Source organism: Rhodococcus sp. ACPA1 (assembly GCF_002300195.1).
GTDB classification, from domain to species: Bacteria; Actinomycetota; Actinomycetes; order Mycobacteriales; family Mycobacteriaceae; genus Rhodococcus_F; species Rhodococcus_F opacus.
In genome coordinates, this window is the sequence record NZ_NSDX01000003.1 from 1371879 (window position 1) to 1426735 (window position 54857).

Sequence of the window (54857 nt, forward strand, 5' to 3'; positions counted from 1 at the left end):
CTCCCCACGGCGGGAACTGCCGAAGCGGCGCGGGGCGGAGGCACACGCCGACGCGCCCTCCGATTGGTGAAACCGACCGAAGCTGCTACTTTCGTGTCATGTCTTCAGGCCAGTCGACCGCTCCGCGGGTCACCTATGTGACTTCCGCGCTGGGCTCGCGGCTGCCCTTGGCGCGGGAACTGTGTTGTCGCTGTCTCAGCATCTGCAGCTAATTCGCGCACTCTTCTCCTGATCGATCGTCCTCGGTCGTCCCACTCTCGGCCTGGGACGGATGCAGCGTTCGGACGAAGGTGCGCACCGCCTCCGCATGCAAGGACTGCCACGTGTCTACCCCCACTCTTTCCAGCCCCACCCGGACCGGCTCCGCATCTCGATTCCAGCGGCCTGTGTCCCGTCCCCGTCTCCACATCGTTCCCCCCGAACTGCGGATCAGCGACGGCCCGGCCGCCGGTGTTCTGCGGGTGGCCCGGTCACGCGGCCCGTTGTCCCGGGACGTCGCCGCGAAGGCGACCGGCCTGAGCATCGCCACCGTCAACCGTCAGGTGTCGGCGCTCCTCGACCTCGGGCTGCTGCGCGAACGCGGCGACCTCACGCCGTCCGGCGCGATCGGTCGTCCGCGGGTTCCGTTCGAGGTCAACCACGAGCCCTACCTGACGGTGGGCATTCACATCGGCGCGGTCGTGACCAGCATCATCGCCAGTGACCTGCGCGGGAAGGTCCTCGGCGCGGTCGAGGTGCCCACCCCGCAGGGCGCGTCCGCCGACGCACTCGCCGGCATCGCACGCAGCGCGCGGGCCTTCGCCTCCCGCTGGCACCGGCGTCGCCCGCTGTGGGCGGGTGTCGCACTCGGCGGTCGGGTCGATCCGCAGACCGGTGTCGTCGACCATCCCCGGCTGGGATGGAAGTCCGCCCAGGTCGGCGCCATCATCGCGACCGGACTCGGGTTGCCCGTCTCCGTCGCGGCGCACGTCGAGGCGATGGCCGCGTCCGAACTGCTGCTGAGCCCGGACAGCGAAGACGGTGTCGCGCAAGGCGAAACGGGCCTGTACTTCTACGCCCGTGAGACGGCCGGCATCGCGATCACCATCGACGGGCGCGTTCACACGCCGTCGAGCGGTCCCGGTTCCATCGCGCACTTGCCGACCGGCTCGTCGGCGCAGTGCTCGTGCGGGTCACGCGGGTGCCTCGAGGCGACGATCAGCGATCGCGCGGTCATTTCCGCGGCCCTCGATGCGGGCATCCTCCCGGAGTCGAACCAGCGGCCGACGATGAGTGCCCTCTACAAGGCGGCGTCCTCGGGTTCCGTTCCCGCGCAGAAGCTTCTGGTGGAACGTGCTCAGGTGCTCGGGAAGACGGTCGCCATGCTGCGGGACCTGTTCAACCCTGACCGGGTGATTCTCGGAGGTCAGGCGTTCACCGAGTATCCTGCCGGCATCCCGCACGTCGCGGAGGCCTTCGCGCAGGCATCGTCGCTGGAGCGCAGGGACATTCGCATTTCCGGATTCGGCAACCGGGTGCAGGAGTACGCCTCGACGGTGGTGTCGCTGAGCACCATCTACTCCGATCCGGTCGGAGCGATGCGCCGGACGTCGATCTAGCGTCACAGCAATTCGTCAGCCGCACGGGAAAATACCTGTGCGGCGGACGAATTCGTTATGCTTCTTCCCCGGGTACCTGCTACCCGGTGCAGCTCAGAGTTTGCGCAGCCCGTCGAGGACGCGTTCCATCAGTTTCCGGTCCGGCCCGGTGGACCCGGCGGTCTCGTTCACGGTCACCGCCCCGGCCGCGGCGAGGTCGCCGAGGAGTACGCGCGCGACGCCGAGCGGGATCGAGGCGAGCGACGCGATCTCGGCCACCGACCGCGGTTCGGAGCACAGCGCGAAGACGCGGCGCAGTTCGTCCGGCGCCGGCATCCCGTCCACGACGGTGTCCCCGTCCGGGCGGGCGGCGATGAGCGCCTCCAGTGGCAGATCGACCCCGGACTCGGTCCGACCGCCCGTGAGGATGAACGGCCGGACGATGGAGACGGTGTCTTCGGGTGTCACCCACTCGGTGGGCTCGGCGGCAGGACTGTCGACCGCCTGGGGAGTCTGATCGGCGGGTTCGGAATCGGGTTCCACCTGCAAGGGAGCGGCCTCGGCGCGGCCGGGCTCCACCCACTCGGCCGGCTGCGGCGGGCTCGGGTCCTGCTCTTTCCTGGCGCTGCGGCGCCGGCTGGCTGATCCGAAGCGCGCCCCTGTCGCGCCGATCGACGGCCAGTTCTCATCGCTCACAGTCATCGGTTGGGACCCTTCTCGCACTACCCCACCCACTCCATGGTCCCAAACCCCCGTTTCGTGTGAATGAACCGGTCCCTGTGATTCCGGCTACAGGGTGCGTGCGAGCGTTAGATTTGCTGCGTGACCCACTGGCGGCAGAACTCGGATCCGTTCCTCGCTCCCGATCTCGGCCGGTCCGCGCTGCTCGTCGTCGACACGCAGGTGGACTTCGTCGACGGCGGGACCGCCCCGATTCCCGGCACCTCGGCGGTACTGCCCGCGATCGCTCGTCTCGTAGACGCCTACCGGGAGGCCTCGGCCCCGATCGTGCACGTCGTCCGGTTGTACGAGGGCGACGACGTCGACCTGTGCCGGCGCCGCGTGCTCGCGGCCGGACTCGACATCGCCAGACCGGGCACTGCCGGCTCCCAGGTGGCGCCGGGGCTGGGGGTGCCACCGCTCGACCCCGAGTCGCTCCTCGGCGGCGGCCTCCAGCCCGTCTCGCCGACCGAACACATCCTGTTCAAACCCCGGTGGAGTTCGTTCTACCGCACCGAACTCGACGACCGCCTGCGCCAGTGGCGGGTCGACACCGTGGTGATCGCGGGATGCAACTATCCCCACTGCCCGCGCGCCACGATCTTCGACGCCAGCGAACGCGACTACAAGGTGCTCGTCGCCGCCGACGCGATCTCGGGCGTCGATGCGCGCCACCTGGAGGAGGCCGGGCGAATAGGGGTTCTCCACGCGGAGACCGACGAGATCGTCGAGGCATTGCAGCCACCCGAGCTCGACGTGATCAGCTGAGTGGCGGCGCCGATGTCGCGTCCGGTGGCGCACCCCGCCTGCGCAGCTCCGCACGCGCCCGCTCGATACCGCCGTGCTCCAACGCGGCGAGTGGTGACTCGTCGGCCCACACGAGCTCACCGCGACGGCGGACCGTGACACTCATCGAGCCCGCGAGGTGTTCGAGGGCGCCGGGGATGTTGCGACGCTCGGCGGGGAGCGGAACCGGCAGCACGTGCGCCGCGCTCAGTGGGGAACCGCCCTCGATCTCGACGCTCCACGTGCGACCGCGGCCCCGCAGCGACCACCGATCGTCCGTGACATGCGCCCGGACGGGGGAGGTGACCGGGTTGCCGAGGCGGAACACCGTGCCGTCGGGCAGCGCGACGACGACGGCCGTGACCTCGGTGCGCAGCCCGCCCGCGGTGATCTCGCCGCCCGCGAACGCGACACACGCCTGCCGGTCGGCGAAACCCTGAGCCTGGCCCCACCACCAGGAGCCGGGGAATCCGCCCTTGCCCCAATTCTTTTCGCCGTAGACCTGGGCGCCGTCGAGGTCGATCTCGGTGCCGCCCAGCACGGCCGTGCCCTCGGCCCGTCCGCCGAGCAGCCACGGGTGCCAGTACTGGTTCAGCGCGGGGACGGTCTGGAACACACTCGACCCGCCGAGCCTGCGCCGCGGCCACGGCACCTGGGCGCCGATCCGGACGTCGAGGCGGGCGTCCCGACCGAGGTCCACGTGCACACGGTCGACGGACCCGCGGAACGCGTCGCCGGCGAACGCGCCGAGCCCGGACGGGTTGGCGTAGCCCTCCGGGTGCGCGGCGGTCCGCAGAAACCGGGTGGGGTGACCGGCGAGACCGAGCGTCGCCCAGTGCCCGTCCGCGGCCCGATTGATTCCCGCCAGCGCGACGACGACCTGTCCCGTCGCGGGCTGGGTGAACCGCCAGAAATAGCCTTCCATCGCGACGTCGTGCGCGGCGAGGACGTTGCCGAACGGCAGATCCGCTCCCGTGGAGCGGTACGCCCGCAGCAGACGCGACATCGGTCAGCTTCCCGGCTGGGGGTGCAGCACCGCCTGCGACTGCGTCACTTGCGCCACGAGCCGGTCCTCGTCGTCCCGCAGTTCGGTGACGACGGCCACCGTGGTGCGTCCGGCGTGCAGCGGACGCGCCGTCGCGGTGACGGTGCCCTTGCGGACGCCGCGGGTGAACACCGTGCTCGAACTCGTGGTCGACGTGGACGCTCCCGCCGGAAGATTGAGAAACGCGCAGACGGCTCCGACACTGTCGGCGAGCGTCATCAGCGCCCCGCCGTGCATGCCGTTTCCCGCGGTGGTGCGGTGCTGTTCCCACTCGAGGTGCCCGACGACCTCCTCGGGTGCGGCCTTGGTGAGGCGAACCCCGGTGTGCACGGCGAACGGCATGGTCGCGACGAGATCAGCGGGATCCATACCCGTGGATGCTAGGCGCGGAACCGAACCCGCGCAGGCGGTTCGCGGAGACAACCGGGCCGGTCGATCAGAGGGGCAGCGAAGACTCCGCGAGGCCGGCCGGTGCCCCGCGGCGGCGGAACCATTCCTGACCGAACGCCGCCCGCAACTGGTCTTCGGGCATCTGCAGGAACGGGCCGAAATCCCCGATCTGGGTGGCGTGCGCGTGCATCGCGGCGCGCTTGGCGTCCATGGCCGAGGTGACGTCCACGACCGTGGTGATCTCGGAGTCCGGCAGACCGAACGTGTCGAGGTCCGGTGGCTGGGTGTTCTCGGACCACTCCGGATTGGCGGCCATGAGCCGCCGGATGTGGTCGCGGCTCACGGCGGCCTCGTAGACGTGCGGCACACCGGCCAGTTCGGCGGCCCGGATGCCCACGTGATGCACCTGGACATGATCGGGATGACCGTAGCCACCGTTGGGGTCGTAGATGGTGACCACGTCGGCGGATTCCTCGACGAGGATCGCGGCCAGCCGGGCAGCGGCCTCCTCGACGTCGACGTTGCAGAACGCGGCGGGGTTCTCGTTCTCCGGCGTTCCCGCCATCCCGGAATCCGCGTAGTGCAGCAACACCACACGCTGGGCGCCGAGCAGCGACGTCGACTCCTCCAGCTCGCGTCGCCGACGCTCGGCGAGTGATTCGCCGTCGGTCAGGATCCCGTCGGGGGCCTCGCCGAGCGCCCCGTCCGTCGCGGTGACCACGACGACGCGATGACCGGCGTCGGCGGCCTGACGCATCACGCCGCCCGTGGTGAACACTTCGTCGTCGGGATGGGCGTGGAAACACACCAGGACACTCATGAGCGCAATACTTGCACGTGCTGGAAGTCGCGGCCACGATCTGTGAGGCTCGACGCGTGCTCGGTACCTATCGTCAGATCTTCGCCGCCCCCGGCTCCGCAGCGTTCTCCGCCGCAGGATTCGTTGCGCGGGTACCGATCGCCATGGTCGGCATCGGCATCGTCACGATGCTGTCCGAACTGCGCGGCGACTACGCACTGGCCGGTGCCCTCGCCGCGGTGTTCGCGCTGACCTACGCGTTCATCACCCCGGTCGTGTCCCGGGCGGTGGACCGGTACGGGCAGTCCCGCGTCCTTCCCGTCGCGTCGGGGATCAGCGCGACGTCCATCGCCGCGATGCTGGTGTGCGTCCGGTTCGGGACGCCCGACTGGGTGCTGTTCGTGTGGGCCGTTCCCGCCGGCTGCATGCCCACGATCGGTGCGATGGTGCGCGCCCGCTGGACCGAGCTGTACCGCGGCACGTCACTGTTGCGGACGGCGTTCGCGTTCGAGGCGGTGGTGGACGAGCTGTGCTTCATCGCGGGACCGGTGGTCTCCGTCGGATTGTCCGTCACGGTGTTCCCCGAGGCGGGACCGCTCGCGGGTCTCGTCCTGCTGGTGGTCGGCACGCTCGCACTCGTCGCTCAGCGCGGCACCGAACCCCCCGTGCATTCGGCAACGCACGACGGCCGCCCGTCCGTCGTCCGGACCCCCGCCGTGTGGATCCTCGTGGCGGTGATGGTGTCGATGGGCACGATCTTCGGCGTCATCGACGTCGGTGCCATCGCCTTCACCCGAAGCCACGACGCACCCGCCTCCGCCACCGTGGTGCTGGCCCTGTTCGCGGCCGGTTCCGCTGTGGCGGGCATCGTGTTCGGCGCGATCCGGGTGTCGGCGCCGCTCCGGAAACAGCTGATGGTCGCGGTTCTCGCGGTGGCAGTCCTGACGGTTCCACTCCTTCTGGCCGACAGCATTCCGGCGCTCGCCGTCGCCTACGCGGTGGCGGGGATGACGGTGGCACCGATCATGATCGTCACGACCGGTCTCGTCGAGCAGATCGTGCCCGCGGCCGCGCTGACCGAGGGCATCACCTGGATCGTCACCGGGCTGGGTGTCGGCGTCGCCGTGGGGTCGGCACTCGCGGGCCGGATGATCGACGAATTCGGCACGACCGCGGGCTACGCGGTGGCGGCGGTCGCCGCGCTGCTGGCCTCTATGGTGACCCCATGGCTATTCGTGAAACAGTCGGCGTCGACGGAACGCCCCTCGTCTACTCGGTGACCGGTGACCCCGACGCGCGGGCCCTGGTACTCCTGCACGGTTGGGCGCAGTCCTCGAAGTGCTGGGGCCCCGGGGTGCTCGACGAACTCGCGGCCCGCTACCGCGTCATCGCCGTCGACCTGCGCGGACACGGCTACTCGGGTGCGCCCGACACCGGCTACGCCGACTCCGCGGTCTGGGCCGGGGACGTCGACGCGGTGCTCACGGCCGAAGGCGTCGCGTCCGGCGCCGTGCTCCTCGGCTGGTCCTACGGCGGCCTCGTGATCTGCGACTACCTGGCGTCGCACGGCACGTCCGCCGTCGACGGTGTGGTCTTCGTCGGAGCCATCACCAGCATCGGTCGCGGGGAGGCAGGCGGCAAGGTCGGTGCGGCGATGCGCGCGGCGAGCCCCGGCGCGATGTCCGAGGAGCCGCGCGAGGCGATCCGCGCGCTGGGCGCGTTCGGCAACGCGCTCACCGGACCGCCGGAAGGCAAGGGCGCACAGTCGCAGGCGCTGTTCGGGGCCAGCCTCGCCACCCCGCCCCGGGTGCGGGCCGCACTCTTCAACCGGTCTGCGAGCCACGATGACCTGCTCCGGTCCCTCGACGTGCCGGTGCTCGTCCTGCACGGCACCGAGGACTCCGTCGTCGATGTCTCGGCTGGTAGGCACGCTGCAGAACTGATCCCGCAGGCGCGGGCGTCGTTCTGGGAAGGCTGCGATCACGGACCGTTCGTGGAGGATCCGGAGAGGTTCGTAAAGGAGGTCGGCGAGTTCGTCGACAACCTCGGTTAAAGGGGCCGATCGGTGAGGGAGCACTATGGAGTGGTGACGCCCATGCACAACTCGCGCCCCCGCAGGGTGGCCGTCCTCTCGGTCCACACCTCACCACTGGCGCAGCCCGGTACCGGCGATGCGGGCGGCATGAACGTCTACGTGCTGCAGTCCGCCATCCAAATGGCGCGTCGCGGCGTCGAGGTGGAAATCTTCACCCGGGCCACGTCGTCCGCCGACGCACCGGTCCAGGAAGCGGCGCCGGGGGTCCTCGTCCGGAACGTCGTAGCGGGCCCGTTCGAGGGACTGGACAAGCAGGATCTGCCCACCCAACTCTGCGCGTTCGTCGCCGGGGTGCTCCGCGAGGAGGCCCGCCACGAACCGGGCTACTACAACCTGGTGCACTCGCACTACTGGTTGTCGGGGCAGGTCGGCTGGCTCGCCCGCGACCGCTGGGGTGTGCCGCTCGTGCACACCGCGCACACGCTCGCCGCGGTCAAGAATCTGTCGCTGGCCGACGGTGACACTCCCGAACCGGCCGCCCGCCAGATCGGCGAGCAGCAGGTGGTGGCCGAGTCCGACCGGCTCGTGGCCAACACCACCGAGGAATCCGATCAGCTGGTCCGCCATTACGGCGCCGACCCGAACCGGATCGACGTGGTGGCGCCCGGCGCAGATCTGACGCGGTACCGGCCGGGCGACCGGGCCGCCGCCCGGGCGAAGCTGGGGCTCGACCCGCGCGAGACCGTCGTGACGTTCGTCGGACGCATCCAGCCGCTCAAGGCGCCCGACGTCCTGCTCCGTGCCGCCGCGGAACTGATCGCCCGAGATCCCGAATCGACACTGCGGGTGCTCGTGGTCGGCGGCCCGTCCGGTTCCGGGCTGGCTCGGCCGGACGCGTTGATCGAACTCGCGTCCTCGCTCGGCATCGCCGCGCGGGTGACGTTCCTCCCGCCGCAGGCGCCTGATCGACTCGTCGACGTGTACCGGGCTTCGGATCTCGTTGCGGTGCCGAGTTATTCGGAGTCGTTCGGGCTGGTGGCCATCGAGGCGCAAGCCTGCGGCACGCCGGTGATCGCCGCGAACGTGGGCGGTCTCGGCGTCGCCGTCCGGAACGGCGAGACCGGGCTTCTCGTGGACGGGCACCGCACCGAGGACTGGGCGACGGCGTTGCAGTCGCTGGTCTCGGAGCCCGGCAGGCTCGCCGCGCTGGCCGCCGAGGCTCCTCGTCACGCGGAGAATTTCTCCTGGGAACACACGGCCGACGGACTCCTCGAGAGCTATCGGATGGCGACCGTCAACTACAACTACGGACACGGCCCCAGCGAATTCTCCCCGCGTCGCGGACGCGGACTGTGGAAGCTGCGCAGGGCCGGGGGAGTGCGCGCATGAGTTGCCCTGTGTCAAGCCGCCGGTTGTTGGTGGACGATCAGTCGTTGGAGGGCGCCGTGTTTGTCCGGTTCGTAGGCGAGGTTGTCCTGCCAGCAGTGCCAGATGACGAACAGCCAGGCGCGGGCGAGGATGCGGACGGCATGGGGGTGGTCGTGTCCGCGGGCGACGGCCCGGTTGTAGAGGTCGGCGGCCCAGAGGTTCGAGTGGCGGGAGTCGCCCGCGAAGTCGGTGACGGCATCGCGGAGTTGTTTGTCTGCGGCCCAACGGAATCCGACAATTCTGGCCTTGCCGGACTGGCGTGTGGAGGGGGCGACGCCGGCGAGGCAGGCCAGCGACTCGGGGGTTGGGAATCGTGCCCGGCAGTCGCCGATCTCGGCGAGCAGCCGGGCGGCGCGGACGGTGCCGGAGCGGGGCAGGCTGGTGAAGATGTGGGCGTCGGCGTGCCCGGCGAGTTGCTCGCCGATCTGTTCGGTGAGCAACTTGATCTGTTCGCCGAGGGTGCGCAGGGCGGCGAGGAAGGCGCGGGTGATGTGGGCGTGCGCGGATCCGTCGTCACCGACGGCGCCGCGGGGTGCGGCGGTCAGGCGGGCGTGCAGGACCGCGGGGTCGGTGCGGCCGCTGTAGCTGACGCCGGACAGCCACGTGGCCAGGCGCTTGGGGGTGAGCCAGTCGGCCCGGTCCTGGCAGTCGAAGCGGGTCAGGAACATCAGGCTGATCGGGGAGTCGAGATCGGCGAACAGGCCGACCGCGCCGGGGAAGACGTTGCGCAGGTGCGCCCGCAGTTGGTTGGCGAGGGCGACGCGGTGGGCGACGAGGTCCTTGCGGGCCCGGCAGAGTCGGCGCAGCGCGACGGTGGCCGGGTGGTCGGGGGTCAGCGGCGCCAGTCGGGTGCGGTCGGTGCGCAGGGTGTCGGCGAGGACGAAGGCGTCGAAGCGGTCGTCCTTGTTGCCGGCCGATCCGTAGCGGCCGCGCAGGTTCTTGACCTGGTTGGGGCTGATTACCACGATGGTGATCCCGGCGCCGAGCAGGGTGTCGATCACCGGTCCGTCGGGGCGTTCGATCGCGACCTCGCAGACGCCGGTGCGGGCGAGGACTGTGAGCAGCTCGCGCAGCCCGGCGGCGCTGTGTTCGACGGTGCAGCGGTGGACCTCGCGGCCGCGGGCATCGACGACGGACACGGCGTGATCGTCGCGGGCCCAGTCGATGCCGCAGGTCAGGGCGTTGGGTGGTTCATCGGGCAGGGTGTTTCTGGCAGACTTCATGTCAGCCTCCTCGCTGCTAGACCCAGTGGGGAGGCACCCTCGTGCGGTGCCGGGACGCGGCAGCCGGTTCGCTCACTGTTCGGCGCTCGGTGGCGCTCAGCCCTGTCGACGGTCGGCGCGGCCCGGGCGACCGCCGGGTCCTGCAGAACTCATGCCGGACATCGATCGTGTCAAGCGAGCAGGGCAGTGACCCGGCGGCACCTCGGGTGCATCGGCAGTCCATCTGAAACCACCGACACAAGGATGGTGCACCAGTGAGCGAGCTGGCCGAAGTGATCGAGTCCGCCCTGACCGAACGTGAGATGGACTTCACGAGGAAGGACTCGACGCACTTCATCGTCGAGTTGCCCGGCGAGCGCAAGCTCAAGACCACCACGCTCCTGACCGTCGGCAAGCACGGTCTGCGCGTCGAGGCGTTCGTCTGCCGCAAGCCCGACGAGAACTTCGAAGGCGTCTACAAGTACCTGCTGCGGCGCAATCGCCGGCTGTACTCGGTGGCGTATACGATCGACAAGATCGGCGACATCTACCTGGTCGGTCAGATCGCCGAGCACGCGGTGACCGCGGACGAACTGGACCGGATTCTCGGGCAGGTGCTCGAGGCGGCCGACGGCGACTTCAACACCCTCCTCGAGCTCGGTTTCGCCGGTTCCATCAAGCGTGAGTGGGAGTGGCGTGTCTCACGCGGGGAGTCACTGGCGAACCTGAAACCGTTCGAGCATCTCATCGAGGACCCGCAGGCCTGAGTGCTGTCGACCGCCCGCGGACCGGAAATACGCGCGGGTAGAGTTGCGCCGAGCTTGTGACTGTTGTCACAGGTTAGGTGCATGTGTCTGATGTTCACAGAAACTTGTACCGACAACTGCTGCTGCAACACTTCGAGGGAGAGGCCCCAGTGAGCTTCAAGAGCCCGTTTCCGGACGTCGAGATTCCGAACCTCAGTGTCTACGATTTCCTTTTCGGCCAGGTCGACCCGGCCGATGGGGACCGGCCCGCGCTGATCGACGGTGCCTCCGGCGCGGTCACCACGTACCAGGCGCTCATCGCCCAGATCGACGGGGTGGCCGGGGCGCTCGCCGCCCGCGGTCTCGCGGTCGGCGAGGTGGTGGGGTTGCATTCGCCGAACGTGCCGGCGTTCGCGTCGGTGTTCCACGGGATCCTGCGGGCCGGGGGTGTCGCGACCACCATCAACGCCCTGTATACCGCGGAGGACATCGCCAAGCAGCTCACCGACTCGAAGGCGAAGTTCCTGTTCACCGTCTCCCCGCTGCTGCCGCAGGCCGAGGAGGCCGCGGCCCGCGTCGGGATCCCGGTGGAGAACGTGATCGTCCTCGACGGCGCCGACGGGCACCCGTCGCTGACCGATCTGCTGGCCGAGGGCGCACCCGCCCCGGAGGTGTCGTTCGATCCGGCGACCCAGCTGGCGGTGCTGCCGTATTCGTCGGGGACCACCGGCCGGCCGAAGGGGGTGATGCTCACGCATCGCAACCTGGTGGCGAATGTGTGTCAGATCAACCCGCGGATGGGCATCGGCGCCGACGACAAGCTGCTGGCGGTGCTGCCGTTCTTCCATATCTACGGGATGACGGTGCTGCTGAACGCGGCCCTGTTCAACCGGGCGAGCTTGGTGACGATGCCGAAGTTCGACCTGGTCGAGTTCCTGTCGATCGTCTCCGGGCAGCGGTGCACGTATGTGTTCATCGCCCCGCCGGTCGCGGTGGCGTTGGCCAAGCATCCGCTGGTCGACGATTACGACCTGTCGAGCGTGCATTCGGTCTTCTCCGGTGCCGCCCCGCTGGATCAGGAGCTGGGCAAGGCCGTCGCGAACCGGCTGGGGTGCCGGGTGCGGCAGGGGTACGGGATGTCGGAGATGAGCCCGGTCTCGCATGCGATTCCGTTCGACCGTGACGACATCGCGCTGGATTCGGTGGGTCCGTCGATCGCGAACATGGAGTGCAAGCTGGTCGACCCGGGCACCGGGGAGGAGGTCGCCTACCCGGCGGAGGGGGTCAGCGCGCCGGGTGAGTTGTGGTGCAAGGGCCCGAACATCATGGCCGGGTATCTGGGCAACGACGAGGCGACCGCGGAGACCCTGGATGCGGACGGGTACCTGCACACCGGGGATATCGCGACGGTCGACTCCGAGGGGGTGGTGACGATCGTGGACCGGATGAAGGAGCTGATCAAGTACAAGGGGTACCAGGTGCCGCCCGCCGAGTTGGAGGCGTTGTTGTTGACGCACCCGCAGATCGCCGACGCCGCCGTCATCGGGGTTCTCGACGAGGAGGGTGAGGAGGTGCCGAAGGCGTTCGTGGTCCGCCAGCCCGGCGCCGACTTGGACGAGGCCGCGGTCATCGCGTTCGTCGCCGAGCGGGTGTCGCCGCACAAGAAGGTCCGCAAGGTCGAGTTCATCGACCTGGTGCCGAAGTCCGCCGCGGGCAAGATCCTCCGCAAGGATCTCCGGGCAAGCGAGGCCGGCCGGAGCTGACGGCAGGGGTTCACGGCGCGAGGGTTCCGGGAGGCATGCCAGGATGAACGGCATGAGTACCGGAACCCTTGTGCTGCTCCGCCACGGCGAGAGCGAATGGAATGCGCTCAACTTGTTCACCGGCTGGGTGGACGTCCACCTGACCGATAAGGGCATCGCCGAGGGCAAGCGCGCCGGCGAATTGCTGCTCGAGCACAACCTGCTCCCCGACGTGCTCTACACGTCGCTGCTGCGCCGCGCGATCAGCACCGCCAACATCGCGCTCGACACCGCCGACCGGCACTGGATTCCCGTCATCCGCGACTGGCGTCTCAACGAGCGCCACTACGGTGCCCTGCAGGGACGCAACAAGGCGCAGGTCAAGGACAAGTACGGCGACGAGCAGTTCATGCTGTGGCGCCGCAGCTACGACACCCCGCCGCCGCCGATCGAGGCCGGCAGCGAGTACAGCCAGGACACCGATCCCCGCTACGCGAACCTCGATGAGGTCCCACTGACGGAGTGCCTGAAGGACGTCGTCGTCCGCCTGATCCCGTACTGGGAAGACACCATCTCCGCCGACCTGAAGGCGGGCAAGACCGTGCTGATCACCGCGCACGGCAACTCGCTGCGCGCCCTCGTCAAGCACCTCGACGGAATCTCCGACGAGGACATCGCGGGCCTGAACATCCCGACGGGCATCCCGCTGCGCTACGACCTGGACGAGAACCTGAAGCCTCTCAACCCCGGTGGCACCTACCTCGACCCCGAGGCCGCTGCCGCGGGCGCCGCCGCGGTCGCGAACCAGGGCGGGAAGTAACCCGTGCGACCGGCCGGACGTCGCGTTCGCGGGACGTCCGGCCAACGGCAGGTTAACTGCGGACGAAGACTCCGGTTCCCGCGTGTGACGTGCGCGGAAATGCCTGGACCCTGCGTAACCGGCCCGCCGCACGAACGTACGATTCAGGCGTGAGTGTTGTTCAAGCCGTCTTGCTTGCCATCGTGGGCGGCTTCGTCGGTTACCTCGTCGGTGGCGTTCTGATCCCCATGCTGTCCACCCGGCAGGCGCAGCGCATGGAAGAGCAGTCCGGGCTCACGATGTCGCAGGTGCTCGACCTGATCGTGCTGGCGTCCGAGAGCGGCATCGCCGTGGTCGACCAGTTCCACGACGTCGTCCTGTTCAACCCCCGGGCGGAGGAGCTGGGCCTGGTGCGGAACCGGCTCGTCGACGACCGGGCGTGGGTGGCGGCGCTCCGGGTCCTCGAGACCGGCGAACCCGTCGAGGTCGACCTGAGTACCAAGAACCCGCAGCGGGGACGCGATCGGATCGCGGTGCGCGGCACCGCACGTCTGCTCAGCAAGGAAGATCACAACTTCGTGGTCCTGTTCGCCGACGACGACTCCGAGCAGGTGCGGATGGAGGCGACCCGCCGCGACTTCGTCGCCAACGTCAGCCACGAGCTCAAGACCCCGGTCGGCGCGATGGGTCTGCTGGCGGAGGCACTCCTCGAATCGGCGGACGACCCCGATTCGGTCCGGCACTTCGGCGAACGCGTGCTCAGTGAATCCGTGCGGCTCGGCAAGATGGTCACCGAACTGATCGCGCTGTCGCGGCTGCAGGGCGCCGAGAAACTGCCCGACCTCGAGGCCGTCTCGGTCGACGAGGTGGTGGACGAGGCGCTGCAGCGTTGCAAGATCTCCGCGGAAGCCGCCGGGATCGCCGTCACCACGGACCAAAACAGCGGTTACGAAGTGCTCGGCGACCGCGCCCTGCTCGTCACCGCGCTGTCCAACCTGGTCCAGAACGCGATCGCCTATTCGCCGAAGGGCACCCCCGTCTCGGTGAGCCGGTCGATCCGCGGCGACAACGTGGCGATCTCGGTGACCGACCGCGGCGAAGGCATCGCCAAGGCAGACCAGGAGCGGGTGTTCGAACGGTTCTTCCGCGTCGACAAGGCGCGGGCCCGCGCGACCGGCGGAACGGGGCTCGGCCTCGCGATCGTCAAACACGTGGCCGCCAACCACAACGGATCGATCGACCTGTGGAGCAAGCCCGGAACAGGTTCGACGTTTACCCTGCAGATTCCTGCACACATCGAGACAGTGGACGCCGAGGGCGGAAACGTCGGGAAGAGAGAAACCGGTATGGAGGCCAAGCGATGACAAGTGTGCTGATCGTGGAAGACGAGGAGTCACTGGCCGACCCATTGGCATTCCTGTTACGCAAGGAAGGGTTCGAGACGACGATCGTGGGCGACGGACCGTCCGCGCTCGCCGAGTTCGACCGGGCCGGTGCCGACATCGTCCTCCTCGACCTCATGCTGCCCGGCATGAGCGGCACGGACGTGTGCAAGCAGCTCCGCAGCCGGTCCGGTGTCCCCGTCATCATGGTGACGGCACGGGACAGCGAGATCGACAAGGTGGTGGGTCTCGAACTCGGCGCCGACGACTACGTGACCAAGCCGTACTCGGCGCGGGAACTGATCGCCCGCATCCGCGCGGTGCTGCGCCGCGGTGTCGACAGCGAACTCGACGTCGCGCAGGACTCGGCCGTCCTCGAGGCGGGACCGGTCCGGATGGACGTCGAACGTCACGTGGTCCAGGTGAACGGCGAGGCCGTCACTCTGCCGCTCAAGGAGTTCGACCTCCTCGAGTACCTGCTGCGGAACTCGGGCCGGGTGCTCACCCGCGGGCAGCTGATCGACCGGGTGTGGGGCGCGGACTACGTCGGCGACACCAAGACCCTCGACGTGCACGTCAAGCGTCTGCGCTCGAAGATCGAGACAGACCCGGCCAAGCCGGAGCATCTCGTCACCGTCCGCGGCCTGGGCTACAAACTGGAGGCGTGAGCGGACGCTGATCCGCCACAGTTGCAGACGAATTCGTCAGCCGCACAGGAAATTACCTGTGCGGCTGACGAATTCGTGGGCGTGTGTCAGAACGGGTTGTACACGTACACACCGCGGAACGGTGCCGAGATGATCTGCGTGATGGCATGCTCGCGACCCTGGTCGTCGAACTGCCTGCAGTAGACCGCGACGTAGTGTCCGTCGCCCTTGCACTCGATGACCCGGCCGGTGCCGTACGGGCTCAGCACGAGTGCCCGGTCGCCCTTGTCGCCGAAGGCGCCCGGATCGAACGGTGCGACGAAGTTGGCCGTCTTGTCGTAGAAGGTGTTCCAGTCCGGGGTCGGCTGGGCGGACGCGGTCGGCGCGAGGGCGAACGTTGCGGCGGCGGTCAACAGGGCACCGGTCAGAATTCGAGCGAACATGATCTCTCCTGTCATGGCTGTGCCCGGAATGGGGCCGTGACGGGTAAATCGACCGGTGGGTCTGATGCGTTACTCGGCGGCCTTCTTCTGCGCGGCGGCGGTGGCGGGATGGACGGCGACGAGACCGAGGCCGGCCCTGCGTTTGCACATCTTCGCCAACTCCGCGTACGCGGCCTTGCCGAGCAGTTCCGTCAGCTCGGGTGCGTACGACTGCCAGACGGCCTTGGCGCCCACGTGGGCGTCGGGGGAGCCCGAGCAGTACCAGTCCAGGTCCGAGCCGCCCTCGCCCCAGCCGCGCCGGTCGTACTCGCTGATGGTGGTCTTGAGGATCTGCTCGCCGTCCGGGCGTTCGACCCACTCCTGGGTGCGGCGGATCGGGAGCTGCCAGCACACGTCGGGCTTTACCTCGAGGGGTTCGATTCCGCGCTTGAGTGCCATCGAGTGGAGCGCGCAACCGACGCCGCCCTCGAAGCCGGGGCGGTTCAGGAAGATGCAGGCGCCGTGGTACCGGCGGGTGCGCAGCGCGGGCTCGTCCTCGAGGTCGTCCTCCTCGACGTAACCCTTCTTGCCGAGACCCTTCTCCATGAACTGCCAGTCCGCGGGTGTGAGCATCTTCACTGACCGGTTCAGTTTCTCCAGGTCCTCCTCGTCGGAGAGGAACGCGCCGTGGGAACAGCAGCCGTCGTCGGGCCGGTCGCCGATGATGCCCTGGCACGCGGGGGTCCCGAACACGCAGGTCCAGTGGGAGAGCAGCCACGTCATGTCCGCGGCGATGATGTGCTCGGTGTTGTCGGGATCGGGAAACTCGACCCATTCACGAGCGAAGTCGAGGGGTACTTCCGGGCTGGGCGTCATCTTGTGTGAACGCCCTGCTTTACGTGCTGTCACAAAGCCCGACGGTAGACCCAGTACCGTGTCAATGTGCGACTAGGGGTACTCGACGTCGGAAGCAACACCGTCCATCTTCTCGTAGTGGACGCCCACAGGGGCGGCCACCCCACACCGATGAGTTCGACCAAGTCGACTCTGCGGTTGGCGGAGAACACCGACGACCGGGGTGACATCACCTCCCAGGGTGCGGATCGCCTGGTCTCGACGGTGGCAGACTTCGCCAGCATCGCGAAGACGTCGGGGTGCGGTGAGCTCATGGCCTTCGCCACGTCCGCCGTGCGCGACGCCAACAACTCGGACGCCGTGCTCGAACGAGTGCACGCCGAGACCGGGGTGACACTCGAGGTTCTGTCGGGTGTCGACGAGGCACGGCTGACGTTCCTCGCCGTGCGCCGCTGGTTCGGGTGGAGCGCGGGCCGCATCGTGAACCTCGACATCGGAGGCGGATCCCTCGAGCTGACGACGGGTGGCGACGAGGACCCGGACGTCGCGCTGTCGCTGCAACTCGGCGCGGGACGGCTCACCCGGGACTGGCTCGAGGCCGACCCGCCGGGCAAGCGTCGGGTGGCCGTGCTGAGGGATTGGCTGGACGCCGAACTGACCGTCCCGTCCAAGGAACTGCGCGCGGCGGGGCAGTGGGATCGGGCCGTCGGCACGTCCAAGACGTTCCGCTCGCTGGCCCGGCTGACGGGCGCGGCGCCGTCCGGCGCGGGCCCGCGGGTCAAGCGCACCCTCACCGCCAGTGGTCTCAGGCAACTCATAGCTTTCATTTCGCGGATGACGGCCTCGGACCGTGCAGAATTGGAAGGGGTGAGCTCCGACAGGTCGCAGCAGATCGTGGCCGGAGCACTCGTTGCGGAGGCCAGCATGAGAGCACTGGGCGTGGAAGAACTGGAAATCTGCCCCTGGGCTCTGCGTGAGGGTTTGATCCTCCGCAAGCTCGATACGGAAATGGGCGGTGAATTGATGGTGGGTGCTCGATGACCGAGGACAGTCAGCAGATCTCTGTGTCAGAACTGCTCAAACGCAACGGACAACAGGTGGAGTCCCGGGGCGGGCGGCGTCGTCGCGGCGTCAAGGGGGGAATCTCCGTTGCCGAGCTGACCGGTGAAATTCCGGTGGTCCGGGATCCGTCCGATTCGCGGGCACTCGAACCCGAACCCGAATCTGCCGCGCCCGAGCCGCCGCGCACGTCCGCACCGGCGGCGCCGCCGGCGCGTGCCGACGGGCGCACCGCAGCATTCACGTCTCCCGTCGACGACGAAGACGACGACGAGCCCATCGCCAGTCGCCCCGCCGGCCGTGGCCGCGGAGTGGTGTCGGGTGGGACGTCGCGTGATCACCAGGGAACCTGGGTCAGCCGCTCCGTCCAGAAGGAACGGCCGGCGCCCGAGGCCGCCGCGCCCGCACCGGCGCCCACGGTGGCCGCCCCGGTCGTGAAGAAGCCGGAGCCCGCGCCGACCGTCGCCGCTCCCCGCGTGACGCCGGCGCCGAAGCCCGACGCCCCGGCCAAGGCCGAACCGGCGGCGAAGGCCGAACCGGCGGCGAAGCCCGCCGCGCCGGCGAAGCCCGCCGCGCCGGCGAAGCCCGCCGCGCCGGCGAAGCCCGCCGCGCCGGCGAAGCCCGAGGTGCCGGCGAAAACCGGAACCCCGGCGAAGGCCGGTCCCACCGCGCCGACGAACGGCGCGTCGAAGTTCGTCAAGACGCCGAAGCCTGAGGCTCCCGCCAAGGCGAAGCCGGAACCCGCGCTGCTGTCCGGCTCGACGCTGGCCGGTGACCTGATGCGGCAGTCACGGGACTCGGACGCGGCGAACGCGGGCGAGGAGACGGAACTCATCGAGGCCGCCACCGACGACGCGGGCACCGAGAAGCACGAGGGCGACGCGCAGAAGCCCGAGAGCCCTCGCCGTTCCCGCAAGGAGGCGAAGGCCGAGAAGGCCGTGGCCGCGAAAGCGGAGAAGGCGGACAAGAACGACGAGGCAGGCGAGAACTCCACCCGCGAGTGGGCCGTCCTCATCGGTCAGGGTGTCGTAGCCGTGATCGCCGGGGCCCTGCTCTTCAAGGGTTTCGAGAAACTGTGGGACGTCTTTCCGTGGGTCGCGCTGATTCTGGCGCTGCTCGTCATCGTGGGCCTCGTCGCGATGGTCCGCATCCTGCGTCGCACCGACGACATCACCAGCTTCGTGATCGCCGTCGTGGTCGGGATGATCGTCACTCTGGGGCCGTTAGCCTTCATGCTTGCGTCGGGCTGAGTTGCTCATGGTCGGGGACAGTGGGCACGGGCAGGTTCGACGGTCATCGCGCGGGCGGAAGGTGCTGGTGGGCCTGTCGACGGCCTCGGTGTACCCGGAGAACACGGAGGCGGCGTTCCGGTACGCGGCCGATCTGGGATACGACGGCGTCGAACTGATGGTGTGGGCCGAATCGGTCAGCCAGGACATCGGGGCCGTGGCCGGGCTGGTGCGCAGATACGCGATTCCGGTTCAGGCGATCCACGCGCCGTGCCTGCTGATCTCGCAGCGGGTGTGGGGTGCCGACCCGGTCGCGAAGCTGGAGCGTTCCGTCCGCACCGCCGAGTCGCTCGGGGCGACGAGTGTCGTGGTGCACCCCCCGTTCCGCTGGCAGCGCCGGTACGCCGAGGGTTTCGCCGATCAGGTGGCCGAACTGGAACAGCGCAGCGACGTGATCGTCGCGGTGGAGAACATGTTCCCCATGCGGGCGGACGGCTTCTTCGGCAGCAAGGAGAGGTCCGCGCAGCGGCTCCGGAGGCGGGGCGGACCGGGGGCGGCGCTGTCGGCGTTCAGCCCGTCCTACGACCCCACCGATTCGGGGCACGCCCACTACACCCTGGATCTGTCGCACACGGCCACGGCCGGGATGGATGCGATGAAGCTGGCGGAGCGTATGGGGGAGGGCCTCGCGCATCTCCACCTCGCGGACGGTCGGGGCGCGTCGATGGACGAGCACCTGATCCCCGGGCACGGCGCCCAGCCGTGCGCGCAGTTGTGCCGTCATCTCGTCGACACCGGATTCGACGGGCAGGCGGTGATCGAGATCAATACGCAGAACGCCCGGACGCAGCGGGAACGGTCCTCGATGCTCGCGCAGGCGCTGACGTTCGCCCGTGAGCACCTCGAACCGGGTCGGGCCGCCTCGGGGTCGCCGCGCAGCCACTCCGGTGGCGATCACGACGACACCTGAGATTTCTGCCGCGTCCCTGCTGCGGTAAGCTCGTCGCCATATTGGATAGTTTCAGTATCTAGTTCTGGGGTATCCGGTGTCGAGAGTCGACGAGCCGAAGGAGGGGCCGTGCGCGTTTCCGAATTGGTCGCCCGTACCGGCGTTCCGCTCGCGACGGTGAAGTACTACCTGCGCGAAGGTCTGCTGATGCCGGGCGAGGCGACGAGCGCCACCCAGGCCCGGTACGGCGAGAAGCACGTGGAGCGACTGGGCCTCGTCAAGGCGCTGGCCGGAGCCGGACTCCCGATTCCGCGCATCCGGGAGATCCTCCGGCTCGTCGACCATCCCGACGGCTCGCTGTTCGAGGTGCTCGGTGAGGCCATCGCGCAACTCCCGCCCTACCTCGACGCCTCCGACGACGGCGCGGACGAGTTCCCGCGGGCACGCGCCGTCCTCGACAGGCTCGGGCAGGTGTACGACCCGCGGTACGTCGCGGTCGGCCAACTCGAACGTGCGCTCGAGGGGCTCGAAGAAGCAGGCATCCCGATGACCGAGGAGCGGCTCGAGGCCTACGGGCGGCACGTGCGCGGAATCGCCGAGATCGACATCGGACTCATGCCCACCGAATCGGCCGAGGACGCGATCCGCTACGCGGTGCTCGGCACGGCCATCTACGAGCCGGTGATCGCCGCGATGCGCCGCCTCGCACACCAGGACGTCGCGCAGAAGCGTCTCCGGAACCCCGAAGAACAGGATCAGCAGTGAGCTCAACTCCCTTCCGCGACCTCAACGTCCTCACCGCTGCCGGTGACGGGACCTATCTGGCGTCGATCGACCCGATCTGGACGATCGGCCCCAAGGTGCACGGCGGTTCGATGATGTCGCTCTGCGCGGCCGCGGCCCGCAGGCGACTGCTCGACGAGAACGGCGACGCCGAGCTGTCCCGGGTGCAGCCCCTCGCGGTCGGTGCCAACTACCTGTCCGCTCCCGACCCCGGCGAGGTGACACTGTCGACGACGCTGCGCAAGCAGGGCAAGCAGGTGTCGTTCGTCGACGTGGAGCTGAAGCAGGGCGACCGCGTAGCCGTGCACGCGTCGGTCACGCTCGGCGTCCCGGACGTGGGAGAGCCGCAGTACAACGGCGCCCACGCCCTGTCCCAGCTCCCGGTGGAACCGCCCGCCGACGCCGTCGTGCTCACGGCCGACCATCCGATGGGGCAGATCGTCCACGTGTCGCAGGGCTGCGACATGCGGGTCGACGGGACGTCGGCGCACTTCCTGACCGGCAACCAGGGCGAACCCGAGGTGCGCATGTGGGTGCGACCGCGCGCGGGCGACGAGGACGATCCCGACACGGCGGCCCTGTTCGCGATCATGACCGGAGACATCAGCGCCCCTGTGACGATGAACCGCGGCATGTTCGGCTGGGCGCCCACGGTGCAGCTGACCACCTACCTGCGCAGGCAGCCGGCACCGGGGTGGCTGCGCGTGATGGCCAGTAGCACGGTGCTCGGCGGCGCGTGGTTCGAGGAGGACCACACCGTCCTCGACTCCACCGGGGCGATCGTCGTGCAGAGCCGGCAGTTGGCGATGATCCCCCGCTAGGAAGGCGCCGCAGAGCGTCGTGGCAGGCTGTTCGGCATGACGAGAATTGCGGTAATCGGAGGCGGCAAGATCGGCGAGGCCCTCATCTCGGGGCTTCTGCAGGCAGGTCACGCCGTCAAGGATCTGGTGGTGGCCGAGCAGCATCCGGCGCGGGCCGACGAGCTGGCCGCGGCGTACTCGGTGCGCGTCACCACCCCCTCCGACGCCGCCGAAGGCGCCGACGTCATCGTGATGGCCGTCAAGCCGGGCGACGTCGAGGCCGCGCTCACCGAGGTGTCCAAGGTGGAACTCGACGGCGAGCGCGAGCAGCTGCTCGTGTCGCTCGCTGCCGGTATCCCCACCGCCTTCTACGAGACGAGACTGCCCGCCGGGTTCCCGGTGGTCCGGGTCATGCCCAACACGCCCATGCTGGTCGGTGAGGGCGTCAGCGTGCTGGCACCCGGCAGGCATGTGAAGAAGGAGCACCTCGAACTGGTGCGCGGCGTCCTGTCGTCGGTCGGCAAGGTCGTCGTCGTCCCCGAATCGCAGATCGACGCCGTCACCGCCGTCTCCGGTTCCGGTCCGGCCTATTTCTTCCTGGTCGCCGAGGCCATGATCGACGCGGGCGTCGGGCTCGGACTGACCCGGGCGACCGCATCCGAACTGGTCGTGCAGACCATGGTCGGCTCCGCAGCCATGCTCGACAGGTCGGGGGAGAGCGCAACCGAACTTCGTGCCGCCGTGACTTCGCCCGGCGGAACCACCGCGGCGGCGATCCGCCGGCTGGAAGGAAACGGGCTCCGAACAGCATTTTTCGACGCTCTCGAAGCCGCGAAAATTCGTTCCGCCGAACTCGGCACGTCAACCGAATGAATATTCGATTGCCCACACCCGTCGCAGTAACCCCATCCGTCCCGCTAAGCTCGAAGTAGCACGTGCGTGTCTGTTCCGCCGGAGGGGAAGCCGGCGGCGCGAGACGTGCCGGAGGTAAGTGGTTGATGACGTCTGCAAAAAAGCCGTCCAAGGGCTCGGCCCCGGACGGACAACCGGCACTGGCCGGAACGCAATTTCTCACCGTCGCCGAGGTAGCGACGCTGATGAGAGTGTCCAAGATGACTGTGTATCGGTTGGTGCACAGCGGCGAACTGCCCGCCGTCCGCGTGGGCCGCTCGTTCAGAGTGCATGCGAAAGCAGTGCACGACTACCTCGAAACCTCGTACTTCGACGCCGGTTGACCGATCGGCACGAAGAGGGTCACCTCGGTTTCGCCGGTAGCGGTGCGACCTAGTTTTCAGAGAGAGGACCCGCACCGGTACGATTAGCGACTGTCGTACCAGCCAGCTGGTGTCGTAAGGCGCTGAGCTAGTTAAAACGAGGCCCAGGCGCCAGAGCGGCGCAGGCGTACGTGACCGGCGTGCGCAGGAACGCTAGAGAAGAACGTGAGGGACACCCGCTATGGGTTCAGTGATCAAGAAGCGACGCAAGCGCATGTCGAAGAAGAAGCACCGCAAGCTGCTTCGCCGCACCCGAGTGCAGCGCAGGAAACTCGGTAAGTAAAGAGTTGCGTCTGGATGCCCGTCACCTCCGGTGGCGGGCATCCGTCGTTTCGCCGACTCCCTCCGCGTTGTGGTCGACCGACCAATTGTCGTTGTGCGGAGCGCCATCCCCCTCCTGCACGTATCGTTGACGTCACTCGCTACGTGATCGGGGGTTCTAGTGGTTGTGAGTGACGGAGACAGTACTACGCGAACGGCGGTGCCGCGCGTCGTGCTGGTCACTGGGGCAAGCAGGTTTCTGGGTGGGTACCTGGTCACCCGGCTCGCTCAGAATCCGGACATCGAGCGGGTCATCGCGGTGGACGCGGTGTCGCCGAGCAAGGACATGCTGCGCCGCATGGGCCGCGCCGAGTTCGTGCGCGCCGACATCCGGAATCCCTTGATCGGCAAGGTCATTCGCAACGCCGAGGTCGACACCGTCGTGCACGCCTCGACGCTGGCGCGCCCGCCGAAGTCGGGCAGTCGCGCGGCCATGAAGGACATGAACGTCATCGGCGCGATGCAGTTGTTCGCCGTCTGCCAGAAGGCGCCGACGGTCAGGAAGGTCGTGCTGCGCTCGGCCTCCGTGGTGTACGGCTGCAGCGCCAAGGACCCGGCCAAGTTCACCGAGGAGATGAGCGCCCGGCGGCGTCCCGCGGGCGCCTACGCACGGGACTGCATCGAGATCGAGGGATATCTGCGCGGAATGGGGCGCAGGCGCCCCGACATCGGCGTGTCGATTCTCCGCCTCGCACCGCTGGTCGGGCCCCGCCTCAACGCGACCGTCGCGCAGTACCTCACCTCACCGGTGGTGCCGACCATTCTCGGACGCGACGCACGCCTGCAGGTGCTGCACGAGGAGGACGCGCTCGCCGCACTGGAACGGGCCACGGTGTCGGGTCCGGCGGGCACGTTCAACGTCGCCGGCGACGGCGTGGTCATGATGTCCCAGGCAATCCGCCGCGCCGGGCGGATCGAGGTCCCGATGCCGTTCGGGTTGTTCCGCAACGTCGGACGTGCGCTGATGGGTCCGGTGATGCGGTCGTACACCACCGAGCAACTCGAGTACTTCCACTTCGGTTGCGGACTCGACACCACCCGCATGCGAAGCGAACTATCCTTCGAGCCACGGTGGACCTCGATGCAGGCGCTCGACGACTTCGCTCGCGCGGCAGGCGTCAAGGCGATCATCAAGAACGAATGGGTCGACGCAGCAGAAAACGCACTACTCGCTCTTACCGGCACGGCGAAAGGGGAGAGGTGAACGAAGTGGCGAAGGTCATTCCGTTGCACGGTGCGACAGCCGCGCGCGGGGCCGCTATCGGACGTTCGAGGCGTGAGCAGAGCGAGAGCCGACATCCGTCCGCGATGCCTCCACCCGCCGTGATCACCCCACCCGAGCCCGTCACCGAGTCTTCGGCCGTCGACGCCGTCCGCAACGCCCTGGCCGAGCAGATCGTCAACACCGCCGAGTTCGTGCGCCGCCGGCTGTCGGGTGACTATCACGTCGACGACTTCGGCTACGACCCGCACTTCGCCGAGAACGTGTGGCTCCCGATCCTGCGGCCGCTGTTCGACAAGTGGTTCCGCGTCGAGGTCAGCGGTCTGGAGAACATCCCGTCGACCGGTGGCGCGCTGGTGGTCGCCAACCATGCCGGTGTCCTGCCCATCGACGGTCTGATGACGTCCGTTGCCGTCCACGACCATCACCCCGCGCATCGCCCGCTGCGGATGCTGGCCGCCGATCTGGCTTTCGAGATGCCGCTGGTCGGCGGTGTCGCCCGCAAGGCCGGGCACACCCTCGCGTGTCACCCGGACGCCGTGCGCCTCCTGCAGGACGGGGAGGTCGCGGCCGTGTTCCCCGAAGGTTTCAAGGGCATCGGCAAACCGTTCAGCGAACGCTACAAGCTGCAGCGGTTCGGCCGCGGCGGTTTCGTGTCCGCCGCCATGCGGACCGGTGCGCCCATCATTCCGTGCTCGATCGTCGGGTCCGAGGAGATCTACCCGAAGATCGGCGAACTGGGGACACTCGCCCGGCTGCTGGGGATGCCGTACTTCCCGGTGACCCCGCTGTTCCCGCACTTCGGACCGCTCGGCCTCGTTCCGCTGCCGTCGAAGTGGTACATCGAGTTCGGCAAGCCGATCGTCACCGACACCTACGACGCGGCGGCGGCCGACGACCCGATGGAACTATTCGAGGTCACCGACCACGTCCGGGAGACCATCCAGCAGACGCTCTACCGGCTCCTCGCGAAGCGCCGCAACGTGTTCCTGGGCTGAATCGCTGAACCGGCGGCTCAGGCCGCCTGTTCGCGGCGGCGCGCGACGATCGCGGCGAGTGCGCCGCCGGCAGCGCCGAGAAGCAGCGCCGTGGGGACGCCGATCTTGGCGGCCTTGCGTCCGGTCCGGAAGTCGCGGATCTCCCAGCCCCGGTTCTTGGCGAGCTCGCGCAGATCGGTGTCGGGGTTGATCGCGACGGCCGTGCCGACGAGCGACAGCATCGGCACGTCGTTGTGGCTGTCCGAGTACGCGGTGCAGCGCTTGAGGTTGAGCCCCTCGCGGACGGCCAGGGCGCGCACGGCGTGCGCCTTGCCGAGGCCGTGCAGGATGTCGCCGACCAAACGCCCCGTGAACATCCCGTCCTCGCTCTCGGCCACCGTGCCGAGGGCACCCGTGAGGCCGAGGCGTTTCGCGATGACCTGGGCCAGCTCCACCGGGGTCGCGGTGACGAGCCACACCTGCTGACCGGCGTCGAGGTGCATCTGCGCCAGTGCGCGGGTGCCGGGCCAGATCTTGTCGGCGATCACCTCGTCGTAGATCTCCTCACCGAGCCGGGCGAGCTCGGCCGTCGACCGTCCGGAGACGAAGGAGAGGGCCTTCTCCCGGCCGGAGGCGACGTCGTCGCTGCTCTCCTTGCCGGTGACGCGGAACTTGATCTGCTTCCACGCGAAGTCGAGGAGGTCGGACGTCTTCAGGTACTTGCGGGCCGCGAGACCGCGGGCGAAGTGGATGATCGAGGCGCCCTGGACCATCGTGTTGTCGACGTCGAAGAACGCGGCCGCCGTGAGGTCGAGGGGAACGTCGTGTTCCACCAGCTCGGTTTCCTCGCCGGACGCGACGTGAAGAGCGAGGGCCGCATCGGCACTCGCCTCACCTGCGACGTTGGCACGTACCTCGGCTTCGCTGGGTCCCAGCGGATTCCTGAACTGGCGTCGGCCCGGGAGGATGATCCCCGCCAGACCTGAACCGAAACCCGTGCCGTTCGGTAGTGATCGCGCAGGCACTCGCACCTCCCGTATCGCAGAAGCCTCTGGGAGCAGCCTATCCCCCGAATCGGGGACGGGGCGGGTGGATGGCCGTGCAGGGGGGACTGTGTGACGTTCATCTCCGAGTCGATTGGCGTATGTGGACCCCGAAACGGCACAGTGACTCCACCGGAGGCGTCGAAAGGAAGTGGCGAGGCATGAGCACGGACGGACGCGAGGTGACGCTTCTCACGAGGGCGGGGTGCGGTGCGTGCGCGCCGGCCCGCGAGCGGCTGCTGGTGGTGTGCGAGGAGTTCGGGCTGGAACTGACGTGCATAGACGTCGACGAGGCGGCGGCCACGGACCCCGAATTGCGGGCCGAATTCGGCGACCGATTGCCGGTGGTATTGCTCGACGGACGTGAGCACAGTTACTGGGAGGTCGACGAAGAGCGCCTTCGCTCGGATTTACGCAAGTAAGGGAACCCTAAAAGTGGGATCTTCCGATGCCGTGCAGGTAGGACCGCATGTCGCGCAGTCGCAGCGACTTTGTGCATGGGTTCACAAGCAGTTACCGTGGTGTGAACAATTCCCCGGAGCATCGTGAAGAACGGCATCGAATGCCGGTCGGACGAGGAGCCAACGACGTGACCGAAACGCACCAGACGCATGGGTCTGTGGCCCCTGGCGTCACGGGGGCGGTCGGGCAGTCTGTGGTCGGGTCTCCGGCCCCCTCGGTCGCCGGCGCGGCTCCGCTCCCCGAATCGCGGGACATCCCCCAGGCTACGGTGACGCGCCTCGCGACGTACCTGCGGGTCCTCGGAGTGCTGACGGAACGCGGCACGATCATCGTCTCGAGCGAAGAACTCGCCGCCGCTTCCGGTGTCGGTTCCGCGAAGCTCCGCAAGGACCTTTCCTTTCTGGGGCCGAACGGTGTGCGCGGCGTCGGCTACGACGTGACGCGCCTGCGGGCCCGCATCGAGCGAGCACTCGGCCTGGACCGCGGACACAAGGTGGTGCTCGTCGGCGTCGGAAACCTCGGCCAGGCGCTCGCCGGCTACGGCGGCTTCGGCCGTCGCGGGTTCTCCATGGTCGGACTGTTCGACAGCGATCCGGCGCGGGTCGGTGCGCCGGTGGGCGACCTCACCGTGCGGCACGTCGACGAACTCGAGCAGGCCTGCGCCGAACTCGAGGCCACCATCGGTGTCATCTCGACGCCCGACGAGGCGGCGCAGGAAGTCGCCGACCGTCTGGTGCGCGCCGGACTGCGCTGCATCCTCAGCTTCTCGCCGACTTCGCTCGACGTCCCCGATCACGTCGAGATGCGCCGCGTCGACCTCGCGGTCGAAATGCAGGTTCTCTCGTTCAACAGCGCACGCAACACGGAATCGGTCCCCACCGCTCCCCGCGTCCGCATCGGACATTCGGCTGTCCCGTCCACCGCACCAAGAAACGGATCAGTGATCGCGCCGTGAGTGTTCTGCTTGTCGGGGTCTCGCACAGGACGGCCCCGGTGCCGGTTCTCGAGCGGGTAGCTGTCACCGACACCGATCGCCCGAAGCTGACGGACAAGCTTCTGGCGTCGTCGCACATCTCGGAGGCGATGATCGTCTCCACCTGCAACCGGGTGGAGATCTACGCCGTCGTCGATGCGTTCCACGGTGCGCTGGCCGAGGTCGGCGAACTGCTCGCCGACCACTCCGGGCTGGATCTCACCGATCTGCACCGGCACGCGTACGTCCGCTACAGCGAGGCTGCGGCGGAGCACCTGTTCGCCGTGGCCAGCGGCCTCGACTCGATGGTGATCGGCGAGCAGCAGATCCTGGGGCAGATCCGGACCGCCTACGCGTCGTCCGACGCCCAGCAGGCCGCGGGCCGCACGCTGCACGAACTCGCGCAGCAGGCGCTGCGCGTCGGCAAGCGGGTGCACTCGGAGACGGGCATCGACTCGGCGGGCGCGTCCGTCGTGTCCGTGGCCCTCGACCGGGCTGCCGGCATCGTCGGCGACGGCGGACTGACCGGACGCACCGCCGTCGTGGTCGGCGCCGGATCCATGGGCGGCCTGTCGGTCGCGCACCTCACGCGTGCCGGGATCGGCCGCATCGTCGTCGTGAACCGCACCAAGGAGCGTGCGGAGCACCTCGCCGACACGGCCCGGTCCAACGGCGTGGAGGCAGATGCCCTCGAGCTGAGTGAACTCCCGGCCGCGATGGCCCAGGCGGACGTCCTCGTGACCTGTACCGGCGCGGTCGGCGCCGTCGTCACGCTCGCGGACACCCACCGCGCGCTGGCACAGCCCGGCCGCGACGCCGAACGCCCCCTCGTCATCTGCGACCTCGGACTGCCCCGCGACGTGGAGCCCGCCGTGTCGGGTCTGCCCGGGGTCACCGTCCTCGACATGGAATCGCTGCAGCGCGATCCCGCCGCAGGCGCCGCCGCGTCCGACGCCGACGCCGCCCGGACGATCGTCGCGGCCGAACTCGCCAACTACCTCGCCGGCCAGCGGCTGGCGGAGGTCACGCCGACCGTGACCGCTCTGCGCCAGCGCGCCGCGGACGTGGTCGAGGCGGAACTGATGCGACTGGATTCGCGACTGCCCGGACTCGACGACCCCGAGCGCGACGAGGTCGCACGCACCGTGCGGCGAGTGGTCGACAAGCTCCTCCACGCGCCCACCGTCCGGGTGAAGCAGCTCGCCTCCGCACCCGGCGGCGACTCCTACGCCGCGGCCCTGCGTGAGCTGTTCGAACTCAGCCCCGGATCCGTCGAGGCCGTCGCGAAGCCCACCGACCTCGGCGGTGCCACCGACCTGAGCGCCATCGACATCACGGACGGCTTCATCGCCGGCCAGGACCCGCGCCTGCGCCGCTTCGTCACAGACGACAACCATGGGAAGGAATCGCAGGCATGAGCGCCGTCGGCACCCGTACGCTGCGGATCGGAACCCGTGGGAGTGAGCTCGCGACCACCCAGGCCGGAACCGTGCGCGACGCACTGATCTCGGCCGGGCACGACGCCGAGCTGGTCATCATCAAGACCAAGGGCGACCAGTCCATGGAATCGGTGGAGAAGATCGGCGTCGGCGTCTTCACCGCCGAACTCCGGGAAGCGCTCGCCGACGGCCGCGTCGACGTGGCCGTCCACTCCTACAAGGACCTGCCGACCGCCCCCGACCAACGGTTCACGATCGCCGCCATTCCGCCGCGCGAGGATCCCCGCGACGCGCTCGTGGCCCGCGACGGACTGGTCCTCGGTGAACTGCCCGCCGGTTCGAAGGTCGGCACGTCCGCACCGCGGCGCACGTCGCAGCTCCGGGCGCTGGGCCTCGGCCTCGACATCCGTCCGCTGCGCGGCAACCTGCAGCGGCGCCTCGGCAAGGTCGAGTCCGGCGAACTCGACGCCGTCGTCCTGGCCCGGGCGGGACTGGCGCGGATCGGACGACTGGACCTGATCACCGAGTCCATCGAACCGGTCCAGATGCTGCCCGCACCCGCGCAGGGCGCGCTCGCCGTCGAATGTCTGTCGGCGAACACGGCGCTCGTCGCTATCCTGTCGGAGCTCGACGACCCGAACAGCCGCGCCGCCGTCACGGCGGAACGCGCGCTGCTCGCCGAGCTCGAGGCCGGCTGCACCGCGCCCGTCGGCGCTATCGCCGAGGTCGTCGAATCACTCGACGACGACGGCCGCATCTTCGACGAACTGTCCGTCCGGGGCTGCGCCGCAGCCATCGACGGTTCCGACGTCATACGCACGGGGGCCGTGGGCTCCCCGGAGAACGCCGAAGAACTCGGCCGCTCCGTCGCGCGTGAGCTTCTCGAGCTCGGTGCGCGGGAGCTGATGAATGTCACCGAGGCCGGTGATGCCGATGTTTGATGTGCGAAGGCCGACTGATCGGCCGATCCGCTTCCTGTACCCATCTCGACACATGATCGCACTGGAGAATTACCGATGAGCCGAGTCCGTAAGAACACCCCCGGACGAATCCTGTTCGTGGGATCCGGACCGGGCGATCCGGCACTGCTCACCGTGCACGCACGGGACGTCCTTGCCGCAGCGACCCTCGCCTTCACCGACCCCGACGTCGACAAGGGCGTCACGGTCCTGGTGGGCACCGACCTGGGCGTCGACGCCGAGACCGGTGAGCCGCTCGCCGAGGTCCGTCCCGCACTGGGTGAGCCGGCGGAGGTCGCGAAGACCCTCGTCCACGAGGCGAGAAACGGCCACGACGTCGTGCGTCTGGTGTCCGGCGACCCGCTGACCACCGACTCCGTGATCGCCGAGGTCACCGCCGTCGCCCGCACCCAGGTGCAGTTCGAGGTCCTGCCGGGCCTGCCGTCCGCGTCCGCCGTCCCGTCCTACGCCGGTATGGCACTGGGGTCGGGACACACCGAGGCCGACGTCCGCGGCGAGGTCGACTGGGCTGCCCTGGCCGCCGCACCCGGACCGCTGGTCCTGCATGCCACGTCGGGTCATCTCGCCGAGACGGCGAGCGCCCTCGTCGAGCACGGCCTGGCTCCGCAGACTCCGGCCGCCATCACGGTTCGCGGCACCACCCGGCAGCAGCGCACCGTGGAGGCAACCCTCGCGACGCTGAACGAGGCCGGTTCCGAACTGGTCGGTTCGCTGGTCGTGACGGTCGGCAAGGTCGTCGCCCAGCGCAACAAGATGTCCTGGTGGGAGTCGCGCGCACTGTACGGCTGGAAGGTCCTGGTGCCGCGCACCAAGGATCAGGCAGGCGAAATGAGCGACCGTCTCGTCACGCACGGCGCCATCCCGATCGAGGTGCCCACCATCGCCGTCGAGCCGCCCCGCAGCCCGGCGCAGATGGAGCGGTCCGTGAAGGGCCTCGTCGACGGCCGGTACCAGTGGGTGGTCTTCACGTCCACCAACGCGGTGCGTGCGGTGTGGGAGAAGTTCGAGGAGTTCGGGCTCGACGCCCGCGCGTTCTCCGGCGTCAAGATCGCCTGCATCGGTGAGGCAACGGCCGCCAAGGTGCGCTCGTTCGGAATCAACCCCGAACTCGTGCCCTCCGGTGAGCAGTCGAGCGAAGGCCTGCTGGCCGAATTCGCCCCGTACGACGACGTGTTCGACCCGGTCAACCGGGTTCTGCTGCCCCGCGCCGACATCGCCACCGAGACGCTGGCCGAGGGCCTGCGCGAACGTGGCTGGGAAATCGACGACGTCACCGCGTACCGCACCGTCCGGGCTGCGCCGCCGCCGGCCGAGACCCGCGAGATGATCAAGACCGGTGGGTTCGACGCCGTCTGCTTCACCTCGTCCTCGACCGTCCGCAATCTCGTCGGCATCGCCGGAAAGCCGCACGCGCGCACCCTCGTTGCCTGCATCGGTCCGAAGACCGCCGAGACGGCCATCGAGTTCGGCCTGCGCGTGGACGTGCAGCCGGAGACCGCTCAGGTCGGCCCGCTGGTGGAGGCTCTCGCCGAGCACGCCGCGCGCCTGCGTGCCGAGGGTGCACTGCCCCCGCCGCGCAAGAAGTCCCGCGCTCGGCGATAGGCGCTACGCGCCTGTGAGTGGTTGAGGAGTCCAGGGACTCGTCAACCACTCACAGGCCCGACGAAGGAGGGCATGTCCTTGTTCCCGACCCACCGACCGCGACGGCTTCGCCGGACACCGGCCCTGCGTCGTCTCGTCGCCGAGACTTCACTCGAGCCACGGCATCTCGTGTTGCCGATGTTCGTCGCGGACGGTATCGACGAGCCTCGTGAGATCTCGTCGATGCCCGGCGTCTTCCAGCACACACCCGACTCGCTGCGGCGGGCGGCGACGGAAGCGGTCGAGGCGGGGCTCGGTGGACTCATGCTCTTCGGGGTGCCGCGTCCCGACGACAAGGACGCCGAGGGTTCCGGTGCATCCGATCCGGACGGCATCCTGAACCGCGGATTGCGCTGGCTCGCAGACGAAGTCGGCGATGCGACGGTGATCATGGCGGACACCTGCCTGGACGAGTTCACCGACCACGGTCACTGCGGTGTTCTCGACGCGAGCGGTGCGGTGGACAACGACCTCACGCTGCAGCGGTACGTCGACATGGCGGTCGCGCAGGCCGAGGCAGGCGCGCATCTGCTCGGTCCGAGCGGAATGATGGACGGCCAGGTCGCCGCCATCCGCAAGGCGCTCGACGATACGGGCTACACCGACGTCGGTCAGCTCGCGTACTCGGCGAAATACGCGTCGGCGTTCTACGGCCCGTTCCGTGAAGCCGTCGGTTCGTCGTTGCAGGGTGATCGCCGCACCTACCAACAGGATTCGGCCAATCGCCGGGAATCGCTGCGTGAGGTCGACCTCGACATCGAGGAGGGCGCCGACATGGTGATGGTGAAGCCGGCGATGTCCTACCTGGACGTCCTGCGCGAGACGGCGGACCGCTCTCCCGTCCCCGTTGCGGCGTATCAGATCTCGGGCGAGTACTCGATGATCACGGCCGCCGCACAGAACGGCTGGATCGACCGGGACGCCGCGATCCTCGAATCGCTGACCGGTATCCGCCGCGCAGGCGCGGACGTCGTGCTGACGTACTGGGCGACCGAAGCGGCCGGCTGGTTGTGATCGTCTCGCCGGCGGATACGGTAGTGCCATGACCCAGCAGTGGCCACCGACACCGCCGCACCAGGCTCCGCACCAGCAGGGCCCGTCTCCGCACAACTTTCCGTACCCCCCGCCGGTGCCGCAGCCGAAGCCCGAACGTCCGGCACCGGTCGACGTGGGCACCGCGGCCCAGCTGCTGTGGGCGGTGGCCGGGCTCGGTCTGATCCAGGCATTGGCCGCGATGGTTCTGGTGGTGGGGGAGAAGTCGACGTTCGTCGACGAACTGATGAACAACCCCAGCGTCACCTCCGGCGAGGTCGACATGAGCCGCGACAGCGTGGAGTCGCTGTTCTACGTGGGTATCGGATTCACGGTCGTCCTCGTCCTGATCCTCACCGGGCTGTTCCTCCTGTTCGTGCACTTCATGCGTAAGGGCCGCAACTGGGCCCGGATGCTGCTCACCATCGCGTGCGTGATGATGGTGGTGTGGACCGTCCCGGTGCTCTTCGGCATCGGATCCGACGGAAGCGGCACCGCGCTCGCTCTCGGCGGCGTGCAGATCCTCCAGGCCGTGGTCGCCGTCGGCGCCGTCGTCCTGATGCACCGCAAGGATTCCAACAGCTACTTCCTGAGGTTGCCCCCCTCCGCCGAGTAGCTTCGATTTGCTCGTGAAACATAAAGATGTACCGTGAAGTACGTCACAAGGGCAGACCGCAGACTTCATTTCGACCGAAGGACTTTTCTCCATGCGCGCTGACGATCGAGCACACGGGTCTCGCAAGGAAGCACTGATGTTCGCCATCATCGTGGCCTTCGTACTGCTGACTCTGTTGCTCGTCGTGATCCCGGGCGCCCTCTCCTGACGTGCCTCACGTTTTCCTCGCGGGCCACGATGTCGCAGGATGAGCGTGTGAGCGAACCAGCCGTCTTGTTCAGTGAGCCCGGCGCCCGCTGGCGGATGGTGGCGTTCGGTCCGGTGTTCTGCGTGATCGCGCTGATCATCGAATTGCTGACCGGCCCGGTGGTGCACTGGTTCGCGCTGTCGCTGTTCGCGGTGCTGCTCAGCGGTTTCGTCTACGTGCAGGTGGTGGCCGCCCGTAGGCATGCCAGCGTCGAACTCACGACGTCGTCGTTGCGGCAGGGCACCGAGGACCTGCCGATCACCGAGATCGTGAAGATCATGCCCCACGCCGACCCGGAGTCGTACGAGCAGCAGCCGTGGGAAACCGCCCGGAGTCTGGGGGAGCTGTCCGCAGTTCCCCGCCGGCGGAGGGGCATCGGACTGCGACTGCGGGGCGGTGCCCTGGTGCAGGCGTGGGCGAAGGACGACGAGGCACTGCGCGCACAGCTCGAATCGCTGCTCGCGAAATCGGCGGGCGGGTCGGCGGAATGAACCGCCGGACCGTGGTGGTGGCAGCGGAGTGGATCGGTGCCGTGGCCGGCGTCGTCGCCGCGGTGTGGTGTTGGAACCACGCCCAGGTCACGTCGGAGTTCGGTCCCGTGGCGCCGGGTGCACCCTCCTTCGAGGGAACCGAGTATTCGGGGTCGTGGATCGCCGTCGCCGCCGGACTGCTGACGGTCGCGGGGTTGCTGGTGATCGACTCGGTACGCAGGCTCCGGTCCGGCCCGGCGGGCGAACCCGCCGAGCCGTCCTCGTCACCGGAAGATCTGGGTCTTGCGGACGGTGTCGGTCCCGGGACCGTCGAGCATCGCGGAGCCGAGTAGCGCCTCGGGAACCCCGAGTCCCTCGATCAACGTCTGCGCGTGCGGCCGGAGCGACCGGCAACGTTCGTTGATTCCTCGTTGCACCGCCTTCGACCGCTCCACCGACAGCTGCCGGTGCTCCATGAACCACGCCTTGTCCTCCTCGATCACGCTCAGCGCGTAGAGGTCGCAGACATCGCTCAGCAGCTCGCGGGCCTCGTCGTCCTCGCATTCGTCGATGCCGGCGACGAACGCCTCGAGCACGACCCGGTCGATGTGCGCCTGCGCGGCGTGCAGCACGTGATCCTGCACGAAATTGAAGGCGTCGAACGGGTTCTCCTCGCGCTTCTGCGCACCCTGGAGGCGGCGGGCGGCGGTCGAGAGCAGGTACTGTTCGCGGTCCTCGAACATCGTCAGCTGGGTGCCGCGGTTGAAGAGGCTGCCGTCTTCCTCGTTGTCCTGCCTCGTGTCGAGGATCGTCTGGATGATCTGCTGCGCGGCGGTGCGTTTCTTGACGACGTCGGAGACCGTGGTGGCCGCGAAGCGCATCCATTCGACGGGGCTCATGCCGCGCACCTCGTCCGCGTAGGACGTGAGCAGTTCCTTGGCCACCAGCTGCGTCAGGACGTGGTTGTCGCCCTCGAATGTGGTGAACACATCCGTGTCCGCCTTGAGCGCCGTGAGACGGTTCTCGGCCATGTACCCGGCACCGCCACACGCTTCACGCGCTTCCTGGATCGCGCGGGTGGCGTGCCAGGTGTTCGCGACCTTGAGCCCGGCGGCGCGGCCCTCGAGCTCACGCTGTTCCTGGGGGTCGGCGTCGGCGCTGCTCTGGATCTCGTGCATCTTGGCGACGAGCTCGTTCTGGGCGAACTGCAGCGCGTAGGAGCGTGCGATCAGCGGGAACAGCCTGCGCTGGTGGACGAGGTAGTCCATGAGCAGCACCTCGTCCTCGTCCTGCGGGGCATTGAACTGCCTGCGCTGCAACGCATATCGGGTGGCGATCGACAATGCGACGCGAGCGGCGGCGCCGGCGGACCCGCCCACCGTGACACGTCCCCGCACGAGAGTGCCCACCATCGTGAAGAATCGGCGGTTCGCGTTGTCGATCGGCGAGGTGTACGTGCCGTCGGGCTCGACGTCGGCGTACTTGTTCAGAAGGTTCTCCCGCGGAATTCTGACCTGGTCGAACGTGATTCGGCCGTTGTCGACGCCGGGAAGCCCACCCTTGTAGCCGCAGTCCGACGTGTGGACGCCGGGGAGATCGTTGCCGTCCTCGTCCCGGATCGGCACCACGAAGCAGTGCACGCCCTGCGACTCGCCGCCCGTGATCAACTGCGCGAACACGGCCGCCATCGTCGCGTGCTGCGCCGCCCCGCCGATGTAGTCCTTGCGTGAGGACGGCGTGGGGGAGTGGATGACGAATTCGCCCGCGTCCGCGTCGTACGTGGCGGTGGTCTCGAGCGCCTGCACATCGCTGCCGTGACCCGTCTCGGTCATCGCGAAACACCCCAGCAGATCCAGGTCGACGAGACGCTTCACGTACGCCTCGTGATGGCGCGCGGTACCGAGGTTCTCGATCGCGCCGCCGAACAGTCCCCACTGCACACCCGCCTTGACCATCAGGGACAGGTCCGACATCGCAAGCATCTCGATGCTCGTGACTGCGGCGCCGGCGTCACCGGTGCCGCCGTGGTCTTTCGCGAATCCGTCGGCGGCGTAGCCGTTGCTCGCGAGCAGACGCAACTGCGCCAGCGTCTTGGCGCGGGCCTCGTCGAGGTCGGGGGTGTAGTGCGGTGCGAAGTCGGGGGAGCCGGACAGTTCCGCCCTGACGCGCTCGCGTACCTCCCGCCAGCGTCCGTCGAGTGTGCTTCTCAGGTGGTCAGCTGTGGTGGCCATGACTCGACAGTAGCCGTCGCCGTGAGGCGCGTATGTCGGTCGAGGAACAGGTCCGGCGATCAGGGGACATCGAAGGTGCCGAAGCCTTCCTGCGGCCGACCGAAACACCGGTGATGGGCGTTGCATGTGGCAATGCTCTGGGTATTCCGGTGTGGTGAACTTTTCCCACGCACCACGGTCCGCCGTCACGGGTCCGACCTTCCGGTGGATCTCCGCACCGAGTGGCACCGCCCGCCACCCGATCAGCATCACCACGGCATCGGTGTCGCTCGAGCAACAGCATCGGGTCCGGGTCCGGGTGCGCAAGTACGTGATCGTGTCGTCGTTGAGAATTCTCGCGTTCGTGCTGTCAGCGGTCGTCTACGGTCTGTCCGGCAACCCGTGGGTGGCTGTGGCGATCATCGGTGCGTCCCTTCCCCTGCCGTGGATCGTTGCCCTGATCGTCGACGACCTGCCACCGTGGGAGAAGGACGAGTCCCACCGTAGTGGGTGTGGCGTCTGACCAGGACGATCACCGGAAGCGACTCCTAGAAGCCCGCCCGCCCCTTCCACTCGCACACCGTGCTCCCGGCAACCGGACGCAAGACCCCCTCGGCGAAACACGTGCGCGGCATCAGCCGGGCGGTCTTCGCTGCCGGAAGCATGCGCGGACCAGCTGAGTCAGGCCGAGGTGCTGATCGTCGCGAGGTATCCCACGGGATCGCGCCAGAAGGCGGTGATCATCCCGGCGAGTGCAGCCGGGTCGGCGATCAGGGGTGTGACGTGGCCGGCGCCGTCCACCGTGGTGGCCGCGGCGTGCGGCATCGTCGCCGCGGCGGCCCGTGCCTGCTCGAGGGAGATCATCGTGTCTGCGCGGGGGACGACCATCAGCGTCGGCGCCACGATCCGGGGGAGGAGAGGGTCGAGGCCCTTGCGGTGCAGCATGATCGACTGCATCGCCTCGTGCATGCCGCGCCGCGGCGCCTGCCGGAAGGTGCGGGAGACGGCCTGGAACTGTTGCGGGTGCGTTCGTGAAAGGTCCTTGCCGAGAAGGACGTTCATCACCGCGGTCGTCAGCGGTGGAATCGGTCCGGCGATGCGGTAGGCCCACACCATCGGCACGATCCTGGCGCGTTCCCTGCGGGTGAGGGCCTGGGTCGGTGTCCCGATGGTGACCACGGTGCGGCACCGGTCGGGAGTGTCGGCGGCCGCGACGAGTCCGACGTGTCCACCCCAGGCGTTTCCCACCCAGTCGGCGGGTTCGGTGACGTCGAGCGCGTCGAGGACGGCGATTGCCGCCGTAGCGCACTCTTCCATCGTGAACCGCCGCTGTTCGGCGGTGCTGGCCCCGTGGCCGGGTCCGTCGATCGAGATCAACTGCCGGTTCGCGACCAGATGGCTGCGCAGGGGCGCCCACGTCGTCGAGTCGACGAAAAGGCTGTGCCACAGCACGGTCGGCGGTCCGCTGCCGGTGACGTGGACGGCGAGGTTCCCGACGCTCGTCGGGACGGTTCGGGTGATCGATTGTGTGTCCATGGGAGGCCCCAGGTGCGTGATGTCGAGTATTGCTTCGGAAACCGAAACTTCGGTAACCGTAGTATTCTCCTGTGTCATGGAACGGTCAAGAGGTCTGCCGTCCGATCGGCCTGCGGTGGGGCAGCTGCTGGTTCGTTTGCTGCACGAGTTCCGCCGGGAGTTGAGCGAGCCCATGGCGGAACGCGGTTACGGCGACATCCGCCCACCGCATCTGCAGATCTTCGGCAACATCGGCTGGGAGGGCCGGCGGTTGACGGAGATCGCCTCCCGTGCCGAACTGAGTCTGTCCGCCGCGTCCGAACTGATCAACGATCTCGCGGACCTCGGGTACGTCGAGCGGATTCCGGACAGGCGGGACCGGCGGGCGAAACTGGTCGTCCCGACCGCGCGGGGACGGCAGGCGCTGCAGGACGCCGCGGTGCGGGTCGCCGAGATCGAGCACCATTGGGGCGGCATCGTCGGCCACGACCGGTTCGACGACGCCTGCTACACGCTCAGTTCTCTGCTGGACGAGTTGAGTCCCGAGGACCGCTGACGGTTGGCGGCGGGCCCGCGGCGCGGACGAGCTGGTCGTGGCGCAGGGCGATCTGGGTCTGTGTCGCGATGACGGTCGACGAGCGTAATACGTTGTGCCCGTCGACGATCGAGTTGATCACCCGCTGCAGGTCCGCGTGGGTGCGCGCCACCACGCGGACCAGGACGTCGCCGGCCCCGGTGATCGTGTGCGCCTCGAGCACTTCGGGGATGGCGGTCAGGTGCTCGACGACGGCGGCGTGCCCGTTGCCCTGGGCGATCTCGAGGGTGGCGAACGCGACCACCGGAAACCCCAAGGCCTCCAGGTCGAGGGTCGGTGCCGAACTGGTGATCACGCCGGTGCGTTCGAGCCGGTCGAGTCGCGCCTGGACGGTGCCGCGCGCCACTCCCAGGCGTCTCGACGCCTCGAGCACCCCGACCTTCGGCTCGGCGTGGAGCAGGTCGAGCAGTGCCGCGTCGAGCCGATCGATACTCATGGCGTCCCTGGTCAATATGTACGGTCGGACCGTATTTTCATCCAGCATTCTGTACAGATTGAGCAACGTCAAGAGGCACCGTTGCGCAGTGATGTGCGCTGGATCACAGTGAGATATGACTATCGCCGACATTCGCCTGACGCCCCGCGAGGTGGCCGCACATCTGGAGACCGACGAGCTCCGGCAGTTGGTCGGGCTCGTCGAACACGACGACGCGTCAGATCCGTTTCCCGTGGTTGCGATGGATGCCGTGGTGTTCGCGTGCGGCAACGCGACGCAGAGCATGCAGTACTTCGTCTCCACCTGGGGCATGACCCTCGTCGCCTACGCCGGGCCGGAGACCGGTCAGCGCTCGCACAAGTCGTTCGTCCTCGAGGCCGGGTCGGCACGGTTCGTGCTGCACGGCGCCGTCGATCCGAAGTGCCCTCTCGCGGACCATCACCGGGCCCACGGCGACGGCGTGGTGGACCTGGCCATGGAAGTTCTCGACGTCGACCGCTGCATCGCGCACGCACGCTCGCAGGGCGCCACCATTCTCGAGGACCCGCGCGACGTCACGGATCAGTTCGGTACCGTGCGGCTCGCGGCGATCGCCACGTATGGCAGCACCCGGCACACCATCGTCGACCGCAGCCGGTACGACGGCCCGTATCTGCCCGGGTTCGTCGCGCGCTCCAGCGGTTTCGCGGCGCGACCGGGTAAGCCCGAGCGGTTGTTCCAGGCGCTCGACCACGCCGTCGGCAACGTCGAAATGGGCCGGATGGATCACTGGGTACGGTTCTACAACCGGGTCATGGGGTTCACCAACATGGCCGAATTCGTCGGCGACGACATCGCCACGGAGTACTCGGCGCTGATGTCGAAGGTCGTGGCGAACGGCAATCATCGGGTGAAGTTCCCGCTCAACGAACCCGCGGTGGGAAAGAAGAAGTCGCAGATCGACGAATATCTCGAATTCTACGGTGAGCCGGGCTGCCAGCACCTGGCCCTCGCAACCGGAGACATCCTCGCGACGGTGGACGCGCTGCGGGCCGAGGGCGTCGAATTCCTGAACACACCCGCCGCGTATTACGAGGACCCGCGGCTGCGTGCCCGCATCGGGAAGGTGCGGGTGCCGGTGGAGGAACTGCAGAAGCGCGGAATCCTCGTCGACCGCGACGAGGACGGATACCTCCTGCAGATCTTCACCACACCGCTCGGCGACCGGCCGACCGTCTTCTTCGAGCTGATCGAACGGCACGGTTCGCTCGGATTCGGGGCGGGCAACTTCCAGGCCCTGTTCGAATCCATCGAGCGTGAGCAGGCGGCCCGCGGCAATCTGTGAACCTCCGATCGGCACGCAGTGCATCATCGACTGATGGATGACCCGGATCGGGGAATGTTCGCAGGGAAGGTCGCTCTCGTCACCGGGGCGTCCTCGGGGCTCGGGCACGCCGTGGCTCAGCTCCTCACCGACCGGGGAGCCCGCGTGTTCGGGGTCGCGCGGGACGGGGATGCGCTGCGGCAGGCCATGATCGAGATCGCCGGACCGGAGGCCGCGGGGCACTGTGCACCGGCGGACGTCGCGTCACCGGAGGCGTGCACTGCGGCCGTGGCAGCCTGCGTCGCCGGGCTCGGCGGTCTCGACGTCCTGATCAACGTCGCCGGTTCGCACACCCTCCGGCACACCGCGGACGTCACGGACGAGGACTGGGCGCGCGACCTCGCCGTGAACCTGAACGGGCCGTTCTACCTGTCGCGGGCAGCGTTGCCGCACCTGCTCGAACGCGGAGGCAACATCGTCAACGTCGCATCCGTCGCCGGACTGCAGGGGCAGGCGTACTCGGCCGGCTACTGCGCGGCCAAGCACGGACTCGTGGGTCTCACCCGCGCGATGGCACTCGAATTCACCGGCACACCGCTGCGGATCAACGCCGTCTGCCCGGGAGGGATGATGACGCCGCAGGTCACGAACTTCGCGTTCCCCGACGGTGTCGATTTCGAGCTCGTCATGAAGTCTGCCTCCCCGCGAGGGCTGATGGAACCCGAGGACGTGGCGAAGACGGTGGCCTTCCTCGCATCCGACGACGCCTCCGCCATCCACGGAGCCGTGTACTCGGTGGACAACGGAAAGATGGCATGAGTCTCGTCGAAGGCCCGATCTTCCAGATCTGCTGGGTCGTCGACGACATCGAGTCGGCGGAGCAGTACTTCACCGAACAGCTGGGCGTCGCGCGATGGCTGCGGCTCCCGGACGTGCACTTCGGACCCGAGCAGTGCACGTACCGCGGGCAGCCCGCCGACTACGTGGTCCACGTGTCGCTCGGATACGCCGGCGGGCAGCAGCTCGAACTGATCCAGCCGGTGTCGGGACGCAACCTGTACGCGGAACAGCTGGAGACCAGCGGTCCCGGCGTCCATCACGTGGCCTGGGTTCCCGAAGACTTCGAGGCCACCCTCGCCGAAGCCGGACGCCGGGGACTGCCGGTGGTGCAGCGGGGCCGGTTCGAGGGCGTCGGGATTGAGTTCGCGTACCTCGAGGGCGGCCCGCTCGGCGGTTACGTGGAACTGATGAAGCTGTCCGAGGAGATGCGGGCGATGTTCGACTCGCTCGTCCCGGAATCGCCCGGCGCGACGGATCGGGCAGAGTGATCCTGGCCACCCACTACACCCTGTCGTTGGCAAATTCGACAGAACTGGGACACTGGAGGCCGTGACTGTTTCCTCCGGTGACCCCGACGTGCACGCATCCCGCTCCGCCCAGCTCTTCGAGAGGGCTGATCTGGTCATTCCCGGCGGCGTCAACTCCCCGGTGCGGGCCTTCCACTCGGTCGGCGGCACCCCCCGGTTCATCAGGGAAGCGTCCGGCTACACGCTCACCGACGTCGACGGCAACGACTACGTCGACCTCATCTGCTCCTGGGGACCGATGATCCTCGGGCACGCGCACCCCGCCGTCGTCGAGGCCGTGCAGAAAGCGGCCGCCACCGGCCTGTCGTTCGGCGCGCCCACCGAGGGCGAGATCGAACTGGCCGAGGAGATCGTCGGCCGGGTCGCGCCGGTGGAGAAGGTGCGCCTGGTCAACTCCGGCACCGAAGCCACCATGAGCGCCGTCCGCCTCGCCCGCGGCTTCACGGGCCGAACCAAGGTCCTCAAGTTCTCCGGCTGCTACCACGGACACGTCGACGCCCTGCTGGCCGACGCCGGTTCGGGGCTCGCCACCTTCGGCCTTCCGACATCGCCCGGCGTGACGGGCGCGCAGGCCGAGGACACCATCGTCGTTCCCTACAACGACCTCGACGCCGTCGCCCAGGCCTTCGCCGCGAACGAGGGCGAGATCGCGTGCGTCATCACCGAGGCCGCCGCCGGCAACATGGGTGCAGTCGCACCGCAGCCCGGATTCAACGAGGGCCTGCGGAAGCTGACCAGCGACAACGGCGCGCTGCTCATCATGGACGAGGTGATGACCGGATTCCGCGTCAGCTCCGCCGGCTGGTACGGACTCGACGGCGTCGCCGGTGACCTGTACACGTTCGGCAAGGTGATGAGCGGTGGTCTGCCCGCCGCCGCATTCGGTGGCCGCGCCGACGTCATGGCGCATCTCGCCCCGGCCGGACCCGTCTACCAGGCAGGCACCCTGTCCGGGAACCCCGTCGCCGTCGCCGCCGGGCTCGCCAGCCTGCGCGCCGCCGACCAGGGCGTGTACGACGCACTCGAGCGCAACAGCGCCACCCTGCGGACCCTGCTGTCCGACGCGCTGACCGCAGAGAGCGTGCCGCACCGGGTGCAGACCGCTGGGACGATGCTCAGCGTGTTCTTCAGCGAGGACCCGGTGACGAACTACGCCGAAGCCAAGGCCGCCCAGACCTGGCGCTTCCCGGCGTTCTTCCACGGGCTGCTCTCACGCGGTGTGTACCCGCCGCCGAGCGCGTTCGAGGCGTGGTTCGTCTCCGCCGCCATGGACGACAGAGCATTCTCGATCATCGCCGACGCCCTGCCGCACGCCGCGAAGGCTGCCGCCGCGGCCGTCCAGCCCTGACGTGTCCTCCCCCCTCGCGGCCGGCAGCCTTGCCGCCGACACCCACCCGCCCTCCCGTCCCGACCCGAGGAACCGCAACGTGACCGAAGCCGATCATCCCGACCACACACAGACCCGCACCATCGTGCACGTGCTCCGGCACGGCGAGGTGCACAACCCGCGAGGAATCCTCTACGGCAGGCTCCCCGGGTTCCGGCTGTCGGTGACGGGTGAGGCGCAGGCCCGCGCGGTGGCGTCGGTGCTGGCCAAGCACGACATCACGCACGTGGTGTCCTCGCCGCTGCAGCGGGCGCAGGAGACGGCGGTTCCGATCGCCGACGCGCACGGCGTCGAGATCGCGACCGACGAGAACCTCATCGAGGCAGGCAACGAATTCGAGGGCCTCAAGGTGTCCGTCGGCGACGGCGCGCTGTCCCGTCCCCGGCACTGGTGGAAACTGCGCGACCCGTTCACACCGTCGTGGGGCGAGCCGTACCTGCAGATCGCGCACCGCATGCTGGCCGCCGTCAACAGCGCCCGCGTGTCGGCGGTGGGCCACGAGGCCGTCGTCGTCAGCCACCAGCTCCCCGTCTGGACCCTCCGCCGATTCCTGCAGGGGGAGCGGCTGTGGCACGACCCCCGGCACCGTCAGTGCGGTCTCGCGTCGCTGACGTCCCTCGTCTACGAGGGCGACACCCTCATCGACATCGTGTACTCGGAGCCCGCGGGCGCGTCGGATCCGAGGGTGACCGGGGCATGAGTCGGGGGCGCTTCGCCGGGCTTCTCGCGGTGATCTGTACGGCCGCGGTGTCGCTGTCGGCGTGTGCGTCCGGCGACGACGCCGTGGCCCAGGGCGGCACGTTCGACTTCGTGTCGCCGGGCGGGCAGACGGAGATCTTCTACGACCCGCCTGCCGACCGCGGCACCATCGGCACGGTGTCCGGACCCGATCTGATGACCGAGGGCAAGACCGCCTCGCTCGACGATTTCGAGGGGCAGGTCGTGGTCCTCAACGTGTGGGGGCAGTGGTGCGGCCCGTGCCGGGGTGAGGCCAACGACCTCGAGCAGGTGTACGAGGAGACCAAGGATCAGGGAGTGTCGTTCCTCGGGATCAACGTGCGGGACAACCAGCAGGACAAGGCGCAGGACTTCGTGATCGACAACAAGGTGTCGTATCCGTCGATCTACGACCCCGCCATGCGGACGATGATCGCGCTGGGGCAGAACTACCCCACGAGCGTCATCCCCACCACGATCGTGCTCGACCGGGACCACCGCGTGGCCGCGGTGTTCCTGAAGGAGCTGCTCGCCGAGGACCTGAAGCCGGTGGTCGAACGGGTGGCGCAGGAATCGTGAGCACCAGCACCACCCTTCTCGCCGGTGGCGTCGGCGACGCCTTCCAGTCCACCGCGGCATCCGGACCGCTGCTGCTCGCGCTCGGCGCGTGCGTCCTCGCCGGTCTGGTGTCGTTCGCGTCGCCGTGCGTCGTGCCCCTCGTTCCCGGATACCTGTCCTACCTCGCGGGTGTGGTCGGCGCGGACGCCCCGGCCGTCACCGCGGAGGAGGCGGCCACCCGCACGAAGACGGTCGCCGACGGTCGGCTGCGGGTCGCGGGCGCCGCCGCCCTGTTCGTCGCCGGTTTCACCGTGGTGTTCGTGCTGGCCACCGCGTCCGTGTTCGGCGCCATCTCGGCGCTCGCGATCAACCGCGACATCCTGATGCGGGTCGGCGGGGTGGTGACCATCGCCATGGGCCTGGTGTTCATCGGCCTGATCCCGGCCCTGCAGCGCGACACGAGGCTCGAGCCGCGCCGCATCTCCAGCCTGGCCGGGGCCCCGCTGCTCGGTGCCGTGTTCGCGCTGGGCTGGACCCCGTGCCTCGGCCCGACCCTGGCGGGTGTCATCTCACTGGCCGCAGGCACCGACGGTGCCACCGCCGCCCGCGGAGTGGCCCTGATCGTCGCGTACTGCCTCGGCCTCGGGTTGCCGTTCGTGATCCTGGCGCTCGGTTCGTCCCGGGCGCTGCGCGGTGTCGGCTGGCTGCGCCGCAACGCGCGCACCATTCAAATCTTCGGCGGAATCATGCTGGTGGCCGTGGGCGTCGCCCTCGTCACCGGCGCGTGGGACCAGTTCGTCGGCTGGGTTCGCGACGCCTTTATCTCGGAAGTGACCCTGCCGATATGAGCGACACCCAGACCCCCGAGGCCCCGGAAGCCGCACCGGTGCCCCGTCAATCGCTGCCGGGCCGCGCGTTCGCGGTCGTCCGCAACACCTGGCGTGGCCTCACGTCCATGCGTACGGCGCTGGTGCTGCTGTTCCTGCTGGCCCTCGCAGCCATTCCCGGCGCGCTGCTCCCGCAGCGCAGCCTCAACGCGGGCAAGGTCGACGAATACATCTCGAACCGGCCGACCCTCGGTCCGTGGATGGACAAGCTCGAGCTGTTCGACGTGTTCGGCAGCTTCTGGTTCACCGCGATCTACGTCCTGCTCTTCATCTCCCTCGTCGGCTGCATCCTGCCGCGTTGTGTCGACCACGCCAAGGCGCTGCGCACCCGTCCGGTGCCTGCCCCGCGGAACCTCTCGCGACTGCCGCACCACCACGAGGACCGCGTCGACGAGACGCCGGAGGAACTCGCCGCCCGCATCCGCACCCACCTGAAGGGGTGGCGGGTCGAGACCCGCGCGGGCGGGGAGCGCGCCGCGCACGACGGCGAGATCACCATCTCCGCGGAGAAGGGCTACTTCCGCGAGCTCGGCAACCTGGTCTTCCACCTGTCGCTCGTGGCGCTGCTCGTCGCGATCGCCGTCGGCAAGCTGTTCGGCTACGAGGGCAACGTCATCGTGGTCGCCAACAACGGTCCCGGCTTCTGCACCACGTCGCCCGCGGTCTTCGACTCGTTCAAGGCGGGCAACACGCAGGACGGCACCGGCATGACGCCGCTGTGCGTCAAGGTCAAGGACTTCGCGGCCGACTACCTCGACAGTGGTCAGGCCGAGATGTTCACATCCAACATCGCCTACCAGGCCGGCGACGACCTCGAGACGAACACGTGGCGGGACGGACAGTTGCAGGTCAACCACCCGCTGCGCGTCGAGGGCGACCGCGTCTACCTGCAGGGGCACGGGTACGCGCCGACGTTCACCGTCACGTTCCCGAACGGGGAAACCCGCACCGAGACGCTGCAGTGGCGTCCCGACGACGCGACGACGTTCCTCAGCAGCGGTGCGATGCGGTTCGATCCGCCCGGCGGCATGTACACCGACACCGACGAGCGCCGGAAGAATCAGATCGCGATCGAGGGACTGTTCGCCCCGACCGCGCTGTTGCACGGCAATCTGCTGGCGTCGAGCTACCCGGCCATGAACGACCCGGCCGTCGCCATCGACATCTACAAGGGCGACACCGGCCTCGACACGGGCAATCCGCAGTCGCTGTTCTCACTCAACACCGAATTGATCAACCAGGGCCGGCTCGTGAAGCAGGACCGGGTGAATCTGAAACCGGGGGAGAGTTCGACGCTGGCCGACGGCACCCAGGTGCGGTTCGACGGTGCCGTGGACTTCGTGAACCTGCAGGTGTCGCACGACCCGGCGCAGCAGTGGGTGCTGGTGTCGGCGCTGACGATGATGGCCGGACTGCTCGTCTCGCTGCTGGTCAAGCGTCGCCGCGTGTGGGCCCGCATCTACCCCGCGGACGCTTCCGATATTGACCCACGACGTACTGTAGTAGAGCTTGGTGGACTCGCCCGGACCGATCAGGCCGGCTGGGGCGACGAGTTCGGCCGACTCTGCACCCGTCTGCTCACGGACGACACGAAGCCTGACGCGCAGGAGAGCCAACGATGACGACCAACGAGACACTGGCGCAGTACAGCGACTGGGCCTTCCGATCAGCCTTCACCGTGCTGGTGCTGGCACTCGTGCTGCTCATCGTGCAGTACGCGTCCACCCGGGCTCAGGCCGTGCAGGACCGGGAACTCGTGTCGGCAGGCTCCGGCGTCCGCGCGGCCGATGCGCCCTCGGTGCCCGGTCGGCTGGTCGAGCAGCCGAAGAAGCCGATGTCCGAGCGCTTCGGCGGCATGGGCGCGGCCGTGCTCGTCGTCGGCACGGTGCTGATCTTCACGTCGATCGTGCTGCGCGGATTCGCGACCGAGCGGTTCCCGCTCGGCAACATGTACGAGTTCGTCACGATGGCCTGCGCAGCGGCACTCGTCGTCGGTCTCGCGCTCCTGTCGAAGCCGGCGTACCGGTCGATGTGGGTGTTCCTGCTCGTCCCCGTCCTGATCCTGATGTTCCTCGCCGCCACCGTGCTGTACGCGGACGCGGCACCCGTGGTGCCCGCACTGCGGTCGTACTGGCTGCCCATCCACGTCACCATCGTGAGCGTCGGTTCCGGTGTGTTCCTGGTGTCGGGCATCGCGAGCCTGCTGTTCCTGCTGCGCATGCGGTACCCGCGCGGCGAGGAGGGAACGGGCGTGTTCGCGCGGATCGCGGAGCGACTGCCCGACGCGCAGACCCTGGACCGGCTGGCGTACAAGACCACCATCATCGGGTTCCCGCTGTTCGGCGCGGGCGTCATCCTCGGCGCCATCTGGGCCGAGGCCGCCTGGGGCCGATTCTGGGGCTGGGACCCCAAGGAGACGGTGTCGTTCATCGCCTGGGTGATCTACGCCGCCTATCTCCACGCCCGTGCGACGTCGGGATGGCGCGACACCAAGGCCGCATGGATCAACGTGGCGGGCTTCGTCGCGATGCTGTTCAACCTGTTCATCATCAACATGGTGGTGTCGGGATTGCACTCGTACGCGGGCCTCAACTGACGGTAGTCACCGACTGATATCCTTCCGCCGCGACGTCTCCGACCGGTGTGATTCGGTGGGGACGATGGAGACTTCACGAGGGGGATGTTCAGCCATGTCCGAAAACAACGCCGGCATGTGGGAGCCGGTACGGCCTGCATCGAATCCGCCCGGGGACGACCACGCATCGACCGCCGCGTGGAACGCCGCGCGGCAGGCCCCGTACGTTCAGCCGCAGGGTCCCAACCCGTTCGCGCAGCCCGGTGTCCAGGCCCCCTCCGCCGCACCCGCGCGGCCGCAGACCCAGGCCCCGGCCGCCGCTCCCGTCCCGCGACAGGCCCCGGCCCCGCAGCAGACTCCCGTGCAGGGAGCGTTCACGCCGCCGCAGCAGGCGCCGGTCCAGCACGCACCCCAGCAACCCCGCCCGCACAACACGAATGCCGATCAGCAGTACGCGGTGTCGGCGCGTGACCTGTCGACGTCGCTGCTCCTCAAGCAGGTCAAGCCGGCCCCCACCACGGGGTGGCGCAAGGCGCTGTACCAACTGTCCGGCCGCTACATCAACGTCGGCAACAGCGCGAAGGAACAGCGTCGGATCGAGCTGACCAAGCAGGTCAACCAGCCGCTGCAGGGTTGCTACAAGATCGCGCTGCTGAGCCTCAAGGGCGGAGTGGGCAAGACCACCACCACCGCGACCCTCGGCTCCACGTTCGCGTCACTGCGCGGCGACCGCGTCATCGCCGTCGACGCCAACCCCGACCGGGGCACGCTCAGTCAGAAGATTCCCCTCGAGACCCCGGCCACGGTGCGCAACCTGCTGCGCGACGAGCAGAGCATCGAAAAGTACAGCGACGTCCGCAGTTACACGTCGCAGAGCCGGCACCGGCTCGAGGTGCTCGCGTCCGACAGCGACCCGGCAGTATCGGAGGCGTTCAGCGCGGACGACTACTCGCGGACCGTCACGATGCTCGAGAAGTTCTACAGCATCGTCCTCACCGACTGCGGCACCGGACTGATGCATTCCGCCATGCAGACCATCCTCGAAGAGGCCGACGCGCTCGTGGTGGTCAGCTCGGGGTCCGTCGACGGCGCCCGCAGCGCCTCCGCGACCCTCGACTGGCTCGACGCCCACGGATACCGCGAACTGGTGTCCCGGTCGGTGGCCGTCGTCAACGCGGTCCGCCCGCGGTCGGGCAAGGTGGATCTGCCGAAGGTCGTCGAGCACTTCGAGCAGCGGTGCCGCCTGGTCCGGCTGATTCCGTTCGATCCGCACCTCGAAGAGGGCGCCGAGATCGAACTCGAGCGGCTGCGTCCCAAGACGCGCAACGCTCTTCTCGAACTGGCCGCCGCGGTGGCGTCGGACTTCCCGGCGTCCAGTTTCGCGCTACAGGATCGTCGCTGAGGCAATGAGACCGAGGGTGCCGGATCGACCGGCACCCCGGCTTCGGCTCACCCGGCGGGGTCCGCCGGACCGGCGTCGGGTTCGTCGGACTTCTTCCGACGGGTCTCCCGATCGACCTTCCAGAGGAAATCCGGATCGTCGTCGGGTCCCTGCACCCGATTGCTGAGCACGGGCCTGGTGTTCGGGCCGAACGCCTTCCAGAGCAGGACCGCCACTGTCACGAGCCCGATGAGTGCCAACAGATAGATCACCGCGCACCTCCTTACACCGCTCGAGGGTAGCCGGTATCCCCGAGCGTAGCCGCGTCGGCGGCAGAGGGCACCTACCGGTCGCAGGGCGTCCGGGTAGTGCGGTGAATGTCGGTCTCAGGGTCGGCCGGCCTCCGTGGTGAGGGAGCGGAGCAGCTGCATGACCTCGGCCTCGCGGAAGCGGCGGTGCCCGCCGGGTGTGCGCAGCGATCCGAGCCGGCCCGCGTGCGCCCATCGCGTCACGGTCTTCGGGTCGACATGGAACAGGGCAGCCACCTGGCCCGGGGTCATGAGGGCTTCGTTGGATCCGCTGAATCCGGGTCCGTTGTAGGTGGGTGCGCTCATCGACGGTCCTCCACTGCTTTCGACTGGTCTGTGCTGAAGCCGGCCGCTGTTGCGACTGATCTCGGTCATCGTGACATCTGGCACCCCGGGTACTCGAACGATCTAATGTTGGTAAAGGGGAGGTAATAGACAAATCGGATAAGTCGGACGTGTGAGGGGCGGACTCGGCGATGGGTAACCTGGGAGCGTGAGTGAGTCATCCGAGAAGCCAGAAGACCAGGTCGAGCGCCCCGTCGCAGCCGATTCGAGCGCACCGGCGAAGCAGGACGGGCGGGTGACCAAGGGGCAGCTGGCGCGCGACGTCGCGATCTATTCGATCGCCCGGCTGCTGCTGGTCGTCGTCATCGGCGCCATCATCCTCGGGGTGGCCGCACTCGTCGGAGTCGCAGTGCCGCTGCTCGTCGCCGCCATCTTCGCGGTCCTCATCGCACTCCCGCTGTCCCTGCTGCTGTTCGCGAAACTCCGCCGGCGGGTCAACGAAGGGATCGCCGCGTTCGACGCGCAGCGTCGCGCCGACCAGGCCGACCTGCGTGCCAGGCTCCGCGGTGAGGGCACGTCCCGGTGACGGACGGTGACTGCGTCGTCATCGACCGGAGCCTTCCGCGTGACTGGGTGGACAACGCCGTCCGCCTCATCGACGCCGACGCGCAGCGCAGCGCCGACACGCACCTGCTGCGGTACCCATTACCCGTCGAATGGGGTGTGCAGCTCTACCTGAAGGACGAGTCGACCCACATCACGGGCAGCCTCAAGCATCGGCTGGCCCGGTCGCTGTTCCTCTACGCGATCTGCAACGGATGGATCACCGAGGGGACGACGGTCATCGAGGCGTCCTCGGGGTCCACCGCCGTCAGCGAGGCGTACTTCGCGAAGATGCTCGGCCTCGACTTCGTGGCCGTCATGCCGCGCAGCACGAGCGGCGCGAAGATCGCCCTCATCGAGGCGCAGGGCGGTCGCTGCCACTTCATCGACCGGCCGCCGGAGATCTACAGCGAGGCCCGACGGCTCGCCGCGGAGACAGGCGGTCACTTCATGGACCAGTTCACGCACGCGGAGCGGGCCACCGACTGGCGGGGCAACAACAACATCGCCGAGTCGATCTACCACCAGATGATTCGTGAAGAGCACCCGGTGCCGGAGTGGCTCGTCATGAGCGCCGGCACCGGCGGCACCAGCGCGACGCTGGGCCGGTACATCCGCTACCGCAGGCACGCGACCCGTCTGCTCGTGGTGGATCCGGAGAACTCGGCGTTCTTCGGCGGCTACGACACCAACTCGTGTGACTACGCGACGGGGATGCCCTCGCGCATCGAGGGCATCGGTAGGCCGCGGGTGGAGCCGTCGTTCGTCGGGCAGGTCATCGACCGGATGATGCGGGTGCCCGACGCCGCGTCCATCGCGACGGCTCGGCACGCCAGTTCGGTGCTGGGTCGCCGGGTCGGCGGTTCCACGGGCACGAACCTGTGGGGTGCGTTCACCGTCGTCGCGGAGATGCACACTGCCGGACGGTCCGGCAGTGTGGTCACGATCCTGTGCGACGGCGGCGAACGCTACGCGGACACCTACTTCGACGACGACTGGGTGGCCGGGGAGGGTATCGACCTCACCGGTCCGGCCGCGGTGCTCGACCGCTTCGCGGCGACCGGGGAGTGGCCCGGTCAGCCTGGCTGAGGCGCGGTCGCGGGAGTGCGCACCGGCGCCGTCACCGGGCGGGACATCGTCACCCGCGGCCATGCGGCGAGGCCGTGCCGGGCCTCGTCGGCGCGGATGCGTGACAGGCCCGGGGTCAGGGCGTCCTCCGGCAGGGGGCGGAAACCCAGCCGCTCGTAGTAGGGGGCGTTCCACGGGACGTCGACGAATGTGGTGAGGGTGAGGGCGGGCAGCCCGCGGACTGCTGCCCACGACGAGATCTCGTCGAGAAGAAGGGCGCCGAGCCCCTGACGGGCGTGGCCGGGGTGGACCGACACCTGCTCGATGTGGGCGGCCCCGTCGACCACGGCGACGAGTGCGTATGCGACCGGGGCATCGTCTGCGTCGACCGCGACCCAAATGCATTCCAGCTGGAGGTATTCGGTCAACTCGTCGAGTGTGAACGGGGGATCGTCGGCGACGGCGTCCATTCCGATGTCACGAAACGGCGCACCCGCCGCGATTTCGATGTCTTGCAGGGCGGGCAGGTCGGTGGAAATGGCCGGGCGGATCACAGGTCTTTTGTACCCGAAATCGTGCTGTTCGCACAGTTTCCCTGCACTTTCCCAAAACTTACTACACCGTAGGCTACGCAACCGTAGGTTGGTAGCCTGGCGATAGGACGACGGAGCGGGGACGAGCATGGACAAGCCCGAGGTAACCCTCGAGAACTACGAAGCGGTGTACGCGTACTACCGCGACCATCAGCAGAATCGGATGCTCGCCAAGCTGGCGTACGCGTCGCTGTACGCGAAATACCGGCCGCGGGTCGTGTACGCGGACGACGCGAAGGCGCAGCTGGCGGGGCTCGTGAAGTCCGGCAGGGTGCTGATCGTCGCCGCCAATCACATCACCCACAGCGATCAGTACACACTTGCGGCCACGGCCTGGAACACGCCGCTGCGCCGCGCGATCGGACGCACCCGGGTGCTCGCCAAGGACGAATTGTTCGTCGACCCCGACCTGCACAAGAAGGTCGACATGATGGGCGGCATCCCGGTGTTCCGCAGCAAGAACTACGGTCTCCGGGCGGTCGCCGACGCGGGCCGCCTCATGATGGATATCTCCGCCGAACGGCTCTGTCGCGGTGACAACCTGGCGATCTTCCCCGAGGGCACGTGCAACGAGGACGACCCCACCCGCCTGCAGCACATCAACAGCGGCATCGGTCACATCGCGAAACGTGCGGCGGATTGCGGAGTCTCACCCGTGCTGTTGTCCATCGGTATCAGTTACGGGCCGGACGCCCACGGGCCCGACCCCGAGAACGTGAAGTCGGCCAGCGTCTTCGTCGGGGAACCACTGTTCGACCTCCCGGCGAAGCCGATGGACATCGCCCACGTCGTGCAGAAGGAACTGCAGATCGCCGTCGACGAGGCGGTCGCCGCGTACTGACGGCCGCCTCGAGATCTGTCAAGGAGGGTTGACACCCGGTCGGTGTCAACCTAAATTGACATGCATGACCGAAGCAACCACGCTCGCCGCAGCGGCGGGCAGCCCCGACCCCGCCGAGGGGTTGCGGGCCGTGCGTGCGCTGCGGCGTCTCCTCGAACGGCTCGAGGCCATCCAGGTCGCCAACGCCCGCGCCCAGGGCTGGTCCTGGCAGGCGATCGCCGATTCCCTCGAGGTGAGCAGGCAGGCCGTCCATCAGAAGCACAATCGGAGAGGGAGGTAACGGCGCATGTTCGAACGATTCTCGACGGACGCCCGGGCCGTGGTGATCGGCGCGCAACAAGAAGCGCGCGCACTGAAGTCGCCCCAGATCGGGCCCGAACACCTCGTACTCGCGCTGCTGTCCGTGAAAACCGAACCCGTCCACGGCATCCTCGCCGACGCCGGAATCGAGGAGGAGGAGTCGCGATCGACCGTCGCGACCCGCGGCACGGCCTTGAGCGACGCCGACGCGGAAGCGCTCGAATCGATCGGGATCGACCTCGACGCCGTGCGGCAGAGCCTCGAGCAGAACTTCGGCAAGGGCGTCCTCGATCCCGAAGAGCCATCGGAGAAGCGCGGGTGGTTCGGCCGGAAGTCGGGGCACATCGGGTTCACCCGCGACGCGAAGAAGGCGATCGAACTGTCACTGCGTGAGGCGCTGGCGCGCAAGGACGATCACATCGGCGCCGAGCACATCTTCCTCGGAGTGCTGCGAGTGGCCGACGGCACGACACGGGAGATTCTCGAGGTCCAGGTCGGTGTCGGCGAACTCCGCCGTCGCGTGCACGCGGCACTCGACGACCGCGCCGCCTGACCATCCCGGTCCCGGGTTATCCGGTTCCCGTTTGTCCGAACGATGTGCCAGCATGCACCCATGACCTTCTTGGTACGCCTCGTCATCAACGCGTTCGCGATCTGGCTGGCGGCAGCCTGGGTGTCGGGCATCGACATCTCCAGTTCGGGCAACGGAACCGGATGGGACATCGTGGTGCTGCTCGGCATCGCGGCGGTGTTCACCGTCGTCAACATCTTCGTCAAACCACTGGTGAAGCTGCTGTCGCTGCCGTTGCTGATCCTGACGCTCGGCCTGTTCACCCTGGTGATCAATGCCCTGATGCTGCTGCTCACCGCATGGTTGAGCTCCCAGACCGATTACGGCCTGACGGTCGACGGTTTCTGGACCGCCGTGTGGGGAGGCCTGATCATCTCGATCGTCAACTTCATCCTCGGCATCGTCCTCCCGGACGGCGACTGACCCGGCGGCCGCTCAGGCGACCGAGAGGGCCACGGCGGTGGCGGCGCCCCAGATCAGCATCGCCAGCCCCGAATCCCGAAGCGCCGGAATCAGTGCGAGGCCAAGGCCACCGGAGCGGACCGGCGCGTTCGCCCGGACCGCGAGAGGCAGCGCGAGCAGTCCGACGAGCGACCAGGGGGTGCGCAGCACCAGGACGAGGGTCACGACGAACGGGACCGTCAGCGTGACGAGATGCAGGATGCGGGTGCGCGAGTCGCCGAGCCGGACGGCGAGCGTGCGCTTGCCGGACTCGGTGTCGGTGGGAATGTCCCGCAGATTGTTGGCGACGAGAACCGCGCTCGAGAACGAACCGACGGCGATCGCGGACACGAGACCGGCCCAGTCCACCGTCTCGGCCTGCACGTACTGGGTGCCCAGCACGGCGACGAGACCGAAGAACACGAAGACGGCGACCTCGCCGAAGCCGCTGTACCCGTACGGCTTCTTGCCGCCGGTGTAGAACCAGGCGCCCACGATGCACAGGGCGCCGATCAGCACGAGCCACCACGCGGTGGTGACGGCGAGGACCAGACCGGCCACCGCGGCGACAGCGAAGCAGGCGATGGCCGCAGCCTTCACCGCCGACGGTTTCACCAGCTTGGACCCGACGAGCCGCAGCGGCCCCACCCGCTCGTCGTCGGTGCCGCGGATCCCGTCCGAGTAGTCGTTGGCGAAATTGACGCCCACGATCAACGCGAGAGAGACCACCAGTGCCAGTACTGCCTTCCACCACACCGCGCCGCCGAGCGACGCCGCGGCGCCGGTGCCCACGAGCACCGGGGCGATCGCGTTCGGGAGGGTGC

The 54857-nt window shown here is 68.5% G+C and carries 62 protein-coding genes (1 of these 62 only partly in view); 47 read left to right on the forward strand and 15 right to left on the reverse strand.

From position 1 onward, the window contains the following. The first annotated feature begins 323 nt into the window (after positions 1-323). The gene (locus CJ177_RS16840) at positions 324-1598 is read left to right on the forward strand and encodes an ROK family transcriptional regulator (RefSeq protein ID WP_005251924.1); all 1275 of its coding nucleotides are present in this window, start codon (positions 324-326) and stop codon (positions 1596-1598) included. Between the two features lie 93 nt (positions 1599-1691). On the opposite strand, the gene CJ177_RS16845 is transcribed toward CJ177_RS16840, so the two are convergent. Further along, positions 1692-2279 carry a DUF742 domain-containing protein gene (locus CJ177_RS16845; RefSeq protein ID WP_005251926.1) on the reverse strand — a complete coding sequence of 196 codons (588 nt, stop codon included), beginning with the start codon at positions 2277-2279 and terminating at the stop codon, positions 1692-1694. 120 nt (positions 2280-2399) lie between these two features. Here CJ177_RS16845 and CJ177_RS16850 point away from each other — a divergent pair, with 120 nt between their 5' ends. Continuing rightward, positions 2400-3065, forward strand: coding sequence for a cysteine hydrolase family protein (locus tag CJ177_RS16850; protein ID WP_095868151.1), 666 nt, complete (start codon positions 2400-2402; stop codon positions 3063-3065). Here the strand turns inward: CJ177_RS16850 and CJ177_RS16855 are convergent. From CJ177_RS16855 to CJ177_RS16865, 3 genes are all read right to left on the reverse strand, one after another. Continuing rightward, positions 3058-4089, reverse strand: coding sequence for a tocopherol cyclase family protein (locus CJ177_RS16855; RefSeq protein ID WP_095868152.1), 1032 nt, complete (start codon positions 4087-4089; stop codon positions 3058-3060). The genes CJ177_RS16850 and CJ177_RS16855 overlap by 8 nt on opposite strands. Positions 4090-4092: 3 nt before the next feature. After that, positions 4093-4497, reverse strand: a complete 405-nt coding sequence (locus tag CJ177_RS16860) for a PaaI family thioesterase (protein WP_005251933.1) — start codon at positions 4495-4497, stop codon at positions 4093-4095. Between the two features lie 67 nt (positions 4498-4564). Next, the gene (locus CJ177_RS16865; protein WP_005251935.1) at positions 4565-5338 is read right to left on the reverse strand and encodes a PIG-L family deacetylase; all 774 of its coding nucleotides are present in this window, start codon (positions 5336-5338) and stop codon (positions 4565-4567) included. A 56-nt stretch (positions 5339-5394) separates the two neighbouring features. On the opposite strand from CJ177_RS16865, the gene CJ177_RS16870 reads away from it, so the two are divergent. From CJ177_RS16870 to mshA, 3 genes are read left to right on the forward strand one after another with little or no spacing between them, the layout of a single operon-like run. Continuing rightward, the gene (locus tag CJ177_RS16870) at positions 5395-6597 is read left to right on the forward strand and encodes an MFS transporter (protein ID WP_005251936.1); all 1203 of its coding nucleotides are present in this window, start codon (positions 5395-5397) and stop codon (positions 6595-6597) included. Beyond that, entirely contained in the window at positions 6543-7370 is an 828-nt protein-coding gene (locus CJ177_RS16875; protein WP_095868153.1) for an alpha/beta fold hydrolase, read from the forward strand. Before CJ177_RS16870 ends, CJ177_RS16875 begins: the two co-directional genes overlap by 55 nt. Before the next feature lie 12 nt (positions 7371-7382). Continuing rightward, positions 7383-8741 (forward strand): D-inositol-3-phosphate glycosyltransferase, encoded by a 1359-nt coding sequence (gene mshA, locus CJ177_RS16880; protein WP_179443231.1) that lies wholly within the window; start codon positions 7383-7385, stop codon positions 8739-8741. 11 nt (positions 8742-8752) lie between these two features. On the opposite strand, the gene CJ177_RS16885 is transcribed toward mshA, so the two are convergent. Next, complete coding sequence (locus tag CJ177_RS16885; protein ID WP_095868154.1) at positions 8753-10003, reverse strand: IS110 family transposase; 1251 nt, start codon at positions 10001-10003, stop codon at positions 8753-8755. 254 nt (positions 10004-10257) lie between these two features. Between CJ177_RS16885 and CJ177_RS16890 the strand changes: the two genes are divergently transcribed. From CJ177_RS16890 to CJ177_RS16910, 5 genes are all read left to right on the forward strand, one after another. Then, positions 10258-10749, forward strand: a complete 492-nt coding sequence (locus CJ177_RS16890; protein WP_095868155.1) for a YbjN domain-containing protein — start codon at positions 10258-10260, stop codon at positions 10747-10749. 149 nt (positions 10750-10898) lie between these two features. Continuing rightward, positions 10899-12491 carry an AMP-binding protein gene (locus tag CJ177_RS16895; RefSeq protein WP_095868156.1) on the forward strand — a complete coding sequence of 531 codons (1593 nt, stop codon included), beginning with the start codon at positions 10899-10901 and terminating at the stop codon, positions 12489-12491. A 43-nt stretch (positions 12492-12534) separates the two neighbouring features. Beyond that, on the forward strand, positions 12535-13290 hold the full coding sequence (locus CJ177_RS16900; protein WP_179443232.1) for a phosphoglyceromutase: 756 nt from the start codon (positions 12535-12537) through the stop codon (positions 13288-13290). Between the two features lie 149 nt (positions 13291-13439). Continuing rightward, the gene (locus tag CJ177_RS16905; RefSeq protein ID WP_095868157.1) at positions 13440-14633 is read left to right on the forward strand and encodes a cell wall metabolism sensor histidine kinase WalK; all 1194 of its coding nucleotides are present in this window, start codon (positions 13440-13442) and stop codon (positions 14631-14633) included. Beyond that, positions 14630-15319 carry a response regulator transcription factor gene (locus tag CJ177_RS16910; protein WP_005251956.1) on the forward strand — a complete coding sequence of 230 codons (690 nt, stop codon included), beginning with the start codon at positions 14630-14632 and terminating at the stop codon, positions 15317-15319. The genes CJ177_RS16905 and CJ177_RS16910 overlap by 4 nt, the downstream gene beginning before the upstream one ends. Positions 15320-15405: 86 nt before the next feature. On the opposite strand, the gene CJ177_RS16915 is transcribed toward CJ177_RS16910, so the two are convergent. Then, entirely contained in the window at positions 15406-15741 is a 336-nt protein-coding gene (locus CJ177_RS16915; protein ID WP_005251957.1) for a hypothetical protein, read from the reverse strand. A gap of 69 nt (positions 15742-15810) precedes the next feature. Further along, positions 15811-16596 carry a hypothetical protein gene (locus tag CJ177_RS16920; RefSeq protein ID WP_005251960.1) on the reverse strand — a complete coding sequence of 262 codons (786 nt, stop codon included), beginning with the start codon at positions 16594-16596 and terminating at the stop codon, positions 15811-15813. 66 nt (positions 16597-16662) lie between these two features. Here CJ177_RS16920 and CJ177_RS16925 point away from each other — a divergent pair, with 66 nt between their 5' ends. From CJ177_RS16925 to CJ177_RS16970, 10 genes are all read left to right on the forward strand, one after another. Beyond that, on the forward strand, positions 16663-17616 hold the full coding sequence (locus CJ177_RS16925; RefSeq protein ID WP_005251962.1) for a Ppx/GppA phosphatase family protein: 954 nt from the start codon (positions 16663-16665) through the stop codon (positions 17614-17616). After that, the gene (locus CJ177_RS16930) at positions 17613-18884 is read left to right on the forward strand and encodes a hypothetical protein (RefSeq protein ID WP_095868158.1); all 1272 of its coding nucleotides are present in this window, start codon (positions 17613-17615) and stop codon (positions 18882-18884) included. Before CJ177_RS16925 ends, CJ177_RS16930 begins: the two co-directional genes overlap by 4 nt. A 7-nt stretch (positions 18885-18891) precedes the next feature. Beyond that, a complete protein-coding gene (locus CJ177_RS16935) occupies positions 18892-19833 on the forward strand; it encodes a sugar phosphate isomerase/epimerase (protein ID WP_005251965.1) in 942 nt (313 codons plus the stop codon). A 108-nt stretch (positions 19834-19941) separates the two neighbouring features. Further along, positions 19942-20577 carry a MerR family transcriptional regulator gene (locus CJ177_RS16940; RefSeq protein ID WP_005251967.1) on the forward strand — a complete coding sequence of 212 codons (636 nt, stop codon included), beginning with the start codon at positions 19942-19944 and terminating at the stop codon, positions 20575-20577. After that, on the forward strand, positions 20574-21416 hold the full coding sequence (locus CJ177_RS16945; RefSeq protein WP_005251969.1) for a thioesterase family protein: 843 nt from the start codon (positions 20574-20576) through the stop codon (positions 21414-21416). Before CJ177_RS16940 ends, CJ177_RS16945 begins: the two co-directional genes overlap by 4 nt. A gap of 36 nt (positions 21417-21452) precedes the next feature. Then, the gene (gene proC / locus CJ177_RS16950) at positions 21453-22268 is read left to right on the forward strand and encodes a pyrroline-5-carboxylate reductase (protein WP_005251971.1); all 816 of its coding nucleotides are present in this window, start codon (positions 21453-21455) and stop codon (positions 22266-22268) included. A gap of 125 nt (positions 22269-22393) precedes the next feature. Then, positions 22394-22630 (forward strand): helix-turn-helix domain-containing protein, encoded by a 237-nt coding sequence (locus tag CJ177_RS16955; protein ID WP_005258384.1) that lies wholly within the window; start codon positions 22394-22396, stop codon positions 22628-22630. 220 nt (positions 22631-22850) lie between these two features. Further along, a complete protein-coding gene (locus CJ177_RS16960) occupies positions 22851-22952 on the forward strand; it encodes a 30S ribosomal protein bS22 (protein ID WP_003402602.1) in 102 nt (33 codons plus the stop codon). A 198-nt stretch (positions 22953-23150) separates the two neighbouring features. Next, the gene (locus tag CJ177_RS16965; protein ID WP_025433137.1) at positions 23151-24194 is read left to right on the forward strand and encodes an NAD-dependent epimerase/dehydratase family protein; all 1044 of its coding nucleotides are present in this window, start codon (positions 23151-23153) and stop codon (positions 24192-24194) included. Further along, positions 24191-25210: a lysophospholipid acyltransferase family protein gene (locus CJ177_RS16970; protein ID WP_005251979.1), complete on the forward strand. Its 1020-nt coding sequence runs from the start codon at positions 24191-24193 to the stop codon at positions 25208-25210. The genes CJ177_RS16965 and CJ177_RS16970 overlap by 4 nt, the downstream gene beginning before the upstream one ends. A 17-nt stretch (positions 25211-25227) precedes the next feature. Here the strand turns inward: CJ177_RS16970 and CJ177_RS16975 are convergent, their stop codons facing one another. Continuing rightward, positions 25228-26214, reverse strand: coding sequence for an HAD family phosphatase (locus tag CJ177_RS16975; RefSeq protein ID WP_025433136.1), 987 nt, complete (start codon positions 26212-26214; stop codon positions 25228-25230). Positions 26215-26393: 179 nt separating this feature from the next. On the opposite strand from CJ177_RS16975, the gene CJ177_RS16980 reads away from it, so the two are divergent. From CJ177_RS16980 to CJ177_RS17020, 9 genes are all read left to right on the forward strand, one after another. Further along, complete coding sequence (locus CJ177_RS16980) at positions 26394-26654, forward strand: glutaredoxin family protein (protein ID WP_005251981.1); 261 nt, start codon at positions 26394-26396, stop codon at positions 26652-26654. A gap of 140 nt (positions 26655-26794) precedes the next feature. After that, positions 26795-27649 (forward strand): redox-sensing transcriptional repressor Rex, encoded by an 855-nt coding sequence (locus CJ177_RS16985; protein WP_007300746.1) that lies wholly within the window; start codon positions 26795-26797, stop codon positions 27647-27649. Beyond that, positions 27646-29085 carry a glutamyl-tRNA reductase gene (locus tag CJ177_RS16990; protein WP_005251983.1) on the forward strand — a complete coding sequence of 480 codons (1440 nt, stop codon included), beginning with the start codon at positions 27646-27648 and terminating at the stop codon, positions 29083-29085. Before CJ177_RS16985 ends, CJ177_RS16990 begins: the two co-directional genes overlap by 4 nt. Further along, positions 29082-30047: a hydroxymethylbilane synthase gene (gene hemC, locus CJ177_RS16995; protein ID WP_005251984.1), complete on the forward strand. Its 966-nt coding sequence runs from the start codon at positions 29082-29084 to the stop codon at positions 30045-30047. The genes CJ177_RS16990 and hemC overlap by 4 nt, the downstream gene beginning before the upstream one ends. 75 nt (positions 30048-30122) lie before the next feature. Next, positions 30123-31688 carry a bifunctional uroporphyrinogen-III C-methyltransferase/uroporphyrinogen-III synthase gene (locus tag CJ177_RS17000; protein WP_005251986.1) on the forward strand — a complete coding sequence of 522 codons (1566 nt, stop codon included), beginning with the start codon at positions 30123-30125 and terminating at the stop codon, positions 31686-31688. Positions 31689-31766: 78 nt separating this feature from the next. Continuing rightward, positions 31767-32741, forward strand: coding sequence for a porphobilinogen synthase (gene hemB / locus CJ177_RS17005; RefSeq protein ID WP_095868250.1), 975 nt, complete (start codon positions 31767-31769; stop codon positions 32739-32741). A gap of 28 nt (positions 32742-32769) precedes the next feature. Next, positions 32770-33375, forward strand: a complete 606-nt coding sequence (locus CJ177_RS17010) for a hypothetical protein (protein WP_095868159.1) — start codon at positions 32770-32772, stop codon at positions 33373-33375. Between the two features lie 255 nt (positions 33376-33630). After that, positions 33631-34113, forward strand: coding sequence for a hypothetical protein (locus CJ177_RS17015; protein ID WP_025433134.1), 483 nt, complete (start codon positions 33631-33633; stop codon positions 34111-34113). Then, positions 34110-34445, forward strand: a complete 336-nt coding sequence (locus tag CJ177_RS17020; RefSeq protein ID WP_025433133.1) for a hypothetical protein — start codon at positions 34110-34112, stop codon at positions 34443-34445. The genes CJ177_RS17015 and CJ177_RS17020 overlap by 4 nt, the downstream gene beginning before the upstream one ends. On the opposite strand, the gene CJ177_RS17025 is transcribed toward CJ177_RS17020, so the two are convergent. Next, positions 34377-36323 carry an acyl-CoA dehydrogenase gene (locus CJ177_RS17025; RefSeq protein WP_005251993.1) on the reverse strand — a complete coding sequence of 649 codons (1947 nt, stop codon included), beginning with the start codon at positions 36321-36323 and terminating at the stop codon, positions 34377-34379. The two genes, CJ177_RS17020 and CJ177_RS17025, sit on opposite strands and share 69 nt — an antisense overlap. A 154-nt stretch (positions 36324-36477) precedes the next feature. On the opposite strand from CJ177_RS17025, the gene CJ177_RS17030 reads away from it, so the two are divergent. Beyond that, entirely contained in the window at positions 36478-36825 is a 348-nt protein-coding gene (locus CJ177_RS17030; RefSeq protein WP_257014565.1) for a DUF3099 domain-containing protein, read from the forward strand. 158 nt (positions 36826-36983) lie between these two features. Here the strand turns inward: CJ177_RS17030 and CJ177_RS17035 are convergent, their stop codons facing one another. Next, positions 36984-37838, reverse strand: coding sequence for an alpha/beta fold hydrolase (locus CJ177_RS17035; protein WP_095868160.1), 855 nt, complete (start codon positions 37836-37838; stop codon positions 36984-36986). 76 nt (positions 37839-37914) lie between these two features. On the opposite strand from CJ177_RS17035, the gene CJ177_RS17040 reads away from it, so the two are divergent. After that, a complete protein-coding gene (locus tag CJ177_RS17040; protein ID WP_179443233.1) occupies positions 37915-38373 on the forward strand; it encodes a MarR family winged helix-turn-helix transcriptional regulator in 459 nt (152 codons plus the stop codon). Here the strand turns inward: CJ177_RS17040 and CJ177_RS17045 are convergent. Then, entirely contained in the window at positions 38333-38848 is a 516-nt protein-coding gene (locus CJ177_RS17045; protein WP_179443234.1) for an Lrp/AsnC family transcriptional regulator, read from the reverse strand. The genes CJ177_RS17040 and CJ177_RS17045 overlap by 41 nt on opposite strands. A 115-nt stretch (positions 38849-38963) precedes the next feature. Here CJ177_RS17045 and hppD point away from each other — a divergent pair, with 115 nt between their 5' ends. The 10 genes from hppD (at position 38964) to CJ177_RS17095 (ending at position 49044) form a co-directional block, all read left to right on the forward strand. Further along, complete coding sequence (gene hppD / locus CJ177_RS17050) at positions 38964-40172, forward strand: 4-hydroxyphenylpyruvate dioxygenase (RefSeq protein ID WP_005252000.1); 1209 nt, start codon at positions 38964-38966, stop codon at positions 40170-40172. A 33-nt stretch (positions 40173-40205) separates the two neighbouring features. Beyond that, positions 40206-40970 carry an SDR family NAD(P)-dependent oxidoreductase gene (locus tag CJ177_RS17055; protein ID WP_095868163.1) on the forward strand — a complete coding sequence of 255 codons (765 nt, stop codon included), beginning with the start codon at positions 40206-40208 and terminating at the stop codon, positions 40968-40970. Continuing rightward, entirely contained in the window at positions 40967-41479 is a 513-nt protein-coding gene (locus CJ177_RS17060; RefSeq protein ID WP_095868164.1) for a VOC family protein, read from the forward strand. The genes CJ177_RS17055 and CJ177_RS17060 overlap by 4 nt, the downstream gene beginning before the upstream one ends. Positions 41480-41540: 61 nt before the next feature. After that, positions 41541-42866 carry a glutamate-1-semialdehyde 2,1-aminomutase gene (gene hemL, locus CJ177_RS17065; RefSeq protein WP_007300757.1) on the forward strand — a complete coding sequence of 442 codons (1326 nt, stop codon included), beginning with the start codon at positions 41541-41543 and terminating at the stop codon, positions 42864-42866. 79 nt (positions 42867-42945) lie between these two features. Continuing rightward, positions 42946-43605 carry a histidine phosphatase family protein gene (locus tag CJ177_RS17070; protein ID WP_005566498.1) on the forward strand — a complete coding sequence of 220 codons (660 nt, stop codon included), beginning with the start codon at positions 42946-42948 and terminating at the stop codon, positions 43603-43605. Further along, positions 43602-44201, forward strand: a complete 600-nt coding sequence (locus CJ177_RS17075) for a TlpA disulfide reductase family protein (protein WP_005252010.1) — start codon at positions 43602-43604, stop codon at positions 44199-44201. The genes CJ177_RS17070 and CJ177_RS17075 overlap by 4 nt, the downstream gene beginning before the upstream one ends. Beyond that, a complete protein-coding gene (locus CJ177_RS17080; protein WP_005252012.1) occupies positions 44198-45028 on the forward strand; it encodes a cytochrome c biogenesis CcdA family protein in 831 nt (276 codons plus the stop codon). The genes CJ177_RS17075 and CJ177_RS17080 overlap by 4 nt, the downstream gene beginning before the upstream one ends. After that, a complete protein-coding gene (locus tag CJ177_RS17085) occupies positions 45025-46689 on the forward strand; it encodes a cytochrome c biogenesis protein ResB (RefSeq protein WP_005252014.1) in 1665 nt (554 codons plus the stop codon). Before CJ177_RS17080 ends, CJ177_RS17085 begins: the two co-directional genes overlap by 4 nt. Then, positions 46686-47663: a c-type cytochrome biogenesis protein CcsB gene (ccsB, locus tag CJ177_RS17090; RefSeq protein WP_061045391.1), complete on the forward strand. Its 978-nt coding sequence runs from the start codon at positions 46686-46688 to the stop codon at positions 47661-47663. The genes CJ177_RS17085 and ccsB overlap by 4 nt, the downstream gene beginning before the upstream one ends. 94 nt (positions 47664-47757) lie before the next feature. Then, on the forward strand, positions 47758-49044 hold the full coding sequence (locus CJ177_RS17095; protein ID WP_061045392.1) for a MinD/ParA family protein: 1287 nt from the start codon (positions 47758-47760) through the stop codon (positions 49042-49044). Positions 49045-49091: 47 nt separating this feature from the next. On the opposite strand, the gene CJ177_RS17100 is transcribed toward CJ177_RS17095, so the two are convergent. Both CJ177_RS17100 and CJ177_RS17105 read right to left on the reverse strand, forming a co-directional pair. Next, positions 49092-49295: a hypothetical protein gene (locus tag CJ177_RS17100; protein WP_005252018.1), complete on the reverse strand. Its 204-nt coding sequence runs from the start codon at positions 49293-49295 to the stop codon at positions 49092-49094. A gap of 114 nt (positions 49296-49409) precedes the next feature. After that, complete coding sequence (locus tag CJ177_RS17105) at positions 49410-49637, reverse strand: BldC family transcriptional regulator (protein WP_005252019.1); 228 nt, start codon at positions 49635-49637, stop codon at positions 49410-49412. Between the two features lie 187 nt (positions 49638-49824). Here CJ177_RS17105 and CJ177_RS17110 point away from each other — a divergent pair, with 187 nt between their 5' ends. Both CJ177_RS17110 and CJ177_RS17115 read left to right on the forward strand, forming a co-directional pair. Continuing rightward, positions 49825-50202, forward strand: coding sequence for a DUF4229 domain-containing protein (locus tag CJ177_RS17110; RefSeq protein WP_005252020.1), 378 nt, complete (start codon positions 49825-49827; stop codon positions 50200-50202). Next, positions 50199-51308, forward strand: coding sequence for a PLP-dependent cysteine synthase family protein (locus tag CJ177_RS17115; protein ID WP_095868165.1), 1110 nt, complete (start codon positions 50199-50201; stop codon positions 51306-51308). Before CJ177_RS17110 ends, CJ177_RS17115 begins: the two co-directional genes overlap by 4 nt. Here CJ177_RS17115 and CJ177_RS17120 read toward each other — a convergent pair. After that, entirely contained in the window at positions 51296-51841 is a 546-nt protein-coding gene (locus tag CJ177_RS17120) for a GNAT family N-acetyltransferase (protein ID WP_025433128.1), read from the reverse strand. The two genes, CJ177_RS17115 and CJ177_RS17120, sit on opposite strands and share 13 nt — an antisense overlap. A 127-nt stretch (positions 51842-51968) precedes the next feature. Between CJ177_RS17120 and CJ177_RS17125 the strand changes: the two genes are divergently transcribed. The 4 genes from CJ177_RS17125 (at position 51969) to CJ177_RS17140 (ending at position 54015) form a co-directional block, all read left to right on the forward strand. Next, positions 51969-52721 carry a 1-acyl-sn-glycerol-3-phosphate acyltransferase gene (locus tag CJ177_RS17125; RefSeq protein ID WP_095868166.1) on the forward strand — a complete coding sequence of 251 codons (753 nt, stop codon included), beginning with the start codon at positions 51969-51971 and terminating at the stop codon, positions 52719-52721. A gap of 64 nt (positions 52722-52785) precedes the next feature. Then, entirely contained in the window at positions 52786-53001 is a 216-nt protein-coding gene (locus CJ177_RS17130) for a hypothetical protein (protein WP_005258323.1), read from the forward strand. A gap of 6 nt (positions 53002-53007) precedes the next feature. After that, positions 53008-53574, forward strand: coding sequence for a Clp protease N-terminal domain-containing protein (locus CJ177_RS17135; RefSeq protein WP_095868167.1), 567 nt, complete (start codon positions 53008-53010; stop codon positions 53572-53574). Positions 53575-53634: 60 nt separating this feature from the next. Continuing rightward, positions 53635-54015 carry a phage holin family protein gene (locus tag CJ177_RS17140; RefSeq protein ID WP_009474702.1) on the forward strand — a complete coding sequence of 127 codons (381 nt, stop codon included), beginning with the start codon at positions 53635-53637 and terminating at the stop codon, positions 54013-54015. A gap of 12 nt (positions 54016-54027) precedes the next feature. On the opposite strand, the gene CJ177_RS17145 is transcribed toward CJ177_RS17140, so the two are convergent. Beyond that, on the reverse strand, positions 54028-54857 hold the 3' portion of the coding sequence (locus tag CJ177_RS17145; protein WP_005252033.1) for a 1,4-dihydroxy-2-naphthoate polyprenyltransferase. The gene runs 40 nt beyond the window's last position; the window shows 830 of its 870 coding nt (coding positions 41-870); the start codon falls outside the window, past its right edge; it ends in the stop codon at positions 54028-54030.

Coding starts and splice junctions, on each gene's coding strand:
- CJ177_RS16845 (WP_005251926.1), bottom strand. CDS start 2,279: ATGACTGTGAGCGATGAGAACTGGCCGTCGATCGGCGCGACAGGGGCG.
- CJ177_RS16855 (WP_095868152.1), bottom strand. CDS start 4,089: ATGTCGCGTCTGCTGCGGGCGTACCGCTCCACGGGAGCGGATCTGCCG.
- CJ177_RS16860 (WP_005251933.1), bottom strand. CDS start 4,497: ATGGATCCCGCTGATCTCGTCGCGACCATGCCGTTCGCCGTGCACACC.
- CJ177_RS16865 (WP_005251935.1), bottom strand. CDS start 5,338: ATGAGTGTCCTGGTGTGTTTCCACGCCCATCCCGACGACGAAGTGTTC.
- CJ177_RS16875 (WP_095868153.1), top strand. CDS start 6,543: ATGGCTATTCGTGAAACAGTCGGCGTCGACGGAACGCCCCTCGTCTAC.
- CJ177_RS16885 (WP_095868154.1), bottom strand. CDS start 10,003: ATGAAGTCTGCCAGAAACACCCTGCCCGATGAACCACCCAACGCCCTG.
- CJ177_RS16900 (WP_179443232.1), top strand. CDS start 12,535: ATGAACGGCATGAGTACCGGAACCCTTGTGCTGCTCCGCCACGGCGAG.
- CJ177_RS16910 (WP_005251956.1), top strand. CDS start 14,630: ATGACAAGTGTGCTGATCGTGGAAGACGAGGAGTCACTGGCCGACCCA.
- CJ177_RS16915 (WP_005251957.1), bottom strand. CDS start 15,741: ATGTTCGCTCGAATTCTGACCGGTGCCCTGTTGACCGCCGCCGCAACG.
- CJ177_RS16920 (WP_005251960.1), bottom strand. CDS start 16,596: ATGACGCCCAGCCCGGAAGTACCCCTCGACTTCGCTCGTGAATGGGTC.
- CJ177_RS16930 (WP_095868158.1), top strand. CDS start 17,613: ATGACCGAGGACAGTCAGCAGATCTCTGTGTCAGAACTGCTCAAACGC.
- CJ177_RS16935 (WP_005251965.1), top strand. CDS start 18,892: ATGGTCGGGGACAGTGGGCACGGGCAGGTTCGACGGTCATCGCGCGGG.
- proC (WP_005251971.1), top strand. CDS start 21,453: ATGACGAGAATTGCGGTAATCGGAGGCGGCAAGATCGGCGAGGCCCTC.
- CJ177_RS16955 (WP_005258384.1), top strand. CDS start 22,394: ATGACGTCTGCAAAAAAGCCGTCCAAGGGCTCGGCCCCGGACGGACAA.
- CJ177_RS16960 (WP_003402602.1), top strand. CDS start 22,851: ATGGGTTCAGTGATCAAGAAGCGACGCAAGCGCATGTCGAAGAAGAAG.
- CJ177_RS16980 (WP_005251981.1), top strand. CDS start 26,394: ATGAGCACGGACGGACGCGAGGTGACGCTTCTCACGAGGGCGGGGTGC.
- CJ177_RS16985 (WP_007300746.1), top strand. CDS start 26,795: ATGCCGGTCGGACGAGGAGCCAACGACGTGACCGAAACGCACCAGACG.
- hemC (WP_005251984.1), top strand. CDS start 29,082: ATGAGCGCCGTCGGCACCCGTACGCTGCGGATCGGAACCCGTGGGAGT.
- CJ177_RS17000 (WP_005251986.1), top strand. CDS start 30,123: ATGAGCCGAGTCCGTAAGAACACCCCCGGACGAATCCTGTTCGTGGGA.
- CJ177_RS17010 (WP_095868159.1), top strand. CDS start 32,770: ATGACCCAGCAGTGGCCACCGACACCGCCGCACCAGGCTCCGCACCAG.
- CJ177_RS17020 (WP_025433133.1), top strand. CDS start 34,110: ATGAACCGCCGGACCGTGGTGGTGGCAGCGGAGTGGATCGGTGCCGTG.
- CJ177_RS17025 (WP_005251993.1), bottom strand. CDS start 36,323: ATGGCCACCACAGCTGACCACCTGAGAAGCACACTCGACGGACGCTGG.
- CJ177_RS17035 (WP_095868160.1), bottom strand. CDS start 37,838: ATGGACACACAATCGATCACCCGAACCGTCCCGACGAGCGTCGGGAAC.
- CJ177_RS17040 (WP_179443233.1), top strand. CDS start 37,915: ATGGAACGGTCAAGAGGTCTGCCGTCCGATCGGCCTGCGGTGGGGCAG.
- CJ177_RS17045 (WP_179443234.1), bottom strand. CDS start 38,848: ATGAGTATCGATCGGCTCGACGCGGCACTGCTCGACCTGCTCCACGCC.
- hppD (WP_005252000.1), top strand. CDS start 38,964: ATGACTATCGCCGACATTCGCCTGACGCCCCGCGAGGTGGCCGCACAT.
- CJ177_RS17055 (WP_095868163.1), top strand. CDS start 40,206: ATGGATGACCCGGATCGGGGAATGTTCGCAGGGAAGGTCGCTCTCGTC.
- CJ177_RS17060 (WP_095868164.1), top strand. CDS start 40,967: ATGAGTCTCGTCGAAGGCCCGATCTTCCAGATCTGCTGGGTCGTCGAC.
- CJ177_RS17075 (WP_005252010.1), top strand. CDS start 43,602: ATGAGTCGGGGGCGCTTCGCCGGGCTTCTCGCGGTGATCTGTACGGCC.
- CJ177_RS17085 (WP_005252014.1), top strand. CDS start 45,025: ATGAGCGACACCCAGACCCCCGAGGCCCCGGAAGCCGCACCGGTGCCC.
- ccsB (WP_061045391.1), top strand. CDS start 46,686: ATGACGACCAACGAGACACTGGCGCAGTACAGCGACTGGGCCTTCCGA.
- CJ177_RS17095 (WP_061045392.1), top strand. CDS start 47,758: ATGTCCGAAAACAACGCCGGCATGTGGGAGCCGGTACGGCCTGCATCG.
- CJ177_RS17105 (WP_005252019.1), bottom strand. CDS start 49,637: ATGAGCGCACCCACCTACAACGGACCCGGATTCAGCGGATCCAACGAA.
- CJ177_RS17125 (WP_095868166.1), top strand. CDS start 51,969: ATGGACAAGCCCGAGGTAACCCTCGAGAACTACGAAGCGGTGTACGCG.
- CJ177_RS17130 (WP_005258323.1), top strand. CDS start 52,786: ATGACCGAAGCAACCACGCTCGCCGCAGCGGCGGGCAGCCCCGACCCC.
- CJ177_RS17135 (WP_095868167.1), top strand. CDS start 53,008: ATGTTCGAACGATTCTCGACGGACGCCCGGGCCGTGGTGATCGGCGCG.
- CJ177_RS17140 (WP_009474702.1), top strand. CDS start 53,635: ATGACCTTCTTGGTACGCCTCGTCATCAACGCGTTCGCGATCTGGCTG.